The 56,901-nt window shown below is 66.6% G+C and carries 45 protein-coding genes (2 of these 45 cut by a window edge); 20 read left to right on the top strand and 25 right to left on the bottom strand.

Going from position 1 to position 56,901, the window contains the following annotated elements:
* Positions 1-577 carry the 3' portion of a methyl-accepting chemotaxis protein gene (locus ACOYR4_RS08090; protein ID WP_422849192.1) on the top strand. Its footprint begins 998 nt before the window's first position, so only the last 577 of its 1,575 coding nucleotides appear in the window; the start codon falls outside the window, past its left edge; its stop codon occupies positions 575-577.
* A gap of 204 nt (positions 578-781) precedes the next feature.
* Here the strand turns inward: ACOYR4_RS08090 and ACOYR4_RS08085 are convergent, their stop codons facing one another.
* From ACOYR4_RS08085 to ACOYR4_RS08075, 3 genes are all read right to left on the bottom strand, one after another.
* A complete protein-coding gene (locus tag ACOYR4_RS08085; protein WP_422849191.1) occupies positions 782-1,819 on the bottom strand; it encodes a Bug family tripartite tricarboxylate transporter substrate binding protein in 1,038 nt (345 codons plus the stop codon).
* Positions 1,820-1,897: 78 nt separating this feature from the next.
* The gene (locus ACOYR4_RS08080; RefSeq protein ID WP_422849190.1) at positions 1,898-3,112 is read right to left on the bottom strand and encodes a CaiB/BaiF CoA transferase family protein; all 1,215 of its coding nucleotides are present in this window, start codon (positions 3,110-3,112) and stop codon (positions 1,898-1,900) included.
* 23 nt (positions 3,113-3,135) lie between these two features.
* Complete coding sequence (locus tag ACOYR4_RS08075) at positions 3,136-4,113, bottom strand: hydroxymethylglutaryl-CoA lyase (RefSeq protein WP_422849189.1); 978 nt, start codon at positions 4,111-4,113, stop codon at positions 3,136-3,138.
* A gap of 119 nt (positions 4,114-4,232) precedes the next feature.
* Between ACOYR4_RS08075 and ACOYR4_RS08070 the strand changes: the two genes are divergently transcribed.
* The 3 genes from ACOYR4_RS08070 to ACOYR4_RS08060 all read left to right on the top strand — a co-directional run bounded on the left by ACOYR4_RS08070 (position 4,233) and on the right by ACOYR4_RS08060 (position 6,163).
* Positions 4,233-5,135 carry a LysR family transcriptional regulator gene (locus ACOYR4_RS08070; RefSeq protein WP_422849188.1) on the top strand — a complete coding sequence of 301 codons (903 nt, stop codon included), beginning with the start codon at positions 4,233-4,235 and terminating at the stop codon, positions 5,133-5,135.
* Positions 5,136-5,340: 205 nt separating this feature from the next.
* A complete protein-coding gene (locus ACOYR4_RS08065) occupies positions 5,341-5,649 on the top strand; it encodes a winged helix-turn-helix transcriptional regulator (protein WP_015013381.1) in 309 nt (102 codons plus the stop codon).
* Between the two features lie 154 nt (positions 5,650-5,803).
* Positions 5,804-6,163, top strand: a complete 360-nt coding sequence (locus ACOYR4_RS08060; protein WP_056061897.1) for an FKBP-type peptidyl-prolyl cis-trans isomerase — start codon at positions 5,804-5,806, stop codon at positions 6,161-6,163.
* A 144-nt stretch (positions 6,164-6,307) separates the two neighbouring features.
* Here the strand turns inward: ACOYR4_RS08060 and ACOYR4_RS08055 are convergent, their stop codons facing one another.
* The 4 genes from ACOYR4_RS08055 to ppsA form a co-directional block, all read right to left on the bottom strand.
* Positions 6,308-6,823, bottom strand: coding sequence for a hypothetical protein (locus ACOYR4_RS08055; protein ID WP_209817045.1), 516 nt, complete (start codon positions 6,821-6,823; stop codon positions 6,308-6,310).
* A gap of 123 nt (positions 6,824-6,946) precedes the next feature.
* Entirely contained in the window at positions 6,947-9,043 is a 2,097-nt protein-coding gene (locus ACOYR4_RS08050) for a VC_2705 family sodium/solute symporter (protein ID WP_422849187.1), read from the bottom strand.
* Positions 9,036-9,380, bottom strand: a complete 345-nt coding sequence (locus ACOYR4_RS08045; protein WP_422849634.1) for a DUF4212 domain-containing protein — start codon at positions 9,378-9,380, stop codon at positions 9,036-9,038. Before ACOYR4_RS08045 ends, ACOYR4_RS08050 begins: the two co-directional genes overlap by 8 nt.
* 76 nt (positions 9,381-9,456) lie before the next feature.
* Positions 9,457-11,847, bottom strand: coding sequence for a phosphoenolpyruvate synthase (gene ppsA / locus ACOYR4_RS08040; protein WP_015013376.1), 2,391 nt, complete (start codon positions 11,845-11,847; stop codon positions 9,457-9,459).
* Between the two features lie 264 nt (positions 11,848-12,111).
* Between ppsA and ppsR the strand changes: the two genes are divergently transcribed.
* The gene (ppsR, locus tag ACOYR4_RS08035; RefSeq protein WP_015013375.1) at positions 12,112-12,933 is read left to right on the top strand and encodes a posphoenolpyruvate synthetase regulatory kinase/phosphorylase PpsR; all 822 of its coding nucleotides are present in this window, start codon (positions 12,112-12,114) and stop codon (positions 12,931-12,933) included.
* Between the two features lie 235 nt (positions 12,934-13,168).
* Here the strand turns inward: ppsR and ACOYR4_RS08030 are convergent, their stop codons facing one another.
* From ACOYR4_RS08030 to ahpC, 7 genes are all read right to left on the bottom strand, one after another.
* Positions 13,169-13,567: a hypothetical protein gene (locus ACOYR4_RS08030; RefSeq protein WP_422849186.1), complete on the bottom strand. Its 399-nt coding sequence runs from the start codon at positions 13,565-13,567 to the stop codon at positions 13,169-13,171.
* A gap of 38 nt (positions 13,568-13,605) precedes the next feature.
* Positions 13,606-16,725 (bottom strand): efflux RND transporter permease subunit, encoded by a 3,120-nt coding sequence (locus ACOYR4_RS08025; protein ID WP_422849185.1) that lies wholly within the window; start codon positions 16,723-16,725, stop codon positions 13,606-13,608.
* A 12-nt stretch (positions 16,726-16,737) separates the two neighbouring features.
* The gene (locus ACOYR4_RS08020) at positions 16,738-17,859 is read right to left on the bottom strand and encodes an efflux RND transporter periplasmic adaptor subunit (protein WP_422849184.1); all 1,122 of its coding nucleotides are present in this window, start codon (positions 17,857-17,859) and stop codon (positions 16,738-16,740) included.
* Positions 17,856-18,428, bottom strand: coding sequence for a hypothetical protein (locus ACOYR4_RS08015; RefSeq protein ID WP_422849183.1), 573 nt, complete (start codon positions 18,426-18,428; stop codon positions 17,856-17,858). Before ACOYR4_RS08015 ends, ACOYR4_RS08020 begins: the two co-directional genes overlap by 4 nt.
* Before the next feature lie 36 nt (positions 18,429-18,464).
* Positions 18,465-19,742 carry a TolC family protein gene (locus ACOYR4_RS08010; RefSeq protein WP_422849182.1) on the bottom strand — a complete coding sequence of 426 codons (1,278 nt, stop codon included), beginning with the start codon at positions 19,740-19,742 and terminating at the stop codon, positions 18,465-18,467.
* A gap of 681 nt (positions 19,743-20,423) precedes the next feature.
* Positions 20,424-22,037 carry an alkyl hydroperoxide reductase subunit F gene (ahpF, locus tag ACOYR4_RS08005; RefSeq protein ID WP_422849181.1) on the bottom strand — a complete coding sequence of 538 codons (1,614 nt, stop codon included), beginning with the start codon at positions 22,035-22,037 and terminating at the stop codon, positions 20,424-20,426.
* Between the two features lie 154 nt (positions 22,038-22,191).
* A complete protein-coding gene (gene ahpC, locus ACOYR4_RS08000) occupies positions 22,192-22,767 on the bottom strand; it encodes an alkyl hydroperoxide reductase subunit C (protein ID WP_056061816.1) in 576 nt (191 codons plus the stop codon).
* 284 nt (positions 22,768-23,051) lie between these two features.
* Between ahpC and bfr the strand changes: the two genes are divergently transcribed.
* From bfr to ACOYR4_RS07975, 5 genes are all read left to right on the top strand, one after another.
* Positions 23,052-23,528: a bacterioferritin gene (gene bfr, locus ACOYR4_RS07995; protein WP_015013372.1), complete on the top strand. Its 477-nt coding sequence runs from the start codon at positions 23,052-23,054 to the stop codon at positions 23,526-23,528.
* A gap of 444 nt (positions 23,529-23,972) precedes the next feature.
* Positions 23,973-24,281, top strand: coding sequence for a DUF3649 domain-containing protein (locus ACOYR4_RS07990; protein ID WP_422849180.1), 309 nt, complete (start codon positions 23,973-23,975; stop codon positions 24,279-24,281).
* Positions 24,278-26,101, top strand: a complete 1,824-nt coding sequence (locus ACOYR4_RS07985; RefSeq protein ID WP_422849179.1) for a PepSY-associated TM helix domain-containing protein — start codon at positions 24,278-24,280, stop codon at positions 26,099-26,101. Before ACOYR4_RS07990 ends, ACOYR4_RS07985 begins: the two co-directional genes overlap by 4 nt.
* A 5-nt stretch (positions 26,102-26,106) precedes the next feature.
* A complete protein-coding gene (locus ACOYR4_RS07980; protein ID WP_422849178.1) occupies positions 26,107-26,439 on the top strand; it encodes a DUF3325 domain-containing protein in 333 nt (110 codons plus the stop codon).
* A gap of 176 nt (positions 26,440-26,615) precedes the next feature.
* Positions 26,616-28,802, top strand: a complete 2,187-nt coding sequence (locus tag ACOYR4_RS07975; protein WP_422849177.1) for a TonB-dependent receptor — start codon at positions 26,616-26,618, stop codon at positions 28,800-28,802.
* 255 nt (positions 28,803-29,057) lie between these two features.
* On the opposite strand, the gene ACOYR4_RS07970 is transcribed toward ACOYR4_RS07975, so the two are convergent.
* A complete protein-coding gene (locus tag ACOYR4_RS07970) occupies positions 29,058-29,816 on the bottom strand; it encodes a hypothetical protein (RefSeq protein ID WP_422849176.1) in 759 nt (252 codons plus the stop codon).
* Between the two features lie 478 nt (positions 29,817-30,294).
* Between ACOYR4_RS07970 and ACOYR4_RS07965 the strand changes: the two genes are divergently transcribed.
* From ACOYR4_RS07965 to ACOYR4_RS07940, 6 genes are all read left to right on the top strand, one after another.
* Complete coding sequence (locus tag ACOYR4_RS07965) at positions 30,295-31,497, top strand: PepSY-associated TM helix domain-containing protein (RefSeq protein WP_422849175.1); 1,203 nt, start codon at positions 30,295-30,297, stop codon at positions 31,495-31,497.
* Entirely contained in the window at positions 31,494-31,718 is a 225-nt protein-coding gene (locus ACOYR4_RS07960) for a hypothetical protein (RefSeq protein ID WP_422849174.1), read from the top strand. The genes ACOYR4_RS07965 and ACOYR4_RS07960 overlap by 4 nt, the downstream gene beginning before the upstream one ends.
* A gap of 268 nt (positions 31,719-31,986) precedes the next feature.
* Positions 31,987-32,742: a TonB-dependent receptor gene (locus tag ACOYR4_RS07955; protein ID WP_422849173.1), complete on the top strand. Its 756-nt coding sequence runs from the start codon at positions 31,987-31,989 to the stop codon at positions 32,740-32,742.
* An 87-nt stretch (positions 32,743-32,829) separates the two neighbouring features.
* Positions 32,830-35,022 (top strand): TonB-dependent siderophore receptor, encoded by a 2,193-nt coding sequence (locus ACOYR4_RS07950; RefSeq protein WP_422849172.1) that lies wholly within the window; start codon positions 32,830-32,832, stop codon positions 35,020-35,022.
* Between the two features lie 465 nt (positions 35,023-35,487).
* The gene (locus ACOYR4_RS07945) at positions 35,488-36,456 is read left to right on the top strand and encodes a porin (protein WP_015013363.1); all 969 of its coding nucleotides are present in this window, start codon (positions 35,488-35,490) and stop codon (positions 36,454-36,456) included.
* A 286-nt stretch (positions 36,457-36,742) separates the two neighbouring features.
* The gene (locus ACOYR4_RS07940) at positions 36,743-37,465 is read left to right on the top strand and encodes a formylglycine-generating enzyme family protein (protein WP_422849171.1); all 723 of its coding nucleotides are present in this window, start codon (positions 36,743-36,745) and stop codon (positions 37,463-37,465) included.
* A 25-nt stretch (positions 37,466-37,490) separates the two neighbouring features.
* On the opposite strand, the gene ACOYR4_RS07935 is transcribed toward ACOYR4_RS07940, so the two are convergent.
* Together ACOYR4_RS07935 and ACOYR4_RS07930 are read right to left on the bottom strand one after the other, a co-directional pair.
* Positions 37,491-38,264, bottom strand: a complete 774-nt coding sequence (locus ACOYR4_RS07935) for a hypothetical protein (RefSeq protein WP_422849170.1) — start codon at positions 38,262-38,264, stop codon at positions 37,491-37,493.
* A gap of 169 nt (positions 38,265-38,433) precedes the next feature.
* Positions 38,434-39,870, bottom strand: a complete 1,437-nt coding sequence (locus tag ACOYR4_RS07930; RefSeq protein ID WP_422849169.1) for an NAD-dependent succinate-semialdehyde dehydrogenase — start codon at positions 39,868-39,870, stop codon at positions 38,434-38,436.
* Between the two features lie 78 nt (positions 39,871-39,948).
* Here ACOYR4_RS07930 and ACOYR4_RS07925 point away from each other — a divergent pair, with 78 nt between their 5' ends.
* Entirely contained in the window at positions 39,949-41,121 is a 1,173-nt protein-coding gene (locus tag ACOYR4_RS07925; protein ID WP_422849168.1) for a pyridoxal phosphate-dependent aminotransferase, read from the top strand.
* An 864-nt stretch (positions 41,122-41,985) separates the two neighbouring features.
* On the opposite strand, the gene ACOYR4_RS07920 is transcribed toward ACOYR4_RS07925, so the two are convergent.
* From ACOYR4_RS07920 to ACOYR4_RS07905, 4 genes are all read right to left on the bottom strand, one after another.
* A complete protein-coding gene (locus tag ACOYR4_RS07920; protein ID WP_422849167.1) occupies positions 41,986-43,482 on the bottom strand; it encodes an efflux transporter outer membrane subunit in 1,497 nt (498 codons plus the stop codon).
* A 100-nt stretch (positions 43,483-43,582) separates the two neighbouring features.
* Positions 43,583-46,816: an efflux RND transporter permease subunit gene (locus ACOYR4_RS07915; RefSeq protein ID WP_422849166.1), complete on the bottom strand. Its 3,234-nt coding sequence runs from the start codon at positions 46,814-46,816 to the stop codon at positions 43,583-43,585.
* A gap of 34 nt (positions 46,817-46,850) precedes the next feature.
* Positions 46,851-48,113, bottom strand: a complete 1,263-nt coding sequence (locus tag ACOYR4_RS07910) for an efflux RND transporter periplasmic adaptor subunit (RefSeq protein ID WP_422849165.1) — start codon at positions 48,111-48,113, stop codon at positions 46,851-46,853.
* Positions 48,114-48,583: 470 nt separating this feature from the next.
* Entirely contained in the window at positions 48,584-49,465 is an 882-nt protein-coding gene (locus ACOYR4_RS07905; RefSeq protein WP_422849164.1) for an alpha/beta hydrolase, read from the bottom strand.
* Positions 49,466-49,657: 192 nt separating this feature from the next.
* On the opposite strand from ACOYR4_RS07905, the gene ACOYR4_RS07900 reads away from it, so the two are divergent.
* Together ACOYR4_RS07900 and ACOYR4_RS07895 are read left to right on the top strand one after the other, a co-directional pair.
* Positions 49,658-50,575, top strand: coding sequence for a LysR family transcriptional regulator (locus ACOYR4_RS07900; RefSeq protein WP_422849163.1), 918 nt, complete (start codon positions 49,658-49,660; stop codon positions 50,573-50,575).
* A 160-nt stretch (positions 50,576-50,735) separates the two neighbouring features.
* A complete protein-coding gene (locus ACOYR4_RS07895; RefSeq protein WP_209817070.1) occupies positions 50,736-51,017 on the top strand; it encodes a VF530 family DNA-binding protein in 282 nt (93 codons plus the stop codon).
* 35 nt (positions 51,018-51,052) lie between these two features.
* On the opposite strand, the gene ACOYR4_RS07890 is transcribed toward ACOYR4_RS07895, so the two are convergent.
* From ACOYR4_RS07890 to ACOYR4_RS07875, 4 genes are all read right to left on the bottom strand, one after another.
* The gene (locus tag ACOYR4_RS07890) at positions 51,053-52,012 is read right to left on the bottom strand and encodes an alpha-E domain-containing protein (RefSeq protein ID WP_209817071.1); all 960 of its coding nucleotides are present in this window, start codon (positions 52,010-52,012) and stop codon (positions 51,053-51,055) included.
* On the bottom strand, positions 52,006-52,152 hold the full coding sequence (locus tag ACOYR4_RS07885; RefSeq protein WP_082753467.1) for an alpha-E domain-containing protein: 147 nt from the start codon (positions 52,150-52,152) through the stop codon (positions 52,006-52,008). Before ACOYR4_RS07885 ends, ACOYR4_RS07890 begins: the two co-directional genes overlap by 7 nt.
* Position 52,153: 1 nt before the next feature.
* Positions 52,154-53,668 carry a circularly permuted type 2 ATP-grasp protein gene (locus ACOYR4_RS07880; protein ID WP_422849162.1) on the bottom strand — a complete coding sequence of 505 codons (1,515 nt, stop codon included), beginning with the start codon at positions 53,666-53,668 and terminating at the stop codon, positions 52,154-52,156.
* A gap of 85 nt (positions 53,669-53,753) precedes the next feature.
* Positions 53,754-56,321 (bottom strand): DNA internalization-related competence protein ComEC/Rec2, encoded by a 2,568-nt coding sequence (locus tag ACOYR4_RS07875; protein ID WP_422849161.1) that lies wholly within the window; start codon positions 56,319-56,321, stop codon positions 53,754-53,756.
* Positions 56,322-56,457: 136 nt separating this feature from the next.
* Here ACOYR4_RS07875 and ACOYR4_RS07870 point away from each other — a divergent pair, with 136 nt between their 5' ends.
* A protein-coding gene (locus ACOYR4_RS07870) for a RidA family protein (protein WP_422849160.1) crosses the window boundary here: on the top strand, positions 56,458-56,901 show its 5' portion. Its footprint extends 15 nt past the window's final position; only the first 444 of its 459 coding nucleotides appear in the window; its start codon is at positions 56,458-56,460; its stop codon lies beyond the right edge, outside the window.

The raw sequence follows: 56,901 nt of genomic DNA, 5'->3' as shown, positions 1-56,901 counted from the left end.
GCGGGGGGGCGATGTGGTCACGCAGATGGTGGAGGTGGTGCAGGGCATCCAGGACAGCTCGCGCCGCATTGCCGACATCATTGGCGTCATCGACGGCATCGCATTCCAGACCAACATCCTCGCGCTCAATGCCGCCGTCGAGGCCGCGCGCGCGGGCGAACAAGGCCGGGGCTTTGCCGTGGTGGCCAGCGAGGTGCGCAACCTCGCCACCCGCAGCGCCAGCGCCGCGCGCGAGATCAAGCAGCTCATCCAGACCAGCGTGGAGCGCGTGCAGGCCGGCTCGGATCTGGCGCGCAATGCAGGCACCACCATGGCCGAGGTGGTGTCGTCCATCCAGGGCGTGAGCGCGCTGATGGAAGAGATCAGCCAGGCCAGCGCCGCGCAGACCAGCGACATGCTGCGCGTGACGCAGGCCATCGTACGCATGGACGAGGCCACGCAGCAGAACGCTGCCCTGGTCGAAGAAAGCGCCGCCGCCGCAGGCAGCCTGAGCGGGCAAGCGCAGCAACTGGTACAGGCCGTGGAGGTGTTCCGCCTGCGCCACACCCACACTGCACTGCCCGCGCCGCGCGCCTGACATCGGGCGCGCAGAGCAGTTGCCCCTCACGCTGACCTGCGATGGCACCGCAGGCCTGCGGAGGCAGTGCCCTAGCGTTCACGCGAATGCTATTAATACGATAGCTGCTCAGGCATATTGCACTTGCGCATGCGCCGAAAAACCCTCAAAACCGGCCTGACGCCCTGCAAAAACACGCCGCAGGCGGCCTCTCTCTGCGCTGCGTCAGTCGATCTTCACGTTGGCGTTCTTCACCACCTGTGCCATGCGCGCCGCTTCGCTGCGGAAGAAGGCGGCTGCTGGCTCAGGCGGGGTGAGCTTGATCTCGTAACCCTGCGCAATCAGCGCGTCGCGCGCCTCGGGCATCTCCATGGCGGCCTTGAAGCCGTTGTACAGCCGCGCCAGTTCCGCCTTGGGCAGGCCCGCAGGCGCCACCGGGGCAATCCACCCGTCCAGCTCATAGCCCGGCAGGCCTTGCTCGGCGATGGTGGGCACGCCGGGCAGTGCCGCCACGCGGGTGGCCGTGGTCACGCCCAGAGCGCGCAATGAACCCGCCTTGATGTGCGCAGCCGCCGGTGCCACCGCCACCACGCCCAGCTGCACTTGCCCGCCCAAAATGTCGTTCATCAGCGGGCCCATGCCCCGGTAGGGGATGTGCTTGATGTCGAGCTTGGCCTGGTCCACGAACATGGCCGCACCAAGATGCAGGATGGTGCCGTTGCCCGACGAGCCGTAGTTGAGCACACCCGGTTTGGACTTGGCCAGCGCGATCAGCTCCTGCACCGTCTTGGCGGGCACCGCAGGGTGCGCGACCAACACAAACGGCGTGGCACCCAGGATGGTGATGGGCGTGATGTCGGCCAGCGAGTCGAACGGAATGTTCTTGTACACGCTGGGGTTGACCACGTGGTTGTTGGACACCACGCCGATCACCGAGCCGTCCTTGGGTGCGCGCACGATCTGCGTGGTGCCGGTGATGCCGCCCGCGCCCGGCAGGTTCTCGATGACGATGGGCTGGCCCAGCGCCTTGGCCAGGCTGTTGCTGATGGCGCGGATGGCGCCGTCGGCCCCGGAGCCCGCCGACAGCGGCAGGATCACGCGCAGCGGTTTGCCGTCGCCCTGGGCGCGGGCCACGCGGGGCAGGCCCCAGGCCGCAGCCGCCAGCGCGGCGGCGCCGGTGGCCAGGGCCTGGCGGCGTGTGGGCAGACCGTGGGTGGCAGGCGCGGTGCGGGGCGAGTGAAAGGCAGGGGTGGGCTGGGGCACGGTTGTCTCCGGTAGTGGGGTTGGAATCCGGGGCTGGCGGTCTGCGCCGCGTGAGGTGCCCCGGTCGTCAAGGAAAAATCAGGCAATGGCCCCGCTGGCCTGCAGCGCGGCCACTTCATCGGCCGTGTAGCCCAGGCCCTGCAGCAGCTCGGCCGTGTGCTGGCCCAGGCGGGGCGGGTCGCAGCGCACATCCAGGCGCTGGCCGTCCATGCGCAGCGGCATCAGCGTGATCTGCGCAGTCTGCCCGGCGCGCTCGCCATCGGGCAGCGTGATGTCGGCCAGGCCGCCCGTGGCTTGCAGGTGTGGGTCGTCAAACAGCTCTTCGGGCCGGCGGATGGGGGCAAACGGCAGGCCGTGGCGCTCGAAGATGGCCGCCAGTTCGTCAGCCGTGTGCTGCGCCAGACGCTCGCGCAGCACGGGCATCAGCGTGGGGCGGGCGCGCACGCGGTCGTTGTTGGTGGCCAGGCTGGTGTCGGCCTTCAGGTCGGCATAGCCCATGGCATCGCAAAAGGTCTGCCACTGCGCATCGCTCACGGCGGCCAAAAAGATCTGCCCGCCGTCCTTCACGCTGAACACGTCGTACACGGCCCAGGAAGAGATGCGGTCGGGCATGGGCGCGGCCGGTTTGCCGGTGACGGCGTACTGCATCATGTGCTGGCCGACCAGGAACACGTTGTTCTCGAACAGCGCCGAGTCCACCTCCTGCCCCCGCCCGGTGATGCCGCGCTGCATCAGCGCCGCCATCGCACCAATCGCGCCGAACATGCCGCCCATGATGTCGTTCACGCTGCTGCCTGCGCGCAGCGGGTCGCCGGGGCGGCCAGTCATGTAGGCCAGGCCGCCCATCATCTGCACCACCTCATCGAGCGCGGTGCGGTGCTCGTACGGGCCGGGCAAAAAGCCCGTGTGGTTGACGTAGATGAGGCGTGGGTTGACCTGGCTCAGCGCGGCATAGTCCAGGCCGTATTTCGTCATCACGCCGGGCTTGAAGTTCTGCGCCACCACGTCGGCGGACGCGGCCAGCTTGCGCGCCACCGCCAGCCCCTCGGGGCTGCGCAGGTCGAGCGCAATGCTCTTCTTGTTGCGGTTGAACATGGGGAAGAAACCGGCGCCGGCGCCCAGCAGGTGGCGCGTGCGGTCGCCATCCACGGGCTCGACCTTGATGACCTCGGCGCCCAAGTCGGCCAGCACCATGCCGCAGGTGGGGCCCATGACCATGTGGGTGAACTCCACCACGCGCAGGCCTTCCAGCGGCAGGCGGGGGGACGAGGGAGAGGCGGATGTGTCGTGCATGTTCAGAGCGTTCAGAAAGGGGTTCAGGCCGTTGCGGCTTCGCGCAGCGCGGCGGGTGCGGCATTCTGCGGCAGCCCGGCCTGCCAGAGCGTGCCGTGCAGTGTCTCGCCCGCCAACCATCCGGCCACGCGCTGGCGTAGCGCGAGCAGCGCGGTCACGTCGATGCCCGTGGCAACGCCCATGCGCTCCAGCATGAACACCAGGTCTTCGGTGGTGACATTGCCGCTGGCGCCCGGCGCGTGCGGACAGCCGCCAATGCCCGCCAGGCAGGCATCGAAGCGGGTGATTCCGGTTTGCCAGGCGGCATACACATTGGCCAGGCCCATGCCGCGCGTGTCGTGGAAATGCGCGCACGCCAGGCGGTCGCCCACCAGGGCGCGGGCCTTGTCAAAAAGCCGGGCGACCGAGGCCGGGTCGGCAAAACCCACGGTGTCGGCCAGGCTCACGCGGTCGGCACCTGCGTCAAGCAGCGCCTGCATCAGGCGCAGCACTTCGCTCTCTGCCACCTCGCCCTGCAGGGTGCAGCCAAAGGCCGTGCCCACGCCACCTTCGATCAAGGTGCAGCGGCCGCTGCTGTCGCGCAGCGCACGGATGCGCGCCACCTCGGCCACCACCTCGTCGGGCGTCTTGCGCAGGTTGGCCAGGCTGTGGGCGTGGCTGGCAGACAAAGGCACCACCATCAGGTCGGCACCACAGTCCAGAGCGCGCTCGGCGCCCTTGAAATTGGGCACCAGCACCGAGGCCACCAGGCCGGGCAGCGCTTTGGCATGGGCCAGCACCTCGGCCGTGTCGGCCAGCTGGGGCAACAGACGGGCGGGCACGAAGGAGCCCACCTCGATCTCGCGCTGGCCGGCGGCGTAGGCTGCGTTGAGCCATTCGATCTTGTGCGCGGTGGACACCACCGTGGCAATGCTTTGCAGGCCATCGCGCAGGCCCACTTCGCGGACGATGGCGCGGGCCACCGGGGGCTGCAGGTCGGACGGGATCGGGGAGGTGTGCACGGGATGTCTCTTTCGGGTGGGTCTGGGCAAGATTCTAAAAATTCCCGAATGAATCAGAAAATACATCTCGGAAGCCATAACATTCCCAAACGGAACATCACAACACTTGGAGGTTTGCCATGCGCGACCTGGATCTGCAGACCCTGCGCCTGTTTGCCGCCGTGTGCGAGCAGCGCAGCATCGCGCGCGTGGCGGAGCAGGAGTCCATCGTGGGTTCGGCCATCAGCAAGCGGCTGGCGCAGCTGGAAGACACCGTGTGCACGCCGCTGCTGCTGCGCAAGCGCCGAGGCGTGGTGCCCACCCCGGCGGGCGAGACGCTGCTGGAGCACGCCCGCACCATGCTGGCCAGCGTGGGGCAGATCGAGCGCGACATGGCGGCCTACGCCACCGGCACGCGCGGCCATGTGCGCATGCTGGTCACGGCCTCGGTCATGGCTGAGTCGCTGGCCGATGATGTGGCGGCCTTCTTGCAAGACCCGGCGCACCGCAATATCCAGATCAGCCTGGAAGAACGCGTGAGCCCGGACGTGGTGCAAGGCGTGCGCGACGGCAGCGCGTCCATCGGCATTTGCTGGGACGCAGCCGACCTGTCGGGCCTGGAAACCAGCGCCTACCGCAGCGACCACCTGGCCGTGGTGGCGCACGAGTCGCACCCCGTGGCCCAGCTGCAGAGCGTGCGGTTTGCCGACGTGCTGGAGCATGAATTCGTCAGCATGCCCGCACTGAGCGCGGTGCAGGTGCTGCTGGCGCGCGCCGCCGCAGTGGAAGGGAAAATGCTGGCGCACCGGGTGCTGGTGTCCAACTTTGACGCGGCCCTGCGGGTGGTGCGCGCCAACCTGGCCATCAGCGTGGTGCCGCGCGAAGTGGCCCAGCCGTTTGCCCAGCTGGCGCCGGTGCGTATCGTCCCGCTGAGCGACCCCTGGGCCCAGCGGCGCTTTGCCATCTGCTACCGCAGCGCCCAGTGGCTGCCCCCTGCGGCCCAGTTGCTGGTGGGGCATCTGGCGGGGCTGGGGCGTGCCTGACCAAAGCCAAAAACCGTGGCCCTGTCGCAACAGTTTGATACGCAACATTGTATTTTTCGCCACTAGCGCATGTGTGCTGTGCGTTCTGAGCTACTAAACTTGTAGCAAAATGGGTTCCGCGCTATAGTCTCAGCGCATCAGCGGGCCCGGTTGACGGCCGCCCGCACTGAATCCAGATCCAACACTTGCGCGAGGAGAAGCGTCCATGAGCTCCAAAGAAAATGCTTCTATCAACCAGCTTTTCGAGAAACTTGAATGCCGCTATGCGCTGCGCGTGCTGTGGGCCCTGAAGGACGGCCACCCCCAGACGTTCCGCCTGCTGCAGGACAGCGTGGGTGGCATCACCCCCAACACGCTCAACACCCGCATCAAAGAGCTGCGCGAAGCCGGTTTTGTGGACCATGGCAGCGACGGCTACACCGTCACCCCCTCGGGTGCTGACCTGCTCAAGCGTCTGTCGGACGTGCAGGCCTTTGCCACCCGCTGGGTCGCAGGCCGCGCCAAGAAGGCCTGAGCCCTCTTCCCTCCCCCGTTTGCCCTGCCCTGCAGGGAAAAGCCCCGCCGGGCCTCCGCGCGGGGCTTTCGTTAAAATGAGGGTCAAAATAGCTTCAAGCGCAATCAATACATGCGCCTGAAGCTATATTTTTAATAGCAACCAAGGAATTCCCATGGCACTGACCACCACCGCATCCGGCCTGCAATACGAAGACACCACCGTGGGCGAAGGCGCCGAAGCTACCAAGGGCCAGAACGTGTCGGTGCACTACACCGGCTGGCTGTACAACAACGGTGAGCAAGGCGCCAAGTTCGACTCCAGCCGCGACCGCAACGACCCCTTTGAATTCGCACTGGGCGCCGGCATGGTCATCAAGGGCTGGGACGAAGGCGTGCAAGGCATGAAGATCGGCGGCCAGCGCACGCTGATCATTCCTGCTGCCCTGGGCTACGGCGCCCGTGGAGCAGGCGGCGTGATCCCCCCGAACGCCACGCTCAAGTTCGACGTGGAACTGCTGAAGGTGGGCCGCTGATCTCAGCGCCGTTCCGCTCTACATTAGCAAAACAAAAGCGGCCCTCGGGCCGCTTTTTTCATGCTCATTTATCCAGCGAACGGTTTGTGGAGTTTGAGCCCCCTCGCTCCTATCCAGCCAGAGCGCGCCAGAACCCCTGGGGCCTCAATCAAACAGCGCCTTGTCCAGCCGCTCGAACTTCGCGTCACCCACCGCCTCGCGGATCTTGGGTGCCAGGGCGGCCAGGTCTTCAAAACTGCCGGCTCCCTCCACGGCAAGGTTCAGGCGAAACCCCCGCAAACCCAGGCCTGCCGTCAGCTCGGTGGCGATGGGATAGGCCGCCTTGTAGCGCTCCATGGGAGAGCGTCCCGAGCCTTCAACCGGCGACGCCACGGTGCCCAGATCGGTGGCGGGAGCCTCTGCCAACGCAGCGGCGGCGGGGCCGACCACCGGGTTGGCTGCAGCCGCAGGCATCTGCCCCCCCACCGGTGCCAGCAGCCCCTGGGCAATCATGGCCTGCACATCGTCCTGCGTGATGCCCATGGCCGCCGTGGCCGCCAAAATCTCCCCCGTGGTGCGCTTGCCGTCAAAAAGGATGAAGGCCGAACGCTGGCGCGAACTCAGGCTGCCATGGCGGTCCTTGAGTGCTTCCTGGCCTGCGGGGGTTTTGACGAGAACCATGAGTCTCCTAGTTATGAGCAAGGATGGGGAAGGCCGCAAGGCTATCACCCACAAACCAGAATCCCATGTTTTGGCACCTCTGCAAATCGGGGTTTACACATAACCCCCGCGCAGTGCCCACCCTCACATCTCCGAGCGGATGCGGGGCAGCGGCGGCGCAGGCCGGGTGATCCAGCTGACCACCAGGGTCACAAGCAGGCCACACGGCACACCAAACACCCCCGCCGAGATGGGCTGGATGCCGAACCACAACCCGTCGGCCAGCAGCCAACGCGGCAGCACCTGCATGGCCGGCACATGCGACAGCATGTAGTACACCGTGATGGCCAGTCCGCCCAGCATGCCGGCCACCGCGCCTTGCCGCGTGGTGCCCCGCCAGAAGATGCCCAGCACCATCACCGGCACAAAGGCCGATGCCGCCAGCGAGAACGAGGCCGACACCATGGGCAAAATTTCGGACGGCTTGAGCGCCGCCACAAACGCAGCCGACAAGGCCACGGCCAGCAGCGTGAACTTGGTCAAGATCACGCGCTGCTCAGGCGACGCCTGGCGGCGCGTGTCCTGAAAATAGAGATCGCGCACCAGCGCATTGCTGATGGTGAGCAGCAAACCGTCGGCCGTGGACAGCGCCGCTGCCAACCCCCCCGCCGCCACCAGGCCCGACACCACATAGGGCAACCCGCCCAATTCGGGCGTAGCCAGCATGATGAGGTCGGCCCCCAGACGGATCTCGCCAAACTGGATCAGGCCATCGCCGTTCACATCTTCGACCGACAGCAGCGAGCTGTCCACCCGCGCCCATTGGGCCATCCAGGTGGGCAGGGCCTCGAAACTGCTGCCCACCAGATTCTGCATGACCTCGAACTTCACCAACACCGCCAGCGCGGGCGCGCTGAGGTACAGCAGTGCAATGAAAAACAGCGACCAGCCCACCGACGCGCGCGCCGCCGACACCGTGGGCGACGTGTAATACCTGGTCAGCAGGTGGGGCAGCCCCGCGGTGCCCACCATCAGGCAGAACATCAGCGCGAGGAAGTTGCGGCGCGTGAGCTCGTAGTCGCGTTGCTCCTCCGGCGTGCCATGGGGGTCGCCCGCATAGGCTTGGCTGTGGGGCGGCAGCCCGCCCAGGGGGCGCGCGCGCTCGTAGTTCTCGCGCATCTCGCGGGTCCAGCGCTCGCGGGCCGAAGCCGCATCGCGCGGCAGCGCGGCCAGCTCGCGGCTGGCGGAGACGATGAGGCCCACGTCCGCGTTCTGCGCACGCAGCGCCCGGATGCGCTCACGGCCCTTTTCGCGCTCTCGCTCCAGGGCCGCCTCCACATCCTGCAATCGCGCCTCGAAGTCTTTGGCGCGCTGCAGGTAGGCCTGCACCACCTGATGTTCGGCCGGAGAGTCGAGCAGCTGCGCCTCCAGGTCGGCAATCTTGCTGATCTGCGCGCCATACACCAGCGGCGCCAGCGGGTTGCCCAGTTGCTTGTACGCCAGCCAAGATACGGGGATCATGAACGCCAGCAGCAGCACCACGTACTGCGCCACCTGCGTCCAGGTGATGGCCCGCATGCCGCCCAGGAACGAGCACAGCAGCACTCCGCCCAGGCCCAGCATGATGCCGATTTCGAACTGCACGCCGGTGAGGCGCGACGCAATCAGCCCCACGCCGTAGATCTGCGCCACCACGTAAGTGAACGAGCACAAGACGGCAGCCAGCGCAGCAATGACGCGCGGCCAGCGCCCGCCAAAACGCACATGGAAAAAATCGGGAATCGTGTACAGCCCCATGGCACGCAGGTGCGGCGCAATCAGCATGGCGACCAGGCAGAAGCCCCCTGTCCACCCCAGCAGATAGGCCAAACCACCGGCCTGCCCTGGCGTGCCCGAGAAGCCCTGCAGGTACAGCGCGCCCGACAGGCTGATGAAGGACGCCGCACTCATCCAGTCGGCCGCCGTGGCCATGCCGTTGTACATGGGCGGAATGCGCCGCCCCGCCACGTAATAGTCCTCGGGGTCGGTCGTGCGGCCGTACACGCCGATGCCGGCGTACACCATGACGGTGAGGAACAGAAAAATCGGGCCGATCCAGTGGCGCGACAGCCCCTGGTGCTCGGCCCAGGTCATCAGGGCCAGAAAACCCAGCACCCCCGCCACGTACAGCGCCAGGATGCGGTGCAACCGCCACAAATAGGCGCGGTCCGCCGCAGCGCTGCCCGGCTTGCGCTCAGCCATGGGCGCGGTCTTCTGCGGCAGGGGCGGAAAGCTCCAGCGCCTCGCGCTGCTGCTGGTCCTGCCGCTCAAAACGGTTCATGGCCCAGCCGTAAGCGACCACGATCGCGATGAACACCAGCACCGCACCCTGCGCCGCAATCCAGTAGCCCAGGGGCCAGCCCCCCACCACCAGCACCTGCAGGTCGCGGGCGAAGTAGGTGGAGCCAAACGACACCAGGGCCCAGAGCAGGAGCAAACCTGCCTTGAGCCACAGGTGGCGCACGTCGTGCAAATCGGGGGGAAACGGCCCCGCCATCTCGGCGTCGGCGGGGCGGTTGGCGGGCTGCTGCAACGGCATCACGGGCGCGGCATCACGGACGCGATGGCGGGTGGTGCAGTGGGCACATGGTGCACAGGGCAGCCCGGTCGGTGCGTCAGCCTGCCAGTTGCTGCCAGGTGGCAATCACGCTGTCGGGGTTGAGCGAGATCGACGAGATGCCTTCCTTGGCCAGCCACTGCGCAAAGTCGGGGTGGTCGCTGGGGCCCTGGCCGCAGATGCCGATGTACTTGCCCTGGGCCAGGCAGGCCTTGATGGCCTGGTGGATCAGTGCCTCGACGGCCGGGTCGCGCTCGTCAAAGTCCTGCGCCAGCAGTTCCAGGCCCGAGTCGCGGTCCAGGCCCAGGGTGAGCTGGGTCAGGTCGTTGGAGCCGATGGAGAAGCCGTCGAAGAACTCCAGGAAGCGCTCGGCCAGGATGGCGTTGCTGGGCACCTCGCACATCATGATGACCTTGAGGTCGTCCTTGCCGCGCTGCAGGCCATGCGATGCGAGCAGCTTGGTCACGCGCTCGGCCTGGCCCAGCGTGCGCACAAAGGGCACCATCACCTGCACGTTGGTCAGGCCCATGTCGTTGCGCACACGCTTGAGCGCTTCGCATTCCATCGCAAAGGCTTCGCCGAAGTCTTCGCTGATGTAGCGCGCCGCGCCCCGGAAACCCAGCATCGGGTTTTCTTCCTCAGGCTCGTAGCGGCTGCCGCCAATGAGCTTGCGGTATTCGTTGGACTTGAAGTCCGACAGGCGCACGATGACGGGCTTGGGCCAGAAGGCGGCAGCGATGGTGGCCACGCCTTCAGCGACCTTGTCCACATAGAACGCGCGGGGCGATGCATGGCCACGGGCCACGGATTCCACGGCCTTCTTCAGGTCGGCGTCGATCTGGGGGTAGTCCAGGATCGCCTTGGGGTGCACGCCGATGTTGTTGTTGATGATGAACTCCAGGCGAGCCAGGCCCACGCCAGAGTTGGGCAGCTGGGCAAAGTCAAACGCCAGCTGAGGGTTGCCCACGTTCATCATGATCTTGGTCTTGATGGGGGGCATCTCGCCGCGCTGCACTTCGGTCACTTCGGTTTCGAGCAGGCCGTCGTAGATCTTGCCCGTGTCGCCCTCGGAGCAGCTCACCGTGACCAGCGTGCCGTCTTTCAGGCGCTCCGTCGCGTCGCCGCAGCCCACCACCGCCGGAATGCCCAGCTCGCGCGCAATGATGGCGGCGTGGCAGGTGCGGCCCCCCCGGTTGGTGACGATGGCGCTGGCGCGCTTCATCACGGGTTCCCAGTTGGGGTCGGTCATGTCCGTCACCAACACGTCGCCGGGCTGGACCTTGTCCATCTCGGAAATGTTGTGCACCAGGCGCACGGGGCCGGTGCCGATCTTCTGGCCAATCGCGCGGCCCTCGGCCAGCACGGTGCCGTGGCCCTTGAGCTTGTAGCGCAGCTCGGCCTGGCCCTTGGCCTGGCTCTTCACCGTCTCAGGGCGAGCCTGCAGGATGTAGAGCTGGCCGTCGGTGCCGTCCTTGCCCCACTCGATGTCCATGGGGCGGCCGTAGTGCTGCTCAATCACCAGCGCGTAGCGGGCCAGTTGCTCCACATCGGCGTCGGTCAGCGAGTAGCGGTTGCGCTGCTCGGTGGGCACATCAATGGTCTTGACCAGCTTGCCGCTGGCGGCCTTTTCCTCGGGCGTGGAGAACACCATCTGGATCAGCTTGCTGCCCAGGTTGCGGCGGATCAGCGCCTTCTTGCCCGCCTGGAGCATGGGCTTGTGCACGTAGAACTCGTCGGGGTTCACGGCGCCCTGCACCACCGTCTCGCCCAGGCCGTAGCTGCTGGTGATGAACACCACGTCTTCAAAGCCGGATTCGGTATCGATGGTGAACATCACACCCGCAGCGCCGAGGTCGGAGCGCACCATGCGCTGCACGCCAGCGGACAGGGCCACCACATCGTGCTCGAAACCCTTGTGCACGCGGTAGGAGATGGCGCGGTCGTTGTAAAGCGACGCGAACACTTCCTTCATCTTGTGCATGACTTCGTCGATGCCCACCACGTTCAGGAAGGTTTCCTGCTGGCCGGCAAACGATGCGTCGGGCAAATCCTCGGCCGTGGCGGACGAGCGCACGGCAAACGAGGCAGCGGGGTTGCCCGCGCTCAGCTTGGCAAATTCGTCGGCAATGGCCTTTTGCAGGTCGGCCGGGAAGGGCTGGGCCTCGACCATGGCACGGATTTCGGCGCCGACCTGCGCGAGGGCGCGCACGTCTTCGGTGTCCAGGCTCTTGAGCTTGGCGCTGATGCGGTCGGCCAGGCCGTCGTAGGCCAGGAATTCACGGAACGCGTGGGCGGTGGTGGCGAACCCGGTGGGCACGCGCACGCCTTGCGGCAGTTGGGAGATCATCTCGCCGAGGCTGGCGTTTTTACCGCCAACGACCTCGACATCGGTCATTCTCAGGTTTTCAAACGGTACGACCAGGGCGGTCGGGCTGAAAAGTGCAGACATGGGAAAGCTCCAGAAGTTGAAACCGGGTCTGCGTGCCGGGCCCTGGATGGCTCCTGGCAGGCGGCCATGCACGGCCTGAGGCTTTGTCGTTGTGGTTGTGGGCCGACGCGGTGCATGGTGAGAATTGGATAATTGTGACAATTGTAGGCCCGAGCTTCTGGCAACGGGCTGACGCTTTCACGCGACTGACGCAAAACGGGTCATTGCCACCTTTTGGTGGTGTCCACCCCGCTAGCGCAAGCCGCATCCAAAAAAAGGGGCTCCATGCACTCGCGCACCGTATTTTTTGTCTCTGACGGCACCGGCATCACCGCCGAAACCTTCGGAAACGCCATCCTTGCCCAGTTTGAGATGAAGCCGCGCCATGTGCGCCTGCCCTTCATCGACACCGTGGACAAGGCCCACCAGGCGGTGCGGCAAATCAACCACACCGGCGAGGTCGAGGGCAAAAAGCCCATCGTCTTCACCACCCTGGTCAACATGGAGGTGCTTAAAGTGATCCAGGACGGCTGCAAGGGCATGCTGCTGGACATGTTTGGCACCTTTGTGCACCCGCTGGAGCAGGAGCTGGGCATCAAGTCGCACCACCGCGTGGGCCGCTTCAGCGACGTGAGCCGCAGCAAGGAATACACCGACCGCATCGAAGCCATCAACTTCAGCCTGGCCCACGACGACGGCCAGAGCAACCGCGACCTGGCCGGTGCCGACGTGATCCTGGTGGGCGTGAGCCGCAGCGGCAAGACCCCCACCAGCCTGTACCTGGCCATGCAGTGCGGCCTGAAAGCGGCCAACTACCCGCTGATCCCCGAAGACTTCGAGCGCCGCCAGCTGCCCCCAGCCCTGGTGCCGTTTCGCAGCAAGATCTTTGGCCTGACCATCAGCCCCGACCGCCTGGCCGAGATCCGCGCCGAGCGCCGGCCCAACTCCAAATACGCAAGCATTGAAAACTGCCGCGCCGAGGTGGCCGAGGCCGAGGCCATGATGCGCCGCGCGGGCATCCGGTGGCTGTCCACCACCACCAAGTCCATCGAAGAGATTGCCACCACCATCCTGCAGGAAGTGCGGCCGGAGCGGCTGGTGTATTGACCCTGGCGCGCACTGCAGCCAGGTTCAGCGCGGCGCCTGTGTTTCCCCTCGGCTCGGCGCTCACGGTTCGATTGATGCTGCTACAACTATCAAATTTATAGCAACAGGCGCATGATGCACTAGCGCTTGCGCCCGTTTTGGCATAAAACTCCGCGGCAACGCCGAACAGCAGGCTCCGCAAGACGCAGCGGAGGCAGGCAATCCAAGGGGCCACAGCCCCTCTTCACACGCCGCCCTACTTCACCGCAAACCGCACATTCGCCGCCTTCTTGCCCGGCAGCGTCACCAGTGCCACCACCTTGGTGCCCGGTGCCACCTTGAAGATGCCTTTGGTTTCGAGCCTGCCCTCGCCTGCCGGTACAAGCACAGCCTCGGATTTCTCGGTGCCGTTGAGCAGGGTGAGCTTGGCGCTCACGCCCTCCGTCTTGGCGGGTTTGCCGTGGTCGCGCAGGTACAGGGTCAGGGTGTCGGGCTGGGCAACGAGTTCGTAGTCCATGTCGTTGGCTTCGGCGACGATGCCACCGTGTTGGGGCTTGTGGTCGTGGCCCGCGCCGTGGTCGCCTGCGGCATGGGCGGCGGTGGTGGCCACAGCGGCAAGGGCCAGGGCGGTGAAGAGATGGCGGGTGGTTTTCATGGGAGTCCTTTCAAAGGGTGGATGAAAAAAAGCAAAGCTCAGAACGCCTCGGCGTTCTTGTCGTCCAGCAGACGTTCGGCATCCTTGCGGCCAAACAGCCAGAACATTGCCGGGGTGAGGAAGGTGTCGAGCAGCGTCGAGCTGATGAGGCCGCTGAAGATGACCACCGCCACCGGGTGCAGGATTTCGGTGCCGGGACGTTCGGCCTCCAGCAGCAGCGGGGCCAGGGCGAAGGCGGTGACCAGGGCGGTCATCAGCACGGGGCTCAGGCGCTCCAGCGAGCCGCGCACGATCATGGCGGTGTCAAAGCGCTCGCCTTCCACGCGCATCAGGTTGAGGTAGTGGCTCACCTTCAGGATGCCGTTGCGCACCGAGATGCCTGCCAGCGTGATGAAGCCGATCAGCGCCGCCACCGACAGCGGCTGGCCCGACACCCACAGCCCCAGCACCGCGCCCACCAGCGCCAGCGGGATGTTGGCCATGATGAGGGCCGACAGCGTGGCCGAGCGGTAGCGGGTGTACAGCACCACAAACATCAGCACCAGCGAGACGATGGCGAGCAGGCCCACCAGGCGGCTGGCTTCTTCCTGCGCCTGGAACTGGCCGCCCAGGGTGATGAAGTAGCCCTCGGGCAAGCGGGTGTCGCCTACGGCCTGGCGGATGTCGGCCACCACGTCGGACAGCGCCCTGCCCTGCGCGTTGGCCGAGAGCACGATGCGGCGCTTGCCGTCGTCGCGGCTGATCTGGTTGAGGCCGTCGCCTTCTTCGATGGTGGCCAGGCGCGACAGGGGCACGGGGCCACGGGGCGTGTCGATGAGCACCCGCGCCAGGCCGTCGATGGAGCGTGCGCTGTCAGGCAGGCGCACCACCAGCGCAAAGCGGCGGCTGCCTTCCACCACCTGGGCGACTTTTTCGCCCTCCACCAGCGTCTGCAGCGCAGCCAGCACCTGGGGTGCGGGCACGCCCATTTGCGCGGCGGCGGCGTAGTCCACGCGCACGGTGATCTGCGGGGCCAGCACCTGCTTTTCTACCTCCAGGTCGGCCAGGCCGGGGATGCCCGCCAGCCGTGCGCGCAGGGCTTCGGCCTGGCCGCGCAGGGTGTCCAGGTCGTCGCCAAAGAGCTTGATGGCAATTTGCGAGCGCACGCCCGAGAGCATGTGGTCGATGCGGTGCGAGATGGGCTGGCCGATGGCAATGGCGGCGGGCAGGTGCGCCAGGCGGCTGCGGATGTCGGCCTGCACCTCGGCCATGCTGCGCTTGAGTTGTGCTGCGGGCAGCAGGCCCACATCCAGCTCACTCACGTGCACGCCTTCGGCATGTTCATCCAGCTCGGCGCGGCCGCTGCGCCGGCCCACGTGCGTGACCTCGGGCACTTGGCGCACCAGCACCTCGGCCTGGCGGGCCAGCGCACTCGATTCGGCCAGCGTGACGCCGGGGTTGAGCCGCATGCCGATGAGCAGCGTGCCTTCGTTAAACGGCGGCAGGAAGGTTGTGGGGAAAAACGGCACCGCCGCTGCCGACAGCGCCACCGCCACCGCGCTCACGGCCAGGGCGGTGCGCGGGCGTGCCAGCACGGCCGCAAGCCCGTTGCGGTAGCGTGCCTTGAGCCAGGCCACCACGCGGGTGTCGCCATGGTCCAGGTTCTTCATGCGCGGCAGCAGGTAGAACGCCAGCACCGGCGTGACGGTGACCGACACCAGCAGCGATGCCAGCGTGGACACGATGAACGCAATGCCCAGCGGCACAAACAGCCGCCCCTCGATGCCAGGCAGCGCAAACAGCGGCAGGAACACCAGCACGATGATGGCCGTGGCATACAGGATGCCCGAGCGCACTTCCATCGACGCGAGTTTGACCACCTCGATGGGGTGCAGGCGGTGGTGGGGGTGCTTGGCGCGGTCCATCTTCAGGCGGCGCAGCACGTTCTCCACATCCACCACCGCGTCGTCCACCAGGCCGCCGATGGCAATGGCCAGGCCGCCCAGCGTCATGGTGTTGATCGACAGGCCGAAATACTTGAACACCAGCGCCGTGATGAAGATGGACACCGGGATGGCCGTGAGCGCAATCACCGTGGGCCGCAGCGTGCCCAGGAACACGAACAAAATCACCGCCACGAACACCGAGGCGCCCATGAGCTTGCCCTGCAGCGTGGTGACCGATGCCTCGATGAAACTCGCCTGGCGGAAGGTGACGCGCGGCGCCTCCATGCCTGCGGGCAGCGAGTTCTTCAGGTCCACCAGCGCGGCCTCGATGCTGCGCGTGAGGCCAATGGTGTCGGCCGTGGGCTGCTTCTGGATGCCCAGGATGACGGCGCCCTGCCCTTCAAAGCCTGCGTCGCCACGCTTGGTAGCAGCGGCAAAGGTGGCGTCGGCCACCTGGCGCAGCAGCACGCTTTGGCCGTTTTTGGCGGTGAGGGCCAGGTTCTGCAGGTCTTCGAGCCGCGAGGTGCGGCCCAGGTGGCGGATGAGGTATTCGCGCCCGCCCAGCTCCAAAAACCCGCCCGAGGTGTTGGCCGCAAAGCCCTTGAGCGCGCCCGTGAGCTGGTCGTGCGTGATGCCCAGCGCCGCCATGCGCGCCGTGTCGGGCAGCACCTGGAACTGGCGCACCTCGCCGCCGATGGGGATGACCTGCGCCACGCCAGGGATGGCCATGAGGCGCGGGCGCAGCACCCAGTCGGCGTACTCGCGCACGGCCATGGGCGTGGTCTTGGCCGCGTCGATGGGAATGGCCACCTGCATGATCTCGCCCATGATGGAACTGATGGGCCCCATGCGCGGCGTGATGCCGCTGGGCAGGCCTTCTTCCATGGACGACAGGCGCTCAGACACCATCTGCCGCGCGCGGTAGATCTCGGTGCTCCAGTCAAAGGTGACGTAGATGAACGACAGGCCCGCGCTGGAGGTGGAGCGCACGCTTTCCACGCCGGGCAGGCCATTCATCGTGGTCTCCAGCGGGAAGGTGATGAGCTGCTCCACCTCTTCAGCGGCCATGCCGCCTGCCTCGGTCATGAGGGTGACGGTGGGTTTGTTGAGGTCGGGAAACACGTCCACCGGCGTGCGCGAGAGCGTGAAGGCGCCATAGGCCATGAGCACGGCGGCGGCGATGAGCACCAGCAGCCGGTGGGCCAGGCTGTTTTCTAGAAGCCACTTAAACATTGCGGTGACTCCTTAGCGGACCTGGTTGATGAGCGTGGCGCCCTGCGTGGCCACGCGGTCGCCGGGCTGCAGGCCTGAGGTGACGGCCACCGAGGTGCCATCCAGCGGCACCGCCGTGACCACCCGTGGCGCAAAACGCTCGGGCGACTCCTTGACCCACACGATGGTCTGGTTGGCCGGGTTGCGCAGCAGCGCGGCAGCGGGCACCTGCACGCCATCGACCTTGTCGGTGGACTGCACGAACACGCGCACGGGCTGGCCGATGGCAAGATTTCCGAGCGCGGTGGAGTCACCCGCAAACTGCAGCGGCTGCGCCTGATCACGCAGGCTGCGCGCCGCGCCCACAAAGCGCAGTGGCACGCGCTGCCCGCCCACGGCCAGCGTGGCACCGGCCACGCTCTGGGCCTGTGCGGGGTCGTAGGCCAGGGCCTCGATGCGCAGGCGCGATGGGTCCACCACCTCAAACACCAGTTCGCGCGCATCCACCACCTGCCCCGCCACGGCGTTGGCCGAAGCGATGACGCCCGACACGGGCGCCACCAGCGCATCGCGCGTGGCCAGGCCCGCGCCCACGGCGCCCAGGCGCTGGGTGAGGCTGTGCAGCTCGCTCTCGGCGGCTTCGATGTCTTTGCGCGGCACGGTGTCGGCCAGCTCTTGCAGGCGCGCCACGCGCCGTGCGGCCAGGTCGCGGGCGGCGCGCAGCTCGGCCTGCTGGGCCAGTTGGTTGGACCGATCAATGGCGCCCGCCGTGGGCACCACATAGGCCAGCACCTCGCCCTTGCGCACGGCCTGGCCCACGCCAGGCAGGCCCTTGGGCCCGGCCTCCAGCCGCCCGGCCAGCACGGCCTGCACCTTGCCGCCTGCGTTGGGGTCCATCACCACGGTGCCCGCCAGTTCAAAGGCCTTGGCATGCTGCCCGGCGGCAGTCACCAGGGTGCGCACGCCCAATTGGCGCTGCGCGGGCTTTGGCAGAAACACGCTGCCATCCGGCTGGCGGCTGGGGCCGTTGCCGGTGGGCGCGGGCGGCGCGTCGCCATGGTCGTGGCCGAGACCTGCCAGGGCTGGCAGGGGGGCGCTGAGCGCGGTGGCCATCAGCAGGGCCAGCCAAGAGGGCATGGGGTGGAAGCGCTTCATGCTGCACCTCCCACGCGTTGGTTGTTGCCCATGCGGGCCGCACGGCCCCGGCGCAAACCCCACACGGCGACCAGCGCCAGCAGCACGGCGGCCACGGCGCCTGCGATCAGCACAGTGCGGCGGTCCAGCCCGGCGGGAGCGGCATCGGTGTGGGCGGCGGGGTGCAGGTCGATCTCGCCTGCGAGCAGGTCGGTGTCGGTGCCTGCGGCCACGGTGGCGGTGACGGGGCTCACGCCCTCGGCCAGCGGGGCGGCCAGGGTGGCCTGGAACTCGCCCTCAGCCACGCGGGTGACGGGCACGTTGGTGCCAGCAATGTCCAACTCCAGCCGGGCGTCTTTCACGGGGCTGTTGTCGCCCGCGTGGTCCAGGTAGAGCGCGATTTTTTGCCCGTCAAGCACGCCCACCAGTTCAAACAGGTCGGAGGTGGCGGCAAAGCGCGGCAGGGCCGTGCCCGCTGCGGCAGCGGGGGCTTCGCCATGGTCGTGGCCAGCACCGGCCAGCGCTGTCGGCGGTAGCAAGCCCAGCAGCAGGGCCAGGCCCAGTGTGGAGAAAGCGGAAGAGAGTGTCATGGTTGTCTTAAAAATTGGTCGAAATTCACAGGAAGTTCATTGCGGCAGCAGGCCCAGGGCCTGGCGCAAATGGGAGATGGCGGCCGCTGCGTCGATGCTGGCGCGGGCCAACTGGCGTTCGGCCTGGGCGGCTTCCAGCTCCACACGCAGGCGCGTGGGGCCGTCGGCTTCGCCCAGGCGGAAGGCCTTGTCGATAAAGCCGCGTGTGCCCTGCGCCAGCGCTGCGTTGCGTGCCAGCGCATCGCGCTGGGCCTGCGTGGCCTTCACGCGGGCCACAGCGGCAGCGATGTCGGCGGCCAGCCGGTCGCGCTCGGCAGCAGCGCGTACTTCTGCGGCCAAGGCTTCGGCACGGGCGGCGGCCTGCTTGGCCTGCGCCCGGTCGCCCCCGCCCAGGGGCACGCGCAGGCCCACGGTGAAGGTCTGCTGGTAGCGGTCGCCCGCCTGCTCGCGCGCCCGGGTGGCAGCCACCGTCAGCTCAGGGTTGGCGCGGGTCTGCACGGCGGCCAGGTCGGCGGCGCGGCGGGCCACCTCGGCCTGATCCTGCCAGTCGGCTGCGGCGGGGTGCTGGGCAGCGGCCGTGGTGGCGTCGGGCACGGGGGGCTCGGGCTCGGCTGCGTCGGCCAGCGCTAAGTCAGGAAAGACCTTGATGCCCCAAGCTGCCAGCGACGCCTGCGCTGCGTCGCGCGCGCCATGGGCCTCGGCCAGGGCGGCTTCGGCCTGGGCGACGGCGCCGTCGGCCTGGGCTTGGTCGGCGCGTGCCAGGTCGCCCGCGCGCACACGGCGCGCCACATCGGCAGCCAGGCGCTGGGCGTTGTTCAGCCGGTCTTGCGCCAGCGCCCAGTCGGCCTGCGCGCGCTGTGCGGCCCACCAGGCTTCGCGCACGGTGGCGGCCAGTTGCAACTGCGCGGCACGCTGGCGGCTGTTCAGCGCCTGCAGTTCAGCGTCGGCCAGGGCTGCCTTGCGTGCGCGCTCGCCGGGTAGCCACAGTGGCAGGGCCAGGCCCACTTCGGCTTCGCGGCTGCCCTGGTTGCTGCCGGGGCGGTCGGTTTGGGTGGACAGCTCCAGCGCCACGGGCTCTGCCGTCCAGGCCGCTGCCGCGCTGCGTGTGGCCTGCGCGGCCTCGCGCCGCAGGGCGGCAGATTGCGCTTCGGGCTGGCGTTGCCAGGCCTGCTCAAACAGGGTCTGGAGCGTGAGCGGGGCTGTACCGGGGTGGGAGGTCTGGGCGTTTGCGGCACTGCCCAGCAGTGCCCAGCCCAGCCCCATCACCACCAATGCGGCGATGGGCGTGTGTTGTCGTTGTTTTGTTGATTGCATCCGATTCCTCTGCAATGGCCGGAGGGCCACAGGTTGAAATCGGCGAGGCGCGATGGTGGTCAGAAACGATCAAGAGCGCACACAGGCGTCAGCGCACGCGTCGCGACTGCCCCGCAAGGCAGGTCTCAATCCACATCCAAATGAAAACGGGACAGCCCAGAGCCCCCGCCTCGCCGCTCAGGCAAGGACAGGCCAGTTGGGGCGTTCGGGGCGCGAAAGGGGAGCTGGCGGCCAAGCTGGTGCCGCTTGGGCCGGCGGGCGGGCGGCAGTCACCACGATGGCATGGTCACCGAGACTGTGCGCGAGACCGCTACCTGCCCCATGGCAGGCGTGACAGTCCATGTCCGCCGGGGTGGCAGTGGACGTCTTGGCGGGATGGGCAGGAGATTCATCGGCCACGTGATCGTGCACATGGTGGCCAAAGTGCGAGGCCTGCGGTGCCGCTTCGTGCCCGCAATAAGGCGAAGCAGCCGCCCAGATGGACTGGAGCGGCATGAACATCAACAGAAAGATCAACAGCAAGCGGTGCATGGGCTGCCGGATTCTAGGGAGGTTTGTAGAACCCCTGCAAACACAGCGGATCGCCCAGACCGGGTCAAAGGACCTTGGAGGATCGAAGGCCCACAGGCCGCACCACCTGCAGGGACGAGAGCAGCATCCGCTCCCTCGCCCCCTGCGGCATCAAGCAGCAACTGCCTCGGGCTGCGCAGCCTGCGCCTTGGTACCGTCAGCCACCACGGGCGTGCGGATCAGGTGATCGAACGCGCTCAGCGCTGCCTTGGAGCCCTCGCCCGCCGCAATCACGATCTGCTTGAACGGCACTGTGGTGCAGTCGCCCGCCGCAAACACGCCGGGGATGTTGGTGCGGCCGTGCGCATCGACAATGATTTCGCCGAAGCGCGACAGCTCCACCGTGCCCTTAAGCCATTCGGTGTTGGGCACCAGGCCGATCTGCACGAACACGCCTTCGAGCTGCACGGTGTGCTCCACGTTCGTGGCACGGTCCTTGTACTTGAGGCCGTTTACCTTGCCGTCGGCACCAGTGATTTCGGTGGTCTGGGCGTTGGTGTGGATGGTCACGTTGGGCAGGCTCTTAAGCTTGTTGACCAGCACGGCGTCGGCCTTGAGCTGGTCCGCAAATTCGATGAGCGTGACGTGGGCCACCACGCCAGCGAGGTCGATCGCGGCTTCGACACCGCTGTTGCCGCCGCCGATGACCGACACGCGCTTGCCCTTGAACAGCGGGCCGTCGCAGTGCGGGCAGTAGGCCACGCCCTTGTTTTTGTACTCGGCTTCGCCGGGCACGTTCACGTTGCGCCAGCGGGCGCCGGTGGACAGGATCACCGTCTTGGCCTTGAGCGAGCCGCCGTTGGCCAGCTGCACTTCAATCAAGCCGCCGGGCTGCGCAGCAGGAATAAGCTTGTCGGCGCGCTGCAGGTTCATGATGTCCACGCCATAGGCACGGGTGTGGGCTTCGAGCGCGGCGGCGAACTTGGGGCCGTCGGTTTCGAGCACCGAGATGTAGTTCTCGATGGCCAGCGTGTCATTCACCTGGCCGCCAAAGCGCTCGGCAGCCACGCCGGTGCGGATGCCCTTGCGGGCGGCGTACACGGCGGCTGCGGCACCTGCGGGGCCACCACCGACGATGAGCACGTCGTACGGGTCCTTGGCAGACAGCTTGGCGGCGTCGCGGGCTGCAGCACCGGTGTCGAGCTTGGCGACGATTTCTTCAATGGTCATGCGGCCGGAGCCGAACACCTGGCCATTGAGGAACACCATGGGCACGGCCATGATTTCGCGCTCGGTCACCTCCTGCTGGAAGGCACCGCCTTCGATCACGGTGGTCTTGATCTTCGGGTTGACGATGGCCATGAGCGACAGCGCCTGCACCACGTCCGGGCAGTTGTGGCAGGTCAGGCTCATGTAGACCTCGAAGTTGAAGTCTCCGTCCAGCGCCTTGATGGAGTCGATCACGTCCTGCTCCACCTTGGGCGGGTGACCACCCGTCCACAGCAGGGCCAGCACCAGCGAGGTGAACTCGTGGCCCAGCGGCAGGCCGGCAAAGCGCAAGCTGTTGCTGGCGCCCACGCGCTGCAGGCTGAAGGATGGCTTGCGCGCATCGTTGCCGTCGGTGCGCAGGGTGATCTTGTCGCTGCGCAGCGACTGGATGGTCGTCAGCAGCTCGCGCATGTCGCGCGCAGTCTCGCTGTCGTCCAGGGAAGCCACCAGCTCAAACGGCTGCTGCACGCGCTCCAGGTAGGCGGCGAGTTGGGTCTTGAGTTGTTCGTCGAGCATGGTGGTGTCCTTTGAAATTCGAGTTGTGGTGTACGGGAGGTTGAAGCCAAAAGGGCTGCAGTTCAAGCCTGCCGATCAACGTCCGGGCGTAAAAAAGCCGGACGGCATGGCGCATTGGCGCCATGACGCTGTCCGGCTTTGTGGGAGCCGTGAATTAGATCTTGCCGACCAGGTCCAGCGAAGGCGTCAGGGTCTTGGCGCCTTCCTTCCACTTGGCGGGGCAGACTTGGCCAGGGTTGGCGGCGGTGAACTGGGCAGCCTTCAGCTTGCGCAGGGTTTCCGACACGTCGCGGGCGATTTCGTTGGAGTGGATTTCCATTGTCTTGATCACGCCATCGGGGTTGATCACGAACGTACCGCGCAGAGCCAGGCCTTCTTCAGGGATGTGCACGCCGAAGGCGTTGGTCAGCTGGTGCGTCGGGTCGCCGACCAGGGGGAACTTGGCCTTGCCGACGGCGTCGGAAGTTTCGTGCCACACCTTGTGCGAGAAGTGGGTGTCGGTCGTCACGATGTAGACCTCGGCACCGGCCTTCTGGAACTCAGCGTAGTTGTCGGCAGCGTCTTCGATTTCGGTGGGGCAGTTGAAGGTGAACGCTGCGGGCATGAAGATCAGCACGGACCACTTGCCCTTGAGGGACTGCTCGGTCACTTCGATGAATTCACCCTTGCCGCCACGGTTGACGAAAGCGGTGGTCTTGAAGGGCTGAACTTGCGTATTGATCAGGGACATTGCTGTTTCCTTAGTGGTTGGTTGACTGAACAGGACTGAAGTTTAGGCATTTCCAAGCCATCAATCCAATTAATTGATTGCATTGAATCAATTGTCAATTACTATACAACTCCCACTGTGGCCTCCCCATGACAACCCTGGTGCGCCACGGGGAACTCAGCCTGTGAACGCGAACGCCTCTCAGCATCACACGCAGCCCGCACGCCATAGCAGGGGCTTGCCTTGCGCTGCTGGATGCGGGTCACGACAATCAGCGCCGAATTCACACATTACAAGGAGTCCCCATGAAAGGTGACGCACAGGTCATTGGCCATCTGCAGGCCCAGCTCAAGAACGAACTTACGGCCATCAACCAGTACTTTCTGCACTACCGCATGCTCAAGCACTGGGGCTTCGACAAGCTGGCCAAGAAGGAGTATTCGGAATCCATCGGCGAGATGAAGCATGCCGACTGGCTCATGGACCGCATCTTTACGCTGGACGGCCTGCCCAACCTTCAGGACCTGGCCAAGATCCAGGTGGGCGAAGACGTGCCGGAGATCCTGGCCTGCGACCTGCGCGCCGAGCAGGGCGCCCAAGCCACCATCAAGGAGGGCATTGCCCACTGCGAAAGCGTGCGTGACTATGTGTCGCGCGACCTGCTGCAAAAGATCCTGGACGACACCGAAGAGCACATCGACTTCCTCGAAACCCAGATCGACCTGATTGGCAAAGTGGGCCTGCAAAATTACCTGCAATCGCAGATGGGCGAGATCGAGTGAGCCAATGAGTGACTAAGGGGTACCCCGACATGGCCCCCCTCTGACCTCCCAACGGGCCTCGGCCCGTTTTTTTCGCCCGTGCTGGCGCGAACTGCGCACACTCTGTTGCAACTGCACATCAAACCTCGCAGTTTCTTTGTTAGTTAATGCGAATGATTTGCAACCACATTAAAATAGCGGTCGATCATCCCCTGCCGCATCCTGCGCACCGGCTCCCGTTGCAGTGCGCATGAGCAGGCAAGCGCCTGCTCCCGCAGGGCGATGACTTCACCTGGAAGCCAGCCAGCCGGTGACCCGCATCACCGGCAACAGCCAGCGTTTGGTTTGTTCACCCATCCCACGACTGGAGCCCTTGCCCATGCTGCGCAGCCCTGCCCGCCTCCACCCCTTGGAGGCGCTGTCACCCCCTGATCGCCCAATCGCTGCACCGATGGTCTCGCAGCCATGAAGGCCACTCGCGTCGATGGACGCTACCGGCTGGTCATCACCTCGCGTGCCGTGGCCGCAGTGGGGGGTGGCTATGCGCTGGCCGCCGGTTTCACTGCGGCGCTGTCGCTGCTGCTGGCGCAGTGCATGCCACGGGTGGAAGCCGTGCTCACAGCCACCATGTTGTCGTGGGTGGTGTACGCCATCGCCGCAGGCTGGGCTTTTTATGCGCGCACTGCCTGGGGTGCGTGGGGTGGCACGCTGCTGCCCGCAATGGTGCTGGGCGCATGCGCCACGGCACCTCAATGGATGAGGGCCGCCGCATGACCCGCATCACGGCCCCTGCATGCCAGCCAGTAGATCGGGCATCTGCAAGCACCGCTTCTGAACAAGCCTGCAAAGCCAAACCACCCAAGGCGCCCAACGACCGCGAGGGCTTTCGCCAGGCCATGTCATGGCTGCACACCTGGGCGGGGCTGATCCTGGGCTGGCTGCTGTTTGCGATCTTCCTCACCGGCACGCTGTCGTTCTTCAAAAACGAGTTCAACCTGTGGATGCGCCCCGAGATGCACGGCCTGCAGCCGGTGGACGCTGCCGACCCGCAGATGGCACAGACGTCGCAGAAGGCCCTGGACGCGCTGGTGCGCAAGGTGCCCAACGTCACGCAATGGATCATGCACCTGCCCGACGACCGCGACCCGGCCGTCAACATCCTGTGGCGCGACACGGGCAATGGCCGCTTCGAAACGCTGCGCATGCACCCGCAGACCGGCGAGGCCATCGACACCCGCCAGACCATGGGGGGCGACTTCTTCTACCGCTTTCACTTCGAGTTGCGCACCGCGCAAAAGGGCCGCTGGACCTTGCAGGGCCGCTGGGTGGTGGGCGTGGCCACCATGCTGATGTTTGTGGCGCTGATCTCGGGGGTGATCACGCACCGCCGCATCTTCAAGGACTTCTTTACTTTCCGCCCCACCAAGGGCGGGCAGCGTGCCTGGCTGGACGCGCACAACGTCACCGGCGTGCTGGTGCTGCCGTTCTATTTGATGATCACCTTCAGCGGGCTGATGATCTTCCACACGCTGTACATGCCTGCGGGCATTGCCACGGCCTACCAGGGTGAGAAAGGCGTGGACTCCAACGCGTACTTTGCCGACCTGCAGGGCGAGAAGGCCGAAAGCCGCCCCCGGCGCGGCCCCGGCGACAAGGTGGAGCCCCTGCCCGCCATCGCCCTGCCGCCCATCCTGGCCGAGGCCCGCACCCGCTGGGACGGCGGGCGCATTGGCAGCGTGCAGGCACGCCGCGATGCCAAGGGCCGCGCCGTGGTCGAAGTCACCCGCCACGAGGGCGACCGCCTGCAATACCGCCCGCCGCGCCTGCTGTTTGATGCCCCCACCGGCCAGTGGCTGGACCAGGCCGATGCCACCGGCCCTGCCGTCAAGACCTACGGCGTGCTGTACGGCCTGCACATGGCGCGGTTTGCCGATGTGGGCATGCGCTGGGCGCTGTTTGGATTTGGGCTGCTGGGCAGCCTGATGATTGCGACCGGCATGGTGCTGTGGTCGGTCAAGCGCAGCGCCAAGTCGCAGATGCAGGCCAGCCGCAAAGGGGCTGCCAACGCAGCCGATACCGCAATACCCAAGGCGCCATTTGGCGAGCGCCTGGTGGCGGCCATCAACATCGCCACGCTGGCGGGCCTACCGCTGGCCTGTGGCGTGTACATCGCCTCCAACCGCCTGGTCCCGCTGAACTTGGAGGGCCGGGCGGATGTGGAGCTGGCCTGGTTCTTCAGCGCCTGGGGCCTGACCTTGCTGTGGGCGCTGGCCTGCGCCGTGGTGCGGCCCAGCCGCGTGGGCTGGTCGGTGCCGCTGGGCGCTGCGGGGCTGGTGTGGGCGCTGCTGCCGGTCATCAATGCCCTGACCACCCGCACCCACCTCGGCATCACGCTGCCTGCAGGCGAGTGGGTGTGGGCCAGCATGGACCTGGCCTTCGTGGCCACCGGGCTGCTGCTGGGCTGGCTGTCGTGGCGCCTGCGCCCGGGCCGTTTGCTCCGGGGCACCACCACAGCGGCCAAGGCGCCCCGCGCGGCCCCAGCGGCAGCCTTGCCCGCTGCGCCCGATGTGTCTGTTTCAACGTCGGGGGCCTGAGCACCATGTCCGCTTTTCTGCTGTGTTTTGCGGCCTGGTCGGCCATTGCGCTGGGCATGGACCGCCACCACGAAGTCGCTACAGGCCGCGAAGGTGCGGCCCGCCGTCTGCAACAGCTGCGCAGGACCGGATGGCTGCTGCTGTTGCTGTCGCTGTGGCTGGCCGCACACCCCGCCGATGGTGTGCCTGCCTCGCTGGGCGTGACCGCATGGACGGTGGCCCTGTCAGTGGCCGCTGTGGCCGTGACGGCCGCCGTGACCTGGCAGCCCCGGCGCACACCGCTGCTGGCAGGGATGGCCCTGGTGGCCGGCCTCGGCGCCTGGGCCTGGGGGTGGTAAAGGCGAGGGATGCAGCGGCCCTGCGGGCTCGTCGCTCCTTCTGATCCACCGCCCTGCTCAGCTTCCTTTTCTCCCGCTCTCCGCACCCCTCCCAGCGACGGCCCCAAAGGCCCGCGCCAGGCCCGGTGCCTGCGGAGCCGTTTTCCACCGCGTTGCGCACACACCAAGGACAACCCATGCACGCACCTCAACACCGCTCCCTCCACCGTTCCTTCAGCCACCCCCAGGCCCTGCACCCGCTGGTTGGAGCCATGCTGGCCGCCTTCTGCGGCACCGCGCTGGCGCAAAACCCAGCGCCTGCAGCCCCCACCCAGACACTGGGCGAGGTCACCGTGCAGTCCACCAGCGACGATGACGGCTATTCGCCCGCCGCCAGCACCTCGGCCACCAAAGGCAGCGCGCCGCTGCGCGACGTGCCCCAGGCCGTGAACGTGGTGCCCGAGCAGCTGCTGCGCGACCAGGGCGCGCGCTCGATGGAAGACGCGCTGCGCAACGTGCCCGGCGTGGCCATGAGCCACGGCGACGGGCAGCGCGACCAGGTGGTGATCCGGGGCTTTACCGCGATTGCCGACCAGTTTGTGGACGGCGTGCGCGACGACGCGCTGTACTTCCGCGATCTGGCCGACATCGAGCGCGTGGAAGTGCTCAAGGGCCCGGCCGCCGTGCTGTACGGGCGCGGTTCATCGGGCGGCCTGATCAACCGCGTGACCAAGAAGCCGAAATTCAGCGAGACCTCGGGCGAGGCGTCGCTGGGCCTGGGCAACTTCGACTACCGCCGCGCCACGGCCGACGTGAATGTGGGCATCAGCGACACCGCAGCCTTACGCATCAATGCCGCCGTGGAAGACTCGGGCAGCTACCGCGACCAGCAGTTCGTCAAGCGCCACAACTTCGCGCCCTCGCTCGCGCTCAAGCTCGCCGCGCAGACCGACCTGCTGCTGCAGTACACCAACGCACGCGACAAGCGCCTCACGGACTTCGGTATCCCCGCGCTGAATGGTCGCCCAGTCAATGTGCCCGCCAGCACCTACTACGGCTCCAGCAACGCGGCGCAGGACGACACCACCACCAGCACCATGCAGTCGTTCGCGGCCACACTCAACCACCGTTTCAACGACGACTGGTCGGTGCGCAACGTCACGCGCCTGTACGACTACACGCTGGACCGCTACAACACCCTGCCCGGCGGCACCACCAACCCCGTGGACATGACCGTGGGCCGCACGCGCTCGTTCATCCTGCGCGACGAAAAAGGCTTCTTCAACCAGACGGATGTGACTTGGCGCAACCAGCTCGGCGGCTTCAAGCAAGAGTGGCTGATGGGCGTGGAACTGGGCCAGCAGAAGAAGCGCGCCGAGTCCGTCTCGGGCGGCGCGGACCGCGTGCCCATTCTCAACCCCGGCAACCGCCCCGCCCCGGCCATCCCGGCCGCCAGCTACAACGCCGACAGCGCCATCCCCAGCCACACCACGCAAGACACGGCCGCGCTGTACTGGCAAAACCAGATCACGCTCGCGCCCCAATGGAAGGCGCTGGTGGGCGCACGCTACGACGTGTTCGGGCAAGAAACCACGTTCGACCGCAAGCTGAGCACACTGTCGCGCACCGACAAGAAGTTCAGCCCCCGCGCGGGCCTGGTGTGGCAGCCCAGCGATACCGTGTCGTACTACGTGTCGTACAGCAAGTCGTTCCAGCCCTCGGCCGAGACCTTTGCGCTCGCCGCCAACACCACCGGCGCCGAGCCCGAGATCACCGAGAACAAGGAAATCGGCGTTAAGCTCGACCTGCTCGATGGCCGCATGAACGTGACCGGCGCGCTCTTCAACCTGGAGCGCACCAACATCAAGAACACCGACCCGACCAACCCCTCGCGCCAGATCAACGTGGGCACCCAGCGCACCAACGGGCTGGAACTGACCGCCAACGGCCGCCTGCCCGGCCGCTGGGACGTGAGCGCAGGCTACGCCTGGCTGGACGGCCGCATGACCAAGTCGCTGGCCACCACCACCTCCACCCAGTTACCCACCGCTGCCATCGCGGCCCAGGGCAAGGTGCCCGCGCTCACGCCTCGCAACTCCGCCTTCCTCTGGGCCATGAAGGACCTGGGCCACGGCCTGCGCGTGGGCGGCGGCGTGAACCACGTGGGCGCCCGCTTCACCTCGCTCACCAATCTGGTCACCCTGCCCGCCTACACCACGGTGGACGCCGCCCTGCAGTACACGCTGGGCCAGTGGGATGTGGACGTGAACATCAAGAACCTGGCCAACCGCAAGTACTACGTATCAAGCCACGGCAGCAACGACAACCTGATCCTGCCAGGCTCGCCGCGCGCGGTGCAGGTGACGTTGCGGACGCGGTTCTGAGGGTGAGGGGCGTGGCGGAAGGGGTTCAAGACCAAACTTCTCAAGAGATTTTGGCCTCTTCCGCCTGATATTTATGGCTTTATAGCTACCAATTCAATAGCAAAAAACCTCCCCGTCGGAATGCCTCTTCTTGCCAGAGCGTCAAACGCCGGATGTCTCACATGGGCAGTGAACGGGCCGCAGCACCGCGCTTCGAACCAGGCGGGGCGGTCATGCTGACCACGCTGCGGGCCCCTTCAACGAACCCGCTCCGCATCATGGCGGCGTCCCGCCCTTCTTGTGCACCTTGAAACTTTCATCCAGGTAGACCGAAGAACCCGTCATGCCATAGCCTTCGCAGACAAACCCGTTCAAGGGCAGCACACCCGGAGCATCAACGATCCGGCCTCTCGCCTCCTTGTACTTCTTGCCAGCACGCCGCGAATGAATGGCGGTGTTGGTCAGGTAGTTGAGGCTCACGCGGTGGGAGGCGTTGCTGGAATAGTCTTCGTCGTCCTGCTGCTCGCCGATGTGTTCCAGGTCTTTGATCTTGGCGTTGTAGCGGAACTGCAGCGTGAAGCCCGAGAACCGGGCGGCGTCTGCGTAGTAGACCGCCTGAACGAACAATGAATGGTTCTTGATTTCCAGGTTGTAGAACTTGCTGGGGTGGCAGAACTCGCCGGACGTTGAGAGCACCTGATAGCTGCCATCCGCCCTCCCGGTCAGGACAAGCAACCGCTCCTCTCGCTGGTCTTCTCCTTTGTGCTTTGTCAGCAACAGGGCCAGGTCGGGGATGCCATCGCCGTTCAAGTCGCCTTCTGCAGTGGTCCAGACAAAATCGGGATGCCGAAACTCGGGGGGTATTGCAAGCAGTGCCTTCTGCTCCGCAGAGGTGCTTTCGTCTGCGGCGCGCACGTTGCCCGTACACAAAATGGCCACCACAGCGAGCCATGGCAAGGCCGTCCGGTACAAAGCCCCCATGCCTCTCGCAGATGCGTGCGCAACGGGCTGAACGGCACCAAATATCGTGGACACGGAACTCTCCTGCAAGCGGCTCGCAGCCGGGGGATGAAGCCCATGCAAGGGTTGCAAACGCGGGTGTGAATGTCTGCAAAACCAGCACGCTGGGGCGACGGCACTATAGCCTGCAGGCGCCCACCGCGCCCTGCGCCCCAGCCCCCGCGCGCGCAATGCTTCCTCTCCTTCGCAGTGTCCGATCGGGAGCAGGCCGCAGCGATTTCGCAACATCCTTACCCCCACACACCATCACGAATACAAACAATTCCCATTTGCAATGTAAAATTGGGTTTCCGCCAGCCATAGCCCTTGCCGGGAGCCCTTTTCACAGGCCTCCCGGCTGCAGCCAGCACCCACCGTCTTCCGATGTTTCCGGGTTGTCTGGCTTGATGAATCACTTGTTCGCCCTTTCTGTTGCGACAGCGCGCCCTGTGCCTGGTGCGGCGCTGGCGGTGGTGAGACTGCCCGACGGCCCTTGCCACCCCGCCCCCACGCCATGCTGAGCCCCACCGCCCTGCGCCGCTGGAGCTGGACCCACAAGTGGTCCAGCCTGGTGTGCACCGTTTTCATGCTGCTGCTGTGCATCACCGGCTTGCCGCTGATCTTTCACCACGAAATTGGCCACCTGCTGGGCACCGAGGTCGAGGCGCCCGCCATGCCCGCCAACACCCCGCGCGCGAGCCTCGACAAGGTGCTGGCCACCGCGCACGCACTGCACCCGGATCGTGTGGTGCAGTTCGCATCACACGCCGAGGACGATGACAACGTGTGGTTCGTCACGCTCACGCCCACCCCGGCGCCCACCGATGACTTCCGATCCGTGGCGGTGGACGCGCGCACGGCGCAGGTGCTGGCGCAGCCCCGGTTTGACGAGGGCTTCATGTACGTGATGTTCAAGCTGCACGTGGACCTGTTCGCAGGGCTGCCGGGCAAGCTGTTTCTGGGCTTCATGGGCTTGCTGCTGCTGGTGGCCATCGTCACGGGCGTGGTGCTGTATGCGCCGTTCATGCGCAAGCTGGCGTTTGGCGAGGTGCGGCGCGATCGGTCCACGCGGGTGAAGTGGCTCGACCTGCACAACCTGCTGGGCATCGTCACGCTGGTGTGGGCGTTTGTGGTGGGCGGCACGGGCATGATCAATACGTGGGCCGACCTGCTCATCAAGTACTGGCAGCACGACCAGCTCTCGGTGCTGCTCAAGCCCTATGAAGGCCAGCTCATCGTGCCCGTGGCCGAGCGCGGGCCGCTGCAGCAGGCGCTGGAGGCCGCGCAGGCCCAGGCGCCAGGCACCAAGCTGTCATTCATTGCGTTCCCGGGCACGGCGTTTTCCAGCCCGCACCACAACACGTTCTTCCTGCGCGGCAATGAGCCGCTCACCTCCAGGCTACTCCAGCCGGTGCTGGTGGATGCGCGCACCGCGCAGGTCACCGCGTCGCCCCAGCTGCCGTGGTACCTGACCGCGCTGCTGGTGTCGCAGCCGCTGCACTTTGGCGACTACGGCGGCATGCCGATGAAGATCCTGTGGGCGCTGCTGGACATCGCCACCATCGTGGTGCTGGGCAGCGGGCTGTATCTGTGGCTGCGCAAGGGCGTGCAGGCGGCAAGCCCCGCAACACCCACCGCAGGCAGCGCCACGGGGGGTTTTGCAGGCAGCGCTTTGCCCACATCGGGCGCTGCGCGCTCCACCGAGGGCACCGCATGAAAAAGCACCGCCCTTTCTGGGCCCTGTGGGGCGGGCCCATCGTGATGGGTGTGCTCACCACCACCGGCTTGATCACCGCACTTGTGTCCGACACCTGGGGTGACTGGTGGTCGTGGGTGGGGCTGGGTGTCCCCGTCGCGGTGATGGGCTGGTACGGCCGGCCGCGCGCACCAAGGCCGACGCCCCCAGCGCAGAGCCCGCGCGCAGGCGTGGAGCGGTGAGCGGTTTTTGGCTGTCGGCATGACGACCTCCTGACGACCCATGACGGCCGCTGAAGCGACTCTCACGGCCCCCCGTCTGCGCTGGCGTTCGGTGTGAGCCGGGCGCTGCAACGTTCAGATCAAAAAGCCACCCAGCGCTTATCCATCAAGCGTAGGCAGCTATCAAAAAAGTGAGCTTCACTACACCCACCCTTGCGGTGGTGCAGCGGGCTGCGCGCTGCGTTTGGAGCAGCGCTCCGGAATCCCAAACCAAAGAGAGGAAATACCCATGTCCATGTCTTGCGTTCCCACCTCCCCACGCCCTTGGCTGGCTGCCGTGCTGGCCATTGCCGGCGTATCTGACCTGGCCCCTGCCCACGCCCACCAGGTGTGGCTGGAGAACGCCGGGGGCCAGGCGCGCCTGCACTTTGGCGAGTTCAACGACAACCTGCGCGAGACATCACCTGGCCGGCTCGACCAGTTCAAGGGCGTGCCCCTGCTGGAACAACAACGCACCGGCGCCCCGGCGCAGCGCGTGGACGGCCAGCTTGGCAAGGATGCCTTCGTCTACGCCACCACCGGCACCCCAGACACGCTGTTTGCAACGCCTACCTACCCAGTGATCGACCGCAGCAAGCGCAACCTGCCCGCGATGTACTGGCAGCCCGCCGCCCGCTGGGTGGCCAGCCTGGCCAAGCCCGTAGCCCCCACCGCAGCGCTGGACCTGGTGCCCACCGGCCAGCCGGGTGAGCTGAAGGTGGTCTACCGGGGCGCCCCCTTGCCCAAGGCCAAGGTGCAGCTGGCCGCGCCCTCGGGCTGGACGCGCGAGGCCGAGGCGGGTGAAGACGGCACGGTGACCTTCGTCACCCCCTGGAAGGGCCAGTATGTGGCCGAGGTGAAGCACAGCGACAAGACGCCGGGCGAGGCGCACGGCGCGCCGTACGGCGAGGCCAGCTACGTGACGACGCTGAGCTTTGTGCTGGCCGAGGGCATGCCCTCGCCGTCGTTGCCGCCAGCGGCCACGCCCGCACCCGCTGGTCGCTGATCAGCGCCCATTTCAAGCAATTCAAGCAAAACCGGCCGCTTGCGCTAGTCGAACATGCCCAAGCAGCTATCGAATCAATAGCAAATCATGCCTCCTTTCCCATCCCGTTCGCGCGCATGCCGCGCGCCGCGCACCGCCGTCGCACAGGCCGCCCTGCTGGTGCTGTGCAGTGCCGCTGCCCAGGCGCAGACCACCACCACCATCCCATCAACTACTGCCGAGGCCACATTGGCCCCGGTCACCGTGTCTTCGGGCGCGGAGCAAGAGAACCCGACGGCCCCCGTCACCGGCTTTGTGGCCCAGCGAGCGCTCAGCGCCACCAAGACCGACACGCCACTCATCGAAACCCCGCAAGCCATCAGCGTGGTCACCCGCGACCAGATGGAGGCGCAGGGCGTGCAGACGCTGCGGCAGGTGACGGCGTACACCGCAGGCGCGGTGTCCAACTACTTTGACAGCCGCGTGGACAGCTTCAAGGCACGCAGTGGCGATGTCTCGCAATACCAGGACGGCCTGCTGCGCACCTATGGCACCTACAACACCAGCCGGCCAGACCCCTACACGCTGGAGCGCGTGGAGTTTCTGCGTGGCCCCACCTCCGTGCTGTACGGCCAGGGAAGCGTGGGCGGCGTGCTCAACCTCACCAGCAAGCGCCCGCAGGCCGACACCCTGCGCGAGGTGCAGGTGCAGCTGGGCAACAACGCACGCAAGCAGATCGCCGCCGACCTGACGGGCGCGCTCGACCAGGACGGCCAGTGGCTCTATCGCCTGGTGGCCGTGGGCCGCGACAGCGGCACGCAGGTGGACCATGTGGACGACAACCGCGTGGTGTTTGCGCCATCGCTCACCTGGAAGCCCAATGCCGACACGTCGCTCACGCTGCAGGCGCTGCACCAGAAGGACCAAAGCGGCTCGCTCATCGGATTCTTCCCGTGGCAAGGCACACAGCTGCCCAGCCAGTACGGCCAGATTCCGCGCAACACCTTCATCAGCGAGCCGGGCTGGGACGCGTACGACACCCGCAACAATTCGTGGGGCTACCTGTTCAGTCACCGTTTGAACAGCGACTGGACGGTGCGCCAGAACCTGCGCCGCACCGTGAGCGAGGTGGACTACCGCACCATCTACACCAGCTTCACCGCCAACGCTGCCACGGGCCGCCCTGCGCGCCCGGTGTTCAACAGCGACAACCGCACGCTGGTACGCGACGCGGTGTGGAACCTCAACACCGGCCGCATGCTGCTCATCGACACGCAGCTCGAAGGCAAGCTGCAGGCGGGCAGCACCGCACACACGCTGCTGGCCGGCCTGGACGTGCAGCGCAACCACACCGGCCAGCAGGCCTGGCGCGCGGTGGCGTCGTCCATCGATGTGTACAACCCGGTGTACGGCAACTTCACGCCGCCCACGGCGGCACAGCTGGTGCGCCAGCCCAGCGTGGTGCAAAAGCAGCTGGGCTTCTACGCGCAAGACCAGATCCAATGGGGCCGCTGGACGGCCACGCTGGGCCTGCGCCATGACAGCGCCCAGACCGATACCGAGGGCCGCCCTGCCGCTGCCGTGGACGACAAGGCCTGGACCAAACGCGCGGGCGTGACGTACCAGATGGACGGCGGCTGGGCACCGTATGCGGGCTATTCCGAATCGTTCCAGCCCCTGGGCGGGCTTGACGCGTACGGCACCCCTTACAAGCCCCAGCGCGGTGAACAGTGGGAGGCGGGTGTGAAGTGGCAGCCGCCGGGCCAGGGCATCAGCGCGTTTGCCGCTGTGTACACCCTGCGCGAAAAGAACCGCAAGACCACCGACCCCAGCAACCCGCTCAACAGCCTGCAGATCGGCGAGGTGAAGGTCAACGGCTTCGAGGCCGAAGTGCAGGCCAGCCTGGCGCGCCAGTGGGACTTCACGCTGGCCTACGCCTTCACCGACGCCCAGATCAGCCGCAGCAACGCGGGCGACCAGGGCCAGGCCGTGGCCGGCGCGCCCCGGCACACCGCATCGGCCTGGCTGAGCCACCGCTTTGCAGCGCAGGGGCGTGGCGGCTGGGTGGTGGGCGCGGGCGTGCGCTACACCGGCTCGCAGTGGACGGGCACCAGCGCCATCACCACCCCGGCGGCCACCCTGGCCGATGCCATGGTGGCCTACGACGCTGGCGACTGGCGCGTGGCCTTCAACGTGGTGAACCTGACCGACAAGGTGCATATCACCCAGTGCCTGGCACGCGGGGACTGCTTTTACGGACAGGCGCGCACCTACACGCTGACCTCGACGTACCGGTTCTAGGTCCCGGTTCTAGGCGCCGGTTGGCGATCCCACAAGGGATAGTCAAGGGATCGCCGCCACGCCACAAGCTGCCGTGCAGGGCTCGCACGGCGGCAGTGGCCTGTACGCAGCGCCACGCCGGTGCCAGCCCGCGCGGGGCTTGCACCACATTCGCGACCTTCCAAGGGGCTCCAAGGGGCTCCAAGGGACTCAAAGGGGCTCCGGGCTCCACCCGAAGTTAGGTTCTGGCGCGCCATACCAGAACCATGTTGCGCCGCAACGACATTTGGATGACAAAAAGGTGTTTACCCCGCTGGCGGCCAATCACGGCGGCCAGTAGCATCCCCCTCCGTTGCAAAGTGCAACGATCACATCACCACAGGCATCAAACTTGCTTGTAGCGGCGGCCCGAAGGCATCACCCCTGTGCGTTTTTGGCCGGTGATTATTTGTCGTCAAACAAAATTTGATTTAAGGAACCTCGCGAATGAAAACATTGAACCGCTGCGCCCTCGCCGCGCTGGCCCTGGTGGGTACGTCTGCTGCCTTTGCACAGAGCAGCGTCACCCTGTACGGCCGGGTCAACACGACCTTCGAACACCAAAAAGACGGCGATGTCTCCAAGACCGGTCTGTTCAACAACTCCTCCCGCTTCGGCTTCAAGGGCCAGGAAGACCTGGGCGGCGGCCTTATGGCTGGCTTCCAGCTGGAAAGCGGCTTTGACTCCAGCTCCGGCGCTTCCGACTCGCGCGGCATTTTTGCCCGCCAGAGCGAAGTGAACCTGTCCGGCGGCTTCGGCATGGTGCGCCTGGGCAACTTCACGTCCGAGTCGTACTACGCCACGGCCGACTTCATCAGCAACCACAACCACGACACCGGCTCGTCGGCTGACGCCCTGTACGCCTACCCCGCCCGTGACGTGAACAAGATCGCTTACCGCACCCCCAGCCTGGGCGGCGCAACGTTCGAAGCCGGCTGGGCCCAGCACGAGCAGCCCAGCGGCACCGGCGGCAAGAACAGCCTGGACCTAGCTGCCAACTATGAAATCGGCAAGCTGGGCCTGGGCGCTGGTTACTCCAAGCTGGGCGACCAGAACCAGTTCGCAGTGCGCGCTTCGTACTCCACCGGTCCTTTCGTGATGGGCGCCTACGTGCAACGCGACAAGAACGTGTTCATCGCCAACGGCGGCAACCGCACCAACCTGCGCCTGTCGGCCGCCTACATCATGGGCGTGTCCGAGTTCCACGTGAACGTGGGCCGTGCTGGTAACTACTCCAACGTGTCCAACAGCGCCGCCACCCAGTACACACTGGGCTACAACTACAACCTGAGCAAGCGCACCAAGATCTACACGTACTACACCCGCATCAACAACAGCCAGGCAGCCACCTACGGCGTGTCGGCTCCGGGTAACGACTTCAGCTCCTTCGCCGTGGGCGTGCGCCACAACTTCTGATAGCGCCCCACACGCTGCTGCCCTGACTGGTGGGAGGGCAGACACACAGCCAATTGCCCCGCACTCCTTTTCTTGGGAGTGCGGGGTTTTTTATGCCTGCTACCGGTTGGAAAAGGCACACAGCCCTTGGGCGGACGCGGCGCCGACCACCCAACCCGGCGCCCCCCACACGGCCGTTCGGCCACTGCAAACCCAGCCCCGCCCACAGGCTTTTGCAGCGGCAGATACTCTGCGCCACACCGGCCCGGCAATGGCTGCCTGGCTGTGAAACGGGGAGCACAGGACCATGCCAACACCGCGCCACGCAGCCGTCGCCACCCTGGCGTTCTGGGCCCTGGCCGCATCTGCCCAGACCCCAGCGCCCGTGGTGCTGGACGACCTGCACGGCCTGCGCATCGACAAGACCGAAGTCACCATCGCCCAGTTTGCGCGCTACGCGCGAGCCACCGGCACCACCACCCGTGCCGAGCGCGAAGGCGGCGGTTTTGAATATGTGGGCGGCTGGCAGCGCCGCGCGGGCTGGACCTGGCAGCGCCCCGACGGCTCACCGCCCGACACCGACCAGTTGCCCGCCGTGCACCTCACCCACGCCGAGGCCCAGGCGTACTGCCAATGGGCCGGCGGCCGCCTGCCCACCGCTGCCGAGTGGCGCACCGCCGGCTTTACCGAGCTGCGCAGCCAACCACCCACGCCCTGGGTGCGTGGCACCACCTACCCCTGGACCACGGGCCACAGCCCGCAGGGCGCCAACACCAGCGACCCCGACCCCTGGCCCCGCGCCGCACCCGTCAACGCCACTGCGGCCGGAGTGAACGGCCTGCACGACATGGGCGCCAATGTGTGGGAATGGGCGGCCGATGCGCGCGGCGAAGAGCGGCGCACGATGGGCGGGTCCTGGTGGTATCCCGCCTCGCAAATGCGCGCGGATGTCGAGGCCTGGAAGCCTGCGGACTTCTATGCGGTGTACATCGGCTTTCGCTGCGTGTACGACCCGGCGAAACAGCGCTGAGAACCCGTACTGTGCGGGTGCGAACTCAGTGCCCGCCGAACCTCGCTACCTGCCGCAGCCCGCCCGTCAGGCCCCACAGCGATACGCACCAGCCGTCACACCCCTCCGACACCACAAGGCCCGGCAGGTCGTTGCCGTCGATGTCCACGTAGCTGTCGGGCTTGCCGGGCACCTCGCCCATGTAGGCATAGCCGCTACTGCCACGCACAAAAACATGGTGCCGCTGGGCTCCGTAAAAAGCGTCCGGGTCGCGCACCACCCTGCCAGGCACCACCACGGTGGTGCGTGCGCCCTGGGGCTGCTGAATCGTGCGTGCAGCACCCCATTGGAGCTGGCGGCGCAGCGCGCCAAACCGGCGGTCGTCCGACTGCACGAACGACTGCAGTGCGACAAGCTGCTCGGCGTCGGGTTTGGCAACCAGCCACTGGGGCGTGCGCGGCGGCGTGAGGGCGAAGAGCCGGTACTGCGGGTTGTCTGTCCGGGGCCTGGGCCCCTGCACGGTCAGGGCTGCGGCGTAGGGTTCTTCCTGCCCGGCAGAGTTCGGCGGCAGTTCTGCCTTGCACTGGAATCGGGTGCCTGATTGCATCGCAAATACCGGCGTACCGGCATTGCAGTGCCGCACCAGTTGCTGCAGGTGCGCTGGGTTCTCAAAGTGCGCCCACACCGGGCCATCGTCAGGCGACAGCCAGGCAAAGAACAGCCCGGGCCGCTGGCTGGAGCTCTCCTTCTCCTCGCCCGCCCAGGCAAGGGGCACGCAGGCCAGCGCAACGATGAGGGCAAGGCATTGCCGGGACAGCATGGGCGGGGCTCTCCTGAAATGGGGGACGGTGGGTAACTGCCATCGAATGGTGGCCGCAGATCTTCAGCGCCACGCCATTGTGCCGCCCTGTGCAGTCTTCCAAAAGCAAAAAGGCCCCCGATGCCCATGGCACCGGGGGCCTGTGTCCAAGGAGCAAAGAGCGCGATGGTTACACGTTCATGATCGACACCAGGCGCGTGTTCAGGTGCGCCTCGATGGCCTCAGGGCCACCCTCGGAGCCGTAGCCCGAATCCTTCAGGCCGCCAAAGGGCAGCTCGGCAGCAGGGGCGGCGGCCTGGTTGATCCAGAGCATGCCCACTTCCAGGCGCTGGGCCAGCAGGTGCGCGTTCTTCAGCGACGAGGTGAACGCATAACCCGCCAGGCCAAACGGCAGGCGGTTGGCTTCGGCAATCGCGTCTTCAATCTTCTCAAACCCGCGAATCGCGGCCACCGGGCCAAAGGGTTCTTCGTTCACGATGCGGGCCGACAGGGGCACATCGTTCAGCACGGTGGGCTGGAAGAAGTTGCCTTCGTTGCCGATGCGCTCGCCGCCGGTCAGCACCTTGGCGCCCTGCTGCACCGCATCGGCCAGCAAGTCGGCCATGGCAGTGATGCGGCGCGGGTTGGCCAGCGGGCCCATCTGCGTGCCAGCCGTGAGGCCGTCACCCACCTTCAGGCCCTGTGCGTACTTGGCGAACGCGGCCGCAAAGTCGGCGCGGATGCTTTCGTGCACCAGGTAGCGCGTGGGCGAGATGCAGACCTGGCCCGCGTTGCGGAACTTGGCGCCGCTGCCGATCTTGATGGCCAGTTCCAGGTCGGCGTCTTCGGCCACGATCACCGGTGCGTGGCCGCCCAGTTCCATCGTCACGCGCTTCATGTGCTTGCCCGCCAGCGCGGCCAGCTGCTTGCCCACGGGCGTGGAACCGGTGAAGGTGACCTTGCGGATGATGGGGTGCGGGATCAGGTAGTTGGAGATTTCCGCCGGGTCGCCATAGACCAAGCCCACGGTGCCTGCAGGCACACCGGCATCGGCAAACGCGCGGATCAGCTCGGCGGGGCTGGCGGGGGTTTCCTCAGGCGCCTTCACCAGGATGGAGCAGCCTGCACCCAGCGCGGCGGCCAGCTTGCGCACCACCTGGTTGATGGGGAAGTTCCAGGGCGTGAACGCGGCCACGGGGCCCACGGGGTCCTTCAGCACCATCTGCGTGGCCTTGAGGTTGCGCGAGGGCACGATGCGGCCGTACACACGCAGCGATTCGTCGGCAAACCATTCGATGATGTCGGCGGATGCCATGGTCTCGACCTTGGCTTCGGCCAGGGGCTTGCCCTGCTCTTGCACCATGATGGCAGCGATGGCATCGGCGCGCTCGCGCATCAGGGCGGCAGCGCGGCGCATGGTCTTGGCGCGCTCGGCGGCGGGCATTTCGCGCCATGCTTCAAAGCCTTTTTGTGCGGCGTCCAGCGCGCGGTCCAGATCGACCTTGGTGGCATGGGCCACGCGGCCGATTTCTTTGCCCGTGGCGGGGTTGAACACGGCAAGGGTCTTGCCTTCGGCGGCGTCTTGCCACTGGCCTGCGATGAAGAGCTGGGTGTTGGGATAGGTCATGAGCGTTGGGGTCAACCAAAAAAATCAAAAAAACGACTATACGCCTGCGATGATGGCTGTGTATTTCAAGGAGATTGCATGCGAGAAGTAGTCCAAAGCCTCGAAGAGTCGCGCATCCGCGAAGTGGCCAACGAGGGCCTGGGGCGCAGCGATGTGCTGAAGTTCTGGTTCGGCGAGAGCGACGAGGTGACGCCCGATTTCATCCGCGATGCGGCCATTGCGTCGCTGCAGCACGGCGAGACGTTCTACGCCCACAACTTGGGCCTGCCCGAGCTGCGCCACGCGATTGCGGGCTACATGCACGGCCTGCACCCGCAGCAGCACACCGATGCGTGGTTTGACCGCATCGCAGTCACATCGGGCGGCGTGAACGGCCTGATGGTGGCCGTGCAGGCCCTGGTGGACGCGGGCGACGAGGTGGTGCTGGTCACGCCCGTGTGGCCCAACCTGGTGGCGCAGCCGCGCATTCTGGGCGCACAGGTGCGCACCGTGCCGCTGGTGGCCGACGTGCACGGCGCATGGCGTCTGGACATGGACGCGCTGCTGGCCGCCATCACGCCCGGCACGCGCCTGTTGGTGGTGAATGCCCCCAACAACCCCACAGGCTGGACGCTGACGCGTGAAGAGCAAGCCACCATCCTGGCGCACTGCCGCCGCACGGGCACGTGGATTCTGGCGGACGAGGTGTACGAGCGGCTGTACTACGCAGGCGACACGGCCAACGGCGCCGCACCGAGCTTTCTGGACGTGGCGGAGCCCGAAGACCGGCTGATCGTGACGCACAGCTTTTCCAAGAGCTTTCTGATGACCGGCTGGCGCCTGGGCTGGCTGGTGCTGCCGCCGTCGCTGACGCATGCCGTTGGAAAGTTGATCGAATTCAACACCTCGTGCGCGCCGGTGTTCGTGCAGCGTGGGGCCACGGTGGCGCTGCAGCGCACGGATGAGGTGACACCTGCGCTGGTGGCGCATCTGAAGAGCTGCCGGGACACGCTGGTGCCGCTGCTGGCCGAGGTGCCAGGAGTGTCGGTGGCCACGCCGCGTGGGGGCATGTATGCGTTCTTCCACATCGACGGGCATGACGAGTGTTTGCCACTGGCCAAGCGGCTGGTGCGGGAGGCGGGGCTGGGGTTGGCGCCGGGCAGTGCGTTTGGGGGGGAGGCGTCGGGGTGGTTGCGGTGGTGTTTTGCGAGTCGGGATGTGGGGAGGTTGGAGGAAGGGGTGGAGAGGTTGAGGGGGTGGTTGAAGGGGTGAGCGGTGGTTTTTGTGCCTTTTGGGCCGCAAGCGACAGTGGGATATGCGCTGGTAGCTATGCTTTTTGAAGTGCCCACCATCCATGCAAAGAACTGTGTGCCCGGTTAACGGCATGCTTTGATGGAGGGCGGAGGCCGGGAGTCGCCCGGCATGCGAGTCCCTTTCTTTCGCGTCGCCGAAAGAAAGGAACCAAAGAAAGGGCGACCCCACTGTCTGCGTCCCCTGCGCTTCGCTACGGGGCAACCTGCGGTGCTCGGGTTTGGCGGGGTCTCGCTCGAACTCGCTCCGTTTCACTTCGCTCAGACAATCGCGAGCCCTGATCCGCCAAACCCTGCGCTCCTCGGCGCATCCAGAGGGGCACGGGGGCAGAACATCCACACGGGCCTTTGCTTCGCTCGGCCCCACCTCGCGGGCGCAAGCGCCACGCGCTGCACAACTTGGGCCGAGCGCAGCGATGGCCCGAATGGATGTTCGGCTGTCCACCCCCTGCTGGCTGCGCCTGCGGCGAGGCGGTTGTGGGGTGAGCACGCGCGTCGAAGCGTGCGTGCTTCGTGAACTGACTCGCCGTGGATGTCTGAACGAAGCTGCTACGCAGCGCAGTGAGTTCCACGGCGCACCCCGCAACCGACCCGGCGCAGGTTTGCCCCTTCGCTCCGCGAAGGGGTCGCAGACTGGGGGTCGCCTTTCTTTTGGGTACTTTTCTTTGGCGAAGCAAAGAACAAGTACCTCGCCCGCCGGGGCGACTCCCGGCCTCCGCCCTCAACAAAGGCACACCACCCAATCAGCGCAGGCAACCAAGCACTACAAAATCAATAGCTACCAGCGCATATCTCACTAGCGCAAGCAGCCCAACCCGCTCAAAAACTACTGCGACACAGCAGCCATCTTCACCGCAGGCTGATCCCCCCACCCTCCCCCAAGCGCCCGAATCAACCCCACCGTCGCCACATACTGCGCCGTCCGCACCTGCAGCTCCTGCCGCCGATTGCGCAACTCGCTGCGCCGCGCGTCCAGCAACTCCAGCTGGCTCACCAGCCCATTGCGATACCGCACATCCGACAACTGCGTGGCCCGCCGCGCAGCCGTCACCGCCCGCCCTTGCGCCTCGGCCTGACCGGACAATAAACGCAGCGAGGTCAGCTGATCCTCTACATCACGGAACGCATTGAGCACCTGCCCCCGGTGGTCCGCCAGCGCAGCCTCCAGGCGGGCCTTGGCGCCCTCGATCTGCGCATCGCGCTGGCCGCCGTCAAAGATCGGCAGCGACAGCAGCGCACTCACGCCCCAGGCACGGGCCGACCACTTGAACAGATCACCCAGCTCGGGCGACGCATGCCCCGCATTGCCGGTGAGCGTGACCGCAGGGAACCACGCCTTCTGCGCCACACCCACGCGCGCTTGCGCGGCCAGCACGGCGGTTTGCGCGGCCGACACATCGGGCCGGCGCGCCAGCACCGTGCCGGGCACGCCGGGCGGAATCACCGGCAACGCGGCATCGCCCGTCGCGGGCGGCAGCACAAAGCCGCTGGCCACCTCGCCGGCCAGCACGGCCAGCGCGTTGGTCAGCAGGGCCTGCTGACGCTGCAAGGCCAGGGCATCGGACTCGGTAGCGGCCACCTCGGTCTGCACACGGGCCACGTCCAGCTCGGCCACATCGCCTGCCTGCAGGCGGCGCTGCGTCAGGCGCAGCGTGTCCTGGTAAGCGGCCAGGCTCTCTTGCACCAGAACCTGCTCGGCCTGTACGGAGCGCAGCTGCAGGTACGTTTGCGCCACATCGGCCTGCACCATGAGGCGCGTGCTTTGCAGCAGGGCTTCGCGCGCGTCGGCGTCCAGGCGCGCCGCGTCGCTGGTTTGCGAGAGGCGGCCGAACAGGTCCAGCTCATACGATGCATTGAGCCCCGCCGTGCCCAGCGTGGCGGGTGCTGCGCTGCCGGTGGTGGCAGCGCCTGCCTGGCGCGTCACGCCCGCCGAGGCACCCACTTGCACCGAGCGTGCGGCATCGGCAGAGCGCAGCAGCGTGCGCGCCTCGGCCAGCCGCGCGGCCGCCTGCTGGATGCTGGTGTTGGCTGTGCCCGCGCGCTGCACCAGGTCGGCCAGCACCGGGTCTTGAAAGCCCAGCCACCACTCGCCGCGCGGCTGCGCCTCGGCAGGGGCGGCCACGGTCCAGGGGGCCGTGGGCAGCGCGTCGCCGCCTGCGGTGAAGCTGGTGGGCACGGGCACGCCCGCATGGGGCGCGGGGGCCACGGGCTGGGTCATGCAACCGGCCAGCACCAGGGCGGCAGCCAGGGGCGCCAGCAGGCTGCGCTTGCGCACTGCGAGTGCTCCATCGGTGGAGTTTTTTGTCAAAAGCAAATCGGTCATGGTTGTTCTCCTGCCCCGGCCGCTGCGCCCGCTGCAATTGGCAGCGCGGAGCACGTGGCGAGGGCCACAAAGATGTTTGTTGTCAGCGTGCTCAGAAGCATCACTCGTGCTCATTGCGCGGCGCGGCCAGCACGGGGTGGGCCGTGCCACCAGAACCCGGGGCGTGCGAGATGGGCGCCACATGCGCACCATGCTCCACCAGCGGGCGGTTGCCGGCCAGCTTGCGCAGCAGCACGTAGAACACGGGTGTGAGGAACAGGCCGAAGGCCGTCACCCCAATCATCCCGGCGAACACCGCCACGCCCATGGCGCTGCGCATTTCGGCGCCCGCGCCAGTGGACAGCACCAGGGGCAGCACGCCCATCACAAAGGCCAGCGAGGTCATCAGGATGGGGCGCAGCCGCAGTCGGCTGGCCTCGATGGCGGCCTGCACGGGAGTGCGGCCGGCAAACTCCAGCTCGCGGGCGAACTCCACGATCAGGATCGCGTTCTTGGCCGATAGCCCCACCAGCACGATGAGCCCGATCTGCGTGAACACGTTGTTGTCGCCCTTGGTGAGCCACACGCCCGTCATCGCGGCCAGGATGCCCATGGGCACGATGAGGATGATGGCGATCGGCAGCGTCAGGCTTTCGTACTGCGCGGCCAGCACTAGGAACACCAGCAGAATCGCCAGCGGGAACACCAGCACGGCAGAGTTGCCCGCCAGAATTTCCTGGTAAGTCAGCTCGGTCCATTCGAAGGTGATGCCCTGGGGCAACGTCTCCTTGGCGATGCGCTCGATGGCCGCCTGCGCCTGGCCCGATGAATAGCCGGGCGCGGGGCCGCCATTCACGTCCGCCGCCAGGTAGCCGTTGTAGCGCATGGCGCGCTCAGGGCCGAAGCTCGGCTCCATCTTCATCAGCGCCGACAGCGGCACCATCTCGCCGGTGGCAGAGCGCACCTTCAGCAGGCCCACGTCCTCGGCCCGCGCACGGTAGGCGGCATCGGCCTGCACACGCACGCTGTAGGTACGGCCAAACTGGTTGAAGTCGTTGGCGTAGAGGCTGCCCAGGTAGATCTGCAGCGTGTCGAAGATGTCCGTCACGGGCACGCCCAGCTGGCGCGCCTTGGTGCGGTCGATGTTGGCGTACAGCTGCGGCACGTTGACCTGCCAGCTGGTGAACAGGCCCGCCAGCTCGGGCGTCTGGTAGGCCTTGCCCATGAAGGCCTTCACCGCGTTGTCCATGGCTTCGTAGCCCAGCGAGGCGCGGTCTTCGATCTGCAGCTTGAAGCCGCCCGTGGTGCCCAGGCCCGCCACTGGGGGTGGCGGGAACATGGCGATGAACGCGTCCTGGATGCTGCCGAAGGCCTGGTTCAGCTGGCCCGCCACGGCGCCGCCGCTCTGGTCGGCGCGAGTGCGCTCTGCAAAGGGCTTGAGCGTGGCGAACACGATGCCGGAGTTGGAGCTGTTGGTGAAGCCGTTGATCGACAGGCCGGGGAAGGCAATCGCGTCTTCGACGTTCGGGTTCTCCTTCATGATCTCGCCCATGCGGCGGATCACGTTCTCGGTGCGGTCCAGCGTGGCACCATCCGGCAGCTGGGCAAAGCCGATCAGGTACTGCTTGTCCTGCGCGGGCACAAAGCCACCGGGCACGATTTTGAACAGGCCCATGGTGGCACCCACCAGCGCGAGGTAGACCACGAACATCAGCGCCTTGCGGCCAATGACGCGCTTGACACCGCCGCTATACGCTTCAGAGCCTCGATGGAACATGCGGTTGAAGCCACGGAACAGGCCGCCAAACACCTTGTCCATGCCGCGCGTGAGCGCGTCCTTGGGCTCGTCGTGGCCGCGGAGCAAGAGCGCTGACAGCGCTGGCGACAGCGTCAGCGAGTTGATCGCCGAGATGACGGTGGAGATCGCAATCGTCACCGCGAACTGGCGGTAGAACTGGCCGGTGAGCCCGCTGATGAAAGCCAGCGGCACGAACACCGCCACCAGCACCAGCGCAATGGCGATGATGGGGCCGGACACCTCGCGCATGGCGCGGTAGGTGGCCTCGCGCGGGGTCAGGCCCGCCTCGATGTTGCGCTCCACGTTCTCCACCACCACGATGGCGTCGTCCACCACGATGCCGATGGCCAGCACCAGGCCGAACAGGCTCAGCGCATTGATCGAAAAGCCCAGCAGGTGCAGCACGGCAAACGTACCCACCACCGACACCGGCACCGCCAGCAGCGGGATGATGGACGCGCGCCAGGTTTGCAGGAACAAAATCACCACCAGCACCACGAGGGCGATGGCTTCGAGCAGCGTGTGGATGACCGACTGGATGGACGCACGCACGAACTGCGTGGGGTCGTACGCAATGCGGTACTCCACGCCTTCGGGCATGTTCTTCTGGATCTCGTCCATGGTCTTGCGCACGTTGGCCGAGATGTCGAGCGCGTTGGAGCCCGGCGCCTGGAACACGCCCATGCCCACGGCCGGATCGTTGTTGAGCAGCGAGCGCAGCGAATAGTCAGCCGCACCCAGCTCCAGGCGGGCGATGTCGCGCAGGCGTGTCACCGCACCATCCGCACCGGTCTTGACGATGATGTCGCCGAACTCTTCTTCGGTCTGCAGGCGGCCCTGGGCGTTGATGGACAGTTGCAAGTCCACGCCGGGCAGGCCGGGCGATGCGCCCACCACACCCGCAGCGGCTTGCACGTTCTGGCCGCGGATGGCGGCCACCACGTCGCTGGCCGAGAGGCCGCGCTGCGCGACCTTTTGCGGGTCGAGCCACACACGCATGGAGTAGTCGCCACCGCCGAAGATCTGCACCTGGCCCACGCCTTGGATGCGCGCAAGGCGGTCCTTCACGTTGAGCACAGCGTAGTTGCGCAGGTAGTCGATGTCGTAGCGGTTGTTGGGCGAGACCAGGTGGACCACCATGGTCAGGTCCGGCGCGCTCTTGACGGTGGTGACGCCCAGGCGGCGCACTTCCTCGGGCAGGCGCGGCTCGGCCTGCGAGACGCGGTTCTGCACCAGCTGCTGGGCCTTGTCGGGGTCGGTGCCGAGGGCAAAGGTCACGGTCAGCGTCATCACGCCGTCGGTGGTGGCCTGGCTGCCCATGTAGAGCATGCCTTCCACGCCGTTGATGGACTCCTCCAGCGGCGTGGCCACGGTCTCGGCGATCACTTTGGGGTTCGCGCCCGGGTACTGTGCGCGCACCACCACGGAAGGCGGCGCGACTTCAGGGTATTCGGAGATGGGCAGACCGCGCAATGCGATCAGCCCCCCGAGGAAGATGAGCACCGACAGCACCCCGGCGAAGATGGGGCGGTCGATGAAAAAGCGGGACAGATTCATGGATGCTAATTCCTTGCGTCGCTGGTTCGCGCTCTCAGGCGGCGGGCGACTTGCTGTTGTTCTTGGCTTCCTTGCGATCACCCGCGATCTCGGCCTTGGCGGTCATGGGCACAGGCTGTGGCGCCACCACAGCGCCGGGGCGCACGCGTTGCAGGCCATTGACGACGATGTTCTCGCCCGCCTTGAGGCCTGAGGTGACCACACGCAGGCCGTCAATCGGCGCGCCAAGGGTGACCTCGCGGTACTCGGCCTTGTTGCCTTCGCCCACCACCATCACGAACTTCTTGTTCTGGTCGGTGCCCACGGCACGCTCGTTGATCAGCAGCGCCTGCGTGTTGCGGGCCTGGCCCATGCGGATGCGGGCGAACTGGCCAGGGATCAGCGAGCCGTCTTCGTTGTCGAACACGGCGCGCACGCGCACGGTGCCGCTCTTGGCATCGACCTGGTTGTCGATGAGCTGCAATTTGCCCACATGGGGCGTGCTACCCGCGGTGCCCGTACCCATCTGGACGGGGATGCGCTCGATGAGCTGGCGGGCGCTGTGGCCCTTGGAGCCGCTTTGCAGGTCTGCCAGCGCCTTCACCACGATCTGCTCGTCGGTGTCGAAGCTCGCGTATATGGGGCTGACCGACACCAGCGTGGTCAGCACCGGGGCGCCCGCACCGGCCGCCACCAGGTTGCCCACGGCGACTTCGATGCGGCCCACGCGGCCCGCCACAGGGGCACGCACCTGGGTGTATGACAGGTTCAGCTTCGCGGTCTGCAGCGCGGCCTGGGCGGCGCGCAGGTTGGCATCGGCCTCGCGCTGGGCGTTCAGGCGCTCGTCGTGCTCGCGCTGGGCAATGGCCTTTTCTTCAAGCAGGCGCGAGGCGCGCTCCAGCTCGCTGCGGGTGTACGACAGGCGGGCCTGTGCGGCCACCACCTGGGCTTCAGCGCGATCCACCTCGGCGGCGTAGGGAGCCGGGTCCACGGTCACGAGCAGGTCGCCCTGCTTGACCAGCGAGCCTTCGCGGAAGTGCACGGCCTGCACAGCACCCGAGACGCGGGGGCGTACGTCCACGCGCTGCACGGCTTCCAACCGGCCGGAGAACTCGTCCCACAGGGCGATGTCTTTTTGCAGCACGGCAGCCACCGACACCGGCATGGCGGGCGGTGCGGCGGGGGCGCTATCTGCCTGCGCGACGGGTGCCTGGAACACCAGCACGGCAGCCGCCACGGTGGCCGTCACGGCCGTGGCAAGGGTGGCCAGACCCAGGGGGCGGCGCTGGGAGAACTTGGAGAAGGATGGGAAGTTCATGGTCACTTTCGATCAGTAGGTGTGCCCTTGTGAAGCACGCTGTGAAATGGGTCTGCCGTGCGCTTGCGCCTGTGGGCTGCGCTCGGCAGGGGTCAATGCAAAGGGGGCGGAATGCAGTCTCGGCAATGACACGGTGGAAAGGTCAATACCCCGGCGACAAACAACAGGGTGGCCTGCGGGGCATCGTCAAAAGACGGTGCAGCCGGGTGCGCTGTGACAGTCGCCGCAGGCCGGTGTGATCAGGAATGCATGCATGGTGTGTTCTTTCCTCCGTGTTGTTTGAATGGCTAGCGTGGGCCGCAGGACGTGCGGAGCGAGTAACGCCAGGCAAGCGCTTCCCCTCCGGCACGCCAGGCCGGAAATCAAGGTGCAAAAAGTGAATGAGGCTCGCGCAGAGCCCGCGTTTCTCTGCCTCCACGGGGGTGGAGGTCAGCAGCAGTCAGGGGTGTGAGAAGGTGTCAGGGCCGTCGTCAGGACGGCACCGGACTTCGCGTGGCGGCAAAGAACTGCCGGAACTGCTCTTGCGCCCCCGCCGCACACGGACATTCGTGCGGGCCGGTCTGCAGCAGGGCATCGGGCCATTGAGGGTTCTTGGAGAACACATGGCGGGTGACCGGCAGGCCGGCGGCCTCCAGCCGGGCCGCATAGGCCAGCGCCTCGTCGTGCATGGGGTCGGTGTCGCCCACCAGGATCAGCGTGGGGGGCAGCCCCGCCAGGCGCTGCGCACCGGCAGGCACCGCATAGGGGTGCTCGGCATCGCGCGGGCAGCGCAGAAAGTTGCGCCAACCCTCGGTCCACTTGCAGCCCGTGGAGTCCCCCGTGGCCTCGCGCAGCGACGCGGTACCCACACAAGGATCCAGCATCGGAGACAGCAGGATCTGTCCGGCCAGCGGGGGATGCGACTGGTCGCGCGCCATCAGCGCCACGGCAGCGGCCAGATTGCCACCGGCCTCTTCGCCGGCCAGATACACCGACGCGCCCTGCCCACCCAGTTTGGCACGGTGCTTGTGTACCCACTTGAGAACGCCATAGCCCGTGTCCACCGGCTGCGGAAAAGGCGTGAGCGGGTACGCGACCGACACCACCACCGCCCCGGCGCTCTCCAGCAGAGAGGCCACCGTGCAGCCGTTGTCCAGGTCGCCCGACATGAAGGCCCCGCCATGGAAGTGCACGACCACCGGCGACGTGTGGCCGGTCTTCTTGCGGCCGTACATGCGCACGGCCACGTCCTGCCCCTGGGCCACCTCAATGGTGGAATCAGTGCAGACGGACGAAGCCACACCAGACGCCTTGGCAGGCGCCGCAGCGGGCTGCGTGGGCAAAGAGGACGAGGACGGGTGGTCGGGCTGCATGGCAGGTACCCAGTAGGTAGGTGATGAGGTGGAGGATCGGTTGACGATGGATGAAATGTAGTGGCTTGGGCTTTTCTGATAAACAGGTCAAACACCACCGCACTGTTTCCAAAAGCTCAACAATCAAACCAGGGTGCCCGTGTGAGAATTCCTCAGCACCCAATCTGGGTGCTGAAGACTCAAGGAGAAGCCATGGACCAGATTCAGGCCATGCGCATATTCGTGCGGGTGGTGGAGGCCGGCACGTTTACCCGGGCAGCAGATTCGCTGAACCTGCCCAAAGCCACGGTGACCAAGCATGTGCAGGCGCTGGAGGAGCGACTGCGCGTGAAGCTGCTCAACCGCACCACGCGCCGCGTGACGGTGACGCCCGACGGCGCAGCCTACTACGACCGCACGGTGCGGCTGCTGACCGACCTGGACGACATCGAGGCCAGCATGACCAACGCGCGCGCCAACCCGCGCGGGCGGTTGCGCATCGACGTGGGCACATCGGTGGCACAGTTGCTCATCATTCCGCACCTGGCGGAGTTCCACGCCCGCTACCCTGACATCCAGGTGGACCTGGGTGTGAGCGACCGCACGGTGGACCTGATCGGCGACAACGTGGACTGCGTGATCCGGGGCGGCGAGCTGAGCGACCAGTCGCTGGTGGCGCGCCGCATTGGCAACCTGGAGTTCATCACCGCAGCCGCACCCGCCTACCTGGAGCGCAAGGGCACCCCCACGCACCCGCTGGAGATCGAGGAGAAACACGCCAGCGTCATCTACTTCTCGCCCCAAAGCGGGCGGCACTACCCGCTGGAGTTTCGCCGGGGGGATGAGTCCATCGACATCACCGGCCCTTACCAGCTAAGCGTGAACGAGGCCAACGCCTACGTCACCTCCATCGTGGCGGGCCTGGGCATTGGCCAGATCACCAGCTGGCAGGCCCAGCGCTACCTGGCCAGCGGAGCCCTGGTGCAACTGCTGCCCGACTGGACCCAGCCCCTGTTGCCCGTGTATGTGGTGTACCCCCCCAACCGGCACCTGAGCGCCAAGGTACGCGCCTTTGTGGACTGGGCGGCCGAGCTTTTTCAGCGGGAAGACCATCTGCAGCGCAAAGCCTGACTATCACTTTGCGCCGTTTTGCGTCGCCCTTCTGAGGTTGACGGGAACCGTGGTCTGGCGCGGCCATCCCTGCAGCGGCACCAGTGGGTTGCTCGTCTGCAGCAAATGACGGGACCGCAACCAGAGCTTGGACACGTTCCCAGTCTGTATGCTTGGCACCATGAGTACCCCAGAGACCCCGCCACCCGCCCCACCGGCCAACAAGCCCGCCCAGCCGCGCAATCCCCTGCACGGCGTGACACTCGAAGCCATGGTCGTGGGCCTGGCCGACTACTTTGGCTGGGACGAGCTGGGGCGGCAGATTCCCATCCGCTGCTTCCAGATCGACCCCAGCGTGGGTTCCAGCCTCAAGTTCCTGCGCAAGACGCCGTGGGCGCGCGAAAAGGTGGAAAGCCTTTACCTCTTCATGCTGCGCGACCAGCGGCGCAACGCGCAGGACTGAACCAGTCCACGCACTACGCCGTTTTCAGGGCGCTCTCAGTCGCCCGAGGTCACCAAAAAATCGCGGCTGATCCCGCCGCCCAGGTCGTTCACCCGGTCCAGGAACTGCGTGAGGAACGCGTGCAGGCCCGTCGCCAGGATCTCGTCGATGCGGCCGTACTGCAGGTCGGCCAGCAGGCGCCCTGCCCTGCGGCTGGTCTCGGCAGACTGACCGTTGGCAAGCACAGCCAGGTTGTCCACCACCTCGCGCAGGCACGCGTGCAATGAGCGCGGCATGTCGCGGCTCAGGATCAGCAGGTCGGCGACGCGGCCGGGCGTGATCACATCGCGGTACACCTTGCGGTACACCTCGAACGCCGACACGCTGCGCAGGATGGCGCTCCAGTGGTAGAAGTCGCTCTCCTGGTTGCGGTCGCTGGTGCGGCCGAAGAAGTCGTTCTTGACGGCGTGGAACTTCACATCGAGCAGGCGCGCCGTGTTGTCCGCCCGCTCCAGGAAGGTGCCCATGCGCAAGAAGTGAAACGCCTCGTCCTGCAACATGGTGCCCAGCACCACGCCACGCGACAGGTGCGAGCGGTACTTCACCCACTCAAAGAACTGGCCCGGGTCGCGCTCGAAGGCGCCGCCTTCCAGCTGCCGGTGCAACTCCAGCCAGGTCTGGTTCTGGGTCTCCCACACCTCGGTGGTCAGCGCACCGCGCACAGCGCGTGCGTTCTCGCGCGCGGCGCGCAGGCACGACAGGATGGACGACGGGTTGTTGCCATCGCGCACCATGAATTCGAGCACGTTGGCGGGCGTGACTTCGCCGTGCTTGGCGGTATAGGCCGGGATCAGTTCGCTGATGGACAGCAGGCCTTCCCAGCCCGCCTGCGCCGCGTCAGCGGACTGCGGCAGCAGGGACATTTCATAGCTCACATTGAGCATGCGCGCGGTGTTCTCTGCCCGCTCTGTATATCGGGACATCCAGAACAGATGATCGGCAGTGCGACTTAGCATTTTTCCTCCCCGGGCAGAGAACCCCGCGCGTGCTGCGCACGCTGGCTGTGTTGTAGTGAAACCCCGCCTTCGGCGGCGTTTTCTGCTCTCTCCGTATAGCGCGACATCCAGAACAAATGGTCGGCGGTGCGGCTCAGCATCTCAGAACCCTCCTTGCGTTTGGGTCATGCCGCCCAAAGTCTGCGACTGTGTCATGGGCGCAGTGCTGCGGCCCTCGCCCAGCACCCAGGTGTCCTTGGTGCCACCACCTTGTGACGAATTCACCACCAGCGATCCCTCCTGCAGTGCGACGCGCGTGAGCCCACCAGCCACCATCTGCACCTCGCGCCCACTGAGCACAAAGGGGCGCAGGTCGATGTGGCGCGGGGCAATGCCGCTTTCCACATAGGTGGGGCAGCTGGAAAGGCTGAGCGTGGGCTGCGCGATGTAGCCCGAAGGGTTGGCAATCAGCGCGCGGCGGAAGTCCTCGATCTCGGCCTGCGTGGCGGCTGGACCGATGAGCATGCCGTAGCCACCTGCGCCGTGCACTTCCTTCACCACCAGGTCCTTGAGGTTGGCCAGCACATGCTGCAGGTCGTCCGGCTTGCGGCACATCCAGGTGGGCACGTTTTTCAGGATGGGCTCTTCGCCCAGGTAGAAGCGGATCATCTCGGGCACGTAGGGGTACACGGATTTATCGTCGGCCACGCCCGTGCCCACGGCGTTGCAGATGCCCACATTGCCCGCGCGGTAGGCCTCCATGAGGCCATAGCAGCCCAGGGTGGAATTGGGGCGGAACACCTGCGGGTCGAGGAAGTCGTCGTCCACGCGGCGGTAGATCACGTCCACCCGCTGCAGGCCGCGCGTGGTGCGCATGTAGACGAACTTGTCCTTGACGACCAGGTCCTGCCCCTCGACCAGCTCCACACCCATCTGCTGGGCCAGAAAGGCGTGCTCGAAATACGCGCTGTTGTGCATGCCGGGTGTGAGCACCACCACCGTGGGCTCATCGGCCGTGGCCGGGGCGCTGGCGCGCAGGGTTTCGAGCAGCATGTCGGGGTAATGCGCCACGGGCGCCACCTTGTGCAGGCTGAACAGCTCGGGGAACAGCCGCATCATCATCTTGCGGTTTTCGAGCATGTAGCTCACGCCGCTGGGCACGCGCAGGTTGTCTTCGAGCACGTAGTACTCGCCATTGCCCTGGGCATCGGGGGCGCGCACGATGTCGATGCCGGCGATGTGCGCGTAGATGTCTTGCGGGACATGCACGCCGGCCATCTCGGGGCGGTACTGCGCGTTGTTCAGGATGAGGTCGGCGGGCACGATGCCGGCGCGGATGATGTCCTGGCCGTGGTACACGTCATGGATGAAGCGGTTGAGCGCCGTGACGCGCTGCACCAGCCCCTGGTGCATGCTGGCCCACTCATGGGCAGGGATGATGCGGGGGATCAGGTCAAAAGGAATCAACCGCTCGTTGCCTGCACCGCCTTCGTCCTTGGCGCCGTACACGGCAAAGGTGATGCCCACGCGCCGGAAGATCATCTCGGCTTCGGCCCTGCGGGCCTGCATCACGTCAGGGGGCTGTTTGCTCAACCATTGCGCGTAGCGCTTGTAGTGTTCCCGCACGTCGCTGCCATCAAACGGCAGCATGGCGTACATCTCGTCAAATTTCTGCATGAACGGGCCTCCTGCAGTCAGGATAGCAAGTTGTGAGCCCGCCCCCGCACAACACCCCTGGCAGCGCTGCGCCATGGGCCCCGACTCAGTCGTCCCGTGGCACCATGCGGTGCTGCCAGTAGTGCTCGCCGGTGTCGCGTTCGCAGGCCACCTGCCCAGGCTGTGACGAGGACCACCGGGCCGCGCCACAGCGCGACGACTCCACCACCGCAATCTGGCGCGCGCGGTAGCGCTGCAGCACATCTGGCGCCGGATGGCCAAAGCGGTTGCGATACCCTGCCTGCACCAAAGCGGTGCGCGGCTGCACGGCCTCCAGAAAAGCTGCCGACGACGAGGTCTTGCTGCCATGGTGTGGCACCAGCAGCACATCGGCCCGCACCGGTGCGCCACGCGCCAGCAGGGCTTGCTCCTGCGGTGCTTCGATGTCGCCCACCAGTAGGGCCGTCGCACCCTCGGTGCCTGCGGCGGAAATGCGCAGCACGCAGCTGAGCGCATTGGGGCGCGGTGGCTTGGCCGCCCCTTGGGCGTCATCGCCAGGCAGGGGATGCAGCACCTCGAACACCACACCATCCCATTCCCAACGCTGGCCCGCCAGACAGGGGCGGCTGGGGCGCAAGCGCTGCAGGGCGTGTTCGGCCTCGATGGAGCCGGTGAGTTCGGCGCGGGGCTGCTGGGCGAGCACAGCCGCCGCACCGCCCGTGTGGTCGGCATCGCGGTGGCTGAGCATGAGCACATCCACCTGCTCCCCCAGCGCCCGCAGCAGCGGCACCAGCACGCGGTGGCCTGCGTCGCTCTCGCGGCTGAAGCGCGGCCCGGCGTCGTACAGCAGGGTGTGCGTGGCCGTGCGCACCAGCACGGCATTGCCCTGGCCAATGTCGGCGGCCAGCAGCTCAAACTGCCCTGCTGCAGGCCGCGCGGGCTGCCACCACAGCACCGGCAGCAACAAAGGCAGCGCCAGCAAACGCAGGCGCCAGGGCAGGCGCATGGCCAAGAGCGCGCCTCCAGCCACCGCCGCCACGCCCGCCCACAGCGGCGCTGCGGGCAAAAACACGGCCGCCCAGGGCCACTGCGCCAGCCACTGCAGCCATGCGGTGAACGGCTGCAGGCTGAGGGCTGCCGCGCTCCACAACGGCGCCCACAGCACGCCGCCCAGCGCCAGCGGCGTGACCACGAGCGTGACCCAGGGGATGGCCACCAGGTTGGCTACAAAACCCACCAACGACACCTGGCCAAACAGCAGCAAGCCCAGGGGCGTGAGCGCGAGCGTGACCACCCATTGTTCACGTACCAAGGCATAAAAACGGCCTGTAGCGCCAGTATCGCTTGCCTCAGCAGCTATCGGATTGGTAGCAAACAGCACGCCCACCGCGACAAAGCTCAACCAGAAGCCCGCCTGCGCCAATGCCCACGGGTCCAGCAACACCACGGACCCGCAAGCCAATAGCCACACCTGCGGCCAGGGCCAGCGGCGCCCGCTCAGCTGCAGCAGCCCCACGATGGCCAGCATGGTCACGGTGCGCTGTGCGGGCACGCCCCAGCCGCTGAACAGCGCGTAGGCTGTGGCCAGCAGCACACCCGACACCAGCGCGGCGGACTGCGCTGGCACCGCCAGGCTCAGCCGGGGCGAGCGCCGCCACAGCGCCCTCACCACCAACGCGGCCAGCCAGGCAAACAGCGTGATGTGCAGGCCCGAAATGCTCATGAGGTGGGCCACCCCGGTGGCGCGGAACACATCCCAGTCCGCACGGTCGATGGCGCGCTGGTCCCCCGTGACCAGTGCCGCCACCACGCCTGCAGTGCGTGTACGGGTGGTGTCGATGGAGTCATTGCCCGCCCCGTCTTGTCCAAACACCAGACGCTCCATGATGGCGTCCCGCACACGCTGGCGCAGTTGCTCCACCGGGACCTGCCAGGTGGCGGCTACACGCACCGGTGGCTCGTCCTTGGGGCCCGCGCGCACATAGCCTGTGGCCTGTACGCCCTGCTCCCACATCCACAGCTCGTAGTCAAAGCCGTGCGGGTTGCGCAGGCCATGGGGCGCCTTCAGGCGTACGGTGATCTGCCACCGCTCGCCCGCCCGCACAGGTGCGGGCTGGCGTTGCAGGTCCAGCGCCTCGCCCCCACCGCCAAAGGCGCCGCCGTACCAGGCCACGTCGATCTGCGGCGGCATGGCCACGGGTATGCCCTGCAGCGTTGCGGACTCCACCGCCATGCGCCAGCGGGTGCCTGCCTCGTTGACCTGCGGCATGGCGGCCACCACGCCGGTGATGCGCAGGTCCTTGCCCTCCAGTGCGGCAGGCAACGCCTGGGCCTGGTAGGCCACGGCCCGCAGGCCGGTGCTGCCCGCCATCGCCAGCGCGCCCGCCAGCAACATCAGCCAGGGCGACATGGCGATCACACTGCGAGCCCGGCGCAGCCCGGGGTGCGCCCGCGCGGCAGCCACCGCACCACCGCCCAGCAGCAGGCCAGCCATCAACAACCACCCGTAGGCCGCCGCAGACCACAGCGCGGGCTGCTGCAGTTGCAGCGCAGCCCCGGCCACCACGCCCAGCAACACAGCGGGCAGCAGCCACGGACGCGGGGGCAACGGCCCCTCCACCCCCTGGCCTGTGGCGGACAGTGGCGCGGCATTAGGGGCGCTTATGGTGGACATGCACTGATGCTAATGCGCCGCCAGGGGCTGCCCCATCGGCGCGGGGGCGAGGTGCTGTGTAACACTTACCGCGCTCGGCGGCCTGCGCACCAGGCTGCCCTCGTCTATCCACCCGCACTTCCTAACGAGGACCACCATGAGCGTTTACGACAAGCTGAAAGAACTCAACATCACCCTGCCCCCCGTGTCGGTGCCCGCCGCCGCCTACGTGCCCTATGTGCAGACCGGCAACCTGGTGTTTCTGAGCGGCCACATCGCCCGCAAGGACGGCAAGCCCTGGGCCGCACAGTTCGGCCGCGACATCGGCACCGAAGAAGGCAAGCAGGCCGCACGTGCCGTCGCCATCGACCTGATGGGCACGCTGCAAGCCGCCAGCGGTGGCGACCTGAACCGGGTCAAGCGCATCGTCAAGGTGATGAGCCTGGTGAACTCCACCGGCGATTTCACCGAGCAGCACCTGGTGACAAATGGCGCCAGCGAACTGCTGGGCCAGGTATTTGGCGAAAAGGGCGTGCATGCCCGTAGCGCCTTTGGCGTGGCCCAAGTCCCCCTGGGCGCGTGCGTGGAGATCGAACTGATC

Source organism: Acidovorax sp. M14 (assembly GCF_049331375.1).
Lineage (GTDB): Bacteria > Pseudomonadota > Gammaproteobacteria > Burkholderiales > Burkholderiaceae_C > Acidovorax.
This window is presented reverse-complemented; position numbering and strand designations above follow the sequence as displayed.

What these genes read in the sequence shown, in the direction of transcription:
- ACOYR4_RS08080 (WP_422849190.1), bottom strand. Translation starts at nt 3,112, where the DNA reads ATGCACGACACATCCGCCTCTCCCTCGTCCCCCCGCCTGCCGCTGGAA.
- ACOYR4_RS08070 (WP_422849188.1), top strand. Translation starts at nt 4,233, where the DNA reads ATGCGCGACCTGGATCTGCAGACCCTGCGCCTGTTTGCCGCCGTGTGC.
- ACOYR4_RS08065 (WP_015013381.1), top strand. Translation starts at nt 5,341, where the DNA reads ATGAGCTCCAAAGAAAATGCTTCTATCAACCAGCTTTTCGAGAAACTT.
- ACOYR4_RS08060 (WP_056061897.1), top strand. Translation starts at nt 5,804, where the DNA reads ATGGCACTGACCACCACCGCATCCGGCCTGCAATACGAAGACACCACC.
- ACOYR4_RS08055 (WP_209817045.1), bottom strand. Translation starts at nt 6,823, where the DNA reads ATGGTTCTCGTCAAAACCCCCGCAGGCCAGGAAGCACTCAAGGACCGC.
- ACOYR4_RS08050 (WP_422849187.1), bottom strand. Translation starts at nt 9,043, where the DNA reads ATGGCTGAGCGCAAGCCGGGCAGCGCTGCGGCGGACCGCGCCTATTTG.
- ACOYR4_RS08045 (WP_422849634.1), bottom strand. Translation starts at nt 9,380, where the DNA reads ATGCCGTTGCAGCAGCCCGCCAACCGCCCCGCCGACGCCGAGATGGCG.
- ppsA (WP_015013376.1), bottom strand. Translation starts at nt 11,847, where the DNA reads ATGTCTGCACTTTTCAGCCCGACCGCCCTGGTCGTACCGTTTGAAAAC.
- ppsR (WP_015013375.1), top strand. Translation starts at nt 12,112, where the DNA reads ATGCACTCGCGCACCGTATTTTTTGTCTCTGACGGCACCGGCATCACC.
- ACOYR4_RS08030 (WP_422849186.1), bottom strand. Translation starts at nt 13,567, where the DNA reads ATGAAAACCACCCGCCATCTCTTCACCGCCCTGGCCCTTGCCGCTGTG.
- ACOYR4_RS08025 (WP_422849185.1), bottom strand. Translation starts at nt 16,725, where the DNA reads ATGTTTAAGTGGCTTCTAGAAAACAGCCTGGCCCACCGGCTGCTGGTG.
- ACOYR4_RS08020 (WP_422849184.1), bottom strand. Translation starts at nt 17,859, where the DNA reads ATGAAGCGCTTCCACCCCATGCCCTCTTGGCTGGCCCTGCTGATGGCC.
- ACOYR4_RS08015 (WP_422849183.1), bottom strand. Translation starts at nt 18,428, where the DNA reads ATGACACTCTCTTCCGCTTTCTCCACACTGGGCCTGGCCCTGCTGCTG.
- ACOYR4_RS08010 (WP_422849182.1), bottom strand. Translation starts at nt 19,742, where the DNA reads ATGCAATCAACAAAACAACGACAACACACGCCCATCGCCGCATTGGTG.
- ahpF (WP_422849181.1), bottom strand. Translation starts at nt 22,037, where the DNA reads ATGCTCGACGAACAACTCAAGACCCAACTCGCCGCCTACCTGGAGCGC.
- ahpC (WP_056061816.1), bottom strand. Translation starts at nt 22,767, where the DNA reads ATGTCCCTGATCAATACGCAAGTTCAGCCCTTCAAGACCACCGCTTTC.
- bfr (WP_015013372.1), top strand. Translation starts at nt 23,052, where the DNA reads ATGAAAGGTGACGCACAGGTCATTGGCCATCTGCAGGCCCAGCTCAAG.
- ACOYR4_RS07990 (WP_422849180.1), top strand. Translation starts at nt 23,973, where the DNA reads ATGAAGGCCACTCGCGTCGATGGACGCTACCGGCTGGTCATCACCTCG.
- ACOYR4_RS07985 (WP_422849179.1), top strand. Translation starts at nt 24,278, where the DNA reads ATGACCCGCATCACGGCCCCTGCATGCCAGCCAGTAGATCGGGCATCT.
- ACOYR4_RS07980 (WP_422849178.1), top strand. Translation starts at nt 26,107, where the DNA reads ATGTCCGCTTTTCTGCTGTGTTTTGCGGCCTGGTCGGCCATTGCGCTG.
- ACOYR4_RS07975 (WP_422849177.1), top strand. Translation starts at nt 26,616, where the DNA reads ATGCACGCACCTCAACACCGCTCCCTCCACCGTTCCTTCAGCCACCCC.
- ACOYR4_RS07965 (WP_422849175.1), top strand. Translation starts at nt 30,295, where the DNA reads ATGCTGAGCCCCACCGCCCTGCGCCGCTGGAGCTGGACCCACAAGTGG.
- ACOYR4_RS07960 (WP_422849174.1), top strand. Translation starts at nt 31,494, where the DNA reads ATGAAAAAGCACCGCCCTTTCTGGGCCCTGTGGGGCGGGCCCATCGTG.
- ACOYR4_RS07955 (WP_422849173.1), top strand. Translation starts at nt 31,987, where the DNA reads ATGTCCATGTCTTGCGTTCCCACCTCCCCACGCCCTTGGCTGGCTGCC.
- ACOYR4_RS07950 (WP_422849172.1), top strand. Translation starts at nt 32,830, where the DNA reads ATGCCTCCTTTCCCATCCCGTTCGCGCGCATGCCGCGCGCCGCGCACC.
- ACOYR4_RS07945 (WP_015013363.1), top strand. Translation starts at nt 35,488, where the DNA reads ATGAAAACATTGAACCGCTGCGCCCTCGCCGCGCTGGCCCTGGTGGGT.
- ACOYR4_RS07940 (WP_422849171.1), top strand. Translation starts at nt 36,743, where the DNA reads ATGCCAACACCGCGCCACGCAGCCGTCGCCACCCTGGCGTTCTGGGCC.
- ACOYR4_RS07935 (WP_422849170.1), bottom strand. Translation starts at nt 38,264, where the DNA reads ATGCTGTCCCGGCAATGCCTTGCCCTCATCGTTGCGCTGGCCTGCGTG.
- ACOYR4_RS07930 (WP_422849169.1), bottom strand. Translation starts at nt 39,870, where the DNA reads ATGACCTATCCCAACACCCAGCTCTTCATCGCAGGCCAGTGGCAAGAC.
- ACOYR4_RS07925 (WP_422849168.1), top strand. Translation starts at nt 39,949, where the DNA reads ATGCGAGAAGTAGTCCAAAGCCTCGAAGAGTCGCGCATCCGCGAAGTG.
- ACOYR4_RS07920 (WP_422849167.1), bottom strand. Translation starts at nt 43,482, where the DNA reads ATGACCGATTTGCTTTTGACAAAAAACTCCACCGATGGAGCACTCGCA.
- ACOYR4_RS07915 (WP_422849166.1), bottom strand. Translation starts at nt 46,816, where the DNA reads ATGAATCTGTCCCGCTTTTTCATCGACCGCCCCATCTTCGCCGGGGTG.
- ACOYR4_RS07910 (WP_422849165.1), bottom strand. Translation starts at nt 48,113, where the DNA reads ATGAACTTCCCATCCTTCTCCAAGTTCTCCCAGCGCCGCCCCCTGGGT.
- ACOYR4_RS07905 (WP_422849164.1), bottom strand. Translation starts at nt 49,465, where the DNA reads ATGCAGCCCGACCACCCGTCCTCGTCCTCTTTGCCCACGCAGCCCGCT.
- ACOYR4_RS07900 (WP_422849163.1), top strand. Translation starts at nt 49,658, where the DNA reads ATGGACCAGATTCAGGCCATGCGCATATTCGTGCGGGTGGTGGAGGCC.
- ACOYR4_RS07895 (WP_209817070.1), top strand. Translation starts at nt 50,736, where the DNA reads ATGAGTACCCCAGAGACCCCGCCACCCGCCCCACCGGCCAACAAGCCC.
- ACOYR4_RS07890 (WP_209817071.1), bottom strand. Translation starts at nt 52,012, where the DNA reads ATGCTAAGTCGCACTGCCGATCATCTGTTCTGGATGTCCCGATATACA.
- ACOYR4_RS07885 (WP_082753467.1), bottom strand. Translation starts at nt 52,152, where the DNA reads ATGCTGAGCCGCACCGCCGACCATTTGTTCTGGATGTCGCGCTATACG.
- ACOYR4_RS07880 (WP_422849162.1), bottom strand. Translation starts at nt 53,668, where the DNA reads ATGCAGAAATTTGACGAGATGTACGCCATGCTGCCGTTTGATGGCAGC.
- ACOYR4_RS07875 (WP_422849161.1), bottom strand. Translation starts at nt 56,321, where the DNA reads ATGTCCACCATAAGCGCCCCTAATGCCGCGCCACTGTCCGCCACAGGC.